Below are 57671 nucleotides of genomic sequence, written 5' to 3' on the forward strand. Positions count from 1 at the left end.
CATCCCCACGATCCACGACCGTATCGTTGAACGCGCAATCGTCGACACCATCGCATTCACAGCCGACCTTGTTCAATCATCCTGTTCCTTCGCCTACCGGACAGGAATCGGAGTTGACGATGCTGTTCACCACGTCGCCACCCTGCGAGAAGAGGGCTACCAATACGTCCTCAGAACCGACATCGAAGACTTCTTCCCCCACGTCAACCTTGAACACGCCCTCGAAGCCCTGCCCGAATCACTTCAAGAACGCGACCTCCTCGCCCTTCTCCGGATTGTCGCACTGCCCAGACGAGCACATGGGCAACGACGAGCCCGAAGCCGCGGAGTTGCACAGGGGTCCACCCTCTCACCCCTACTCGCCAACCTCTCCCTCACACGATTCGACCATGACATATGCGATGCGGGGTATGGGTACGCGCGATTCGCAGACGACATCGTCGTATGTTCTCCGCGCGAGCAAGACATACTCGACGCTATCGAGCTCCTCAGCGACCTCGCTGCAGCACACGGACTGAAACTCAATCAGGACAAAACGATCATGACAACATTCGATGAAGGGTTCTGCTATCTCGGTGTTGACTTCACCAGAACCAGACCAGATGCGGACCCGTACCACGACATCAAAGGACAGCCCGATCCGGACCACGTCATCTATGTTGGACGCGACGGCGCCCGCGTCCACGTGACAAAAGGCCGACTCATTGTCGACGGCACTGACGGGCTCCCACAAATGTCAATCCCCCAGCGATCAGTCAGCCGCATCGTATTGACCGGCAGCGTAGGGCTCTCAGCAGGAGCACGCTCCTGGGCTCTCTACAACGACATTGACGTCCTTTGCCTGTCGCGAAGAGGAACCTACCTCGGGCAGCTAGCGGGTCCACGATCCACAGTCAATGCGCGTCGACTCCTCGCTCAAGCTGCATTCAGCGACGATGAAGAACAACGCCTTCCCCTCGCGCGGTCCATTGTGAAGGCGAAACTGCGCAACCAAGTGCACGTACTCAATCGAATCGGACGCCGAGATACGAGGACGGATGTGAAATCTGCGGCGCAAGAGCTGAGAAACCTCGCCGAAGAGCTCACCCACGCGGACTCCATCAACGAAATCATGGGCCTGGAGGGAGCCGCATCCACCGACTACTACACAGCTTTGTCCTCGCTCGTGCCTGAAGATGTCGCATTCCAAGGACGCAGCAGACGCCCACCTCGAGACCTCGCCAACGCAGCATTGTCCTACTGCTATGCAATCCTGCTCGGAGAATGCACAGGCGCCCTCTTCGCCGCAGGCCTCGAACCCTCACTGGGGATTCTCCATTCCTCGACCGACAAACGTCCGAGCCTCTCGCTCGACCTCATGGAAGAGTTCCGGCCACTTCTCGTCGATTCAACAGTGATGGCCCTGCTGCGCACGCACCGACTACGGCCCGAACACGCCACCAGTGCACCGGGAGACGAGGACGGCGTATGGCTCAACCGAGAGGGGAAGAAGATTGTGGTCGACGGATATGAAGCCACCATGCAGCGGCATGTGAAAGGTGCACTTCCGGGCTTTACTGGAACATGGCGCAGACACATTCACCATGAAGCGCAACTCCTGGGACGAGCAATCATGGAACCCGACTACACGTGGACCGGCGTCGCATGGCGATGACCTACATCGTCGCCTACGACATCGCCGCCAACGGAAGGCGAAACCGAGTCGCTCACACTCTTCAAAGCTGGGGGTACAGAATCCAAGAATCCGTGTTCCAACTACGACTAGAAGCTGCGGATCTTGATCTCGTGCGCCAGAAACTCGAGTCGATCATCGACTCAATGGACGATGTCGTGCACATCTACCCGGTGTGTACCGGATGTGCGGCGCGCGCAGAAATCCTCGGAACAGCCGTCGCCCTCGACGACGTGGGACTGTACCGGGGATTGTGGTGAGCCTCCTCGAAGAGATGATTCCTTCCAATGCCTCTTCTATTTCTTCGATCGGCTGATTTTAAGAGGGACAGCCGCATCGTCGCCGAACATGTCCCGTGGAGCAATCCCACAACCAGGTTGAGGACGCCCAGTCTTCGAGTCGGTGCGATTATTCGACCTGTTCTCCTCCAGCGACATATATCGCACGGGTTTACCATCGGAGTAACCGAAGGCGGCTCGTTGGAGGGCCTGAATCCACGGGGTCTTGCGAAGTACTCCCTCCTTGTCGAGGATGAAATCCTCCGCAGCGTGAACAGTCTCCGCAGTACCCAAACAACCGCTGAGATCACGGTACATCGCAGCCAACCCCGAGTCTCCGCCCGCGCGGACCGCTCGCAGCCCGTCTTCTGCGAGTCGAACCTCGAGTACACCCAGGCCGTAGGGTTTCCCGAGTCCCATCCGCAGATAGCCCACGCGGTCTGTGCCCTTTTCGGAGGCGGGAACGAGATTCTCAGGTGTTAGAAGCCACACAAGGACAGCCAACTCGTTACTTGTCAGATCCTCGAAGCGAATACGGCAGCGCATTATGGAGCCTGGAGCGATCCACGACTTCGCAGTCATTCGGACTTTCTCATTCGACTGATCGACCGTCGTATTCTGCGTTTTTTCTTCGGGGAAACTCTGAGAATCGACTAGCTCACGATGGACTGGGTACACCGCGGCCCCTAAGAACTGTCCTTCGGAGTAATACTCCGAACGGGGGAGAAACTGATCCTTCTCTTGCGCGGGTGTCGCCCCAGACCTCGTTGTCAGGAAGCGCCTCGCCGAACTGAGTTTCGGGGCTAGCAAAGGGGCGAGACGACGGGGCTCCCTCAGAGGCTCCACATCATCGGTGTCGACCGCCCCGAAGAAGAGGCGCCCCTTCGAGGAAACATCCCCTCCACGGGCTCCGCTGGGGGCATCCCCTACGACGTAGCCGAAGAGCCTGTCTGCCGGTGAGGCCTCCTCCGCGCGCGATACGGGAAGGACTCTTTGAGCCTGGGCAAGTGCGCGAGGGCTCATCCGGTACGAGCGACGCCCCACCATCGTCGGGTACACGTCTACGACCCGGTCAATGCGAGAAGGAGTCCCATGCTGCGACGAATCCCGGTCCAGATTGACGAAGACGAGGATCCCGGGGGCGAGATTCGAGTTCTCTGAGGCTGCTCGATTGAGGAGATGCACGTCGCCTCCGGGACGATCATGCTGTTCCTGGTAGGAACGAATGACCGCATCGTAACGGTCGATGTGGTCTTGCGTCAGAGAGAGGACGACCCCGTCGAGAGATTTGCCCGTGTGATCCGTCTTGAAGAAGAACCGCTCGTATTTCTTTTCAGAGAAAAGATCGCCTGCATGTTTCTTCTCGGGGCTCGTCCGACAGGGGTATCCCCAGACATTCAGTTTTTTCGGATTGAGGTGTGGGGGGACCTGGAAGAACTCCTCCAGCTGGTCGTCGACCCACACGCCCGTCACCATGAGATGCTCCGGACCCTTTTCTCCCCGCCAACGCGACAATTGCACCTCGACTTGAGAGCCGTGACGAGTGAGGCTCCGGAATCGGGCGAGCACCTGCTGTTGTGTTGGTTGTGTGCTGCCCGGGTTGAGACGAATCGTCGGGTGACCATCGCGTTGGATGGATACGCCTCCCTTGTCCGCATCATCATCCTTGATCAGTGCGACGGTCTTCCCGGTCTTCCCCAGGCCGTCGAGGATCTCGACACCCAGACCGCCCTCGTACTCGCAGATTCGACCGGGCAGCAAACTGAGGGCTTCTGCGGGGTCTGAGCGATAGGTCAGAGCTTCCGCGTGATCGCCGAAGATACGAAAGCGCGAGGCTGTGAACAGCTCATAAGCGCGCGAGATCATGCCCTTGACCATCGTTCCTGGAACGACCGGGTGACGATCCGCGTCAATAGGCACTTCTACCGAGGGCCGGCCCTGATCGTCTTCAGTCTGTTCTCCGAAGACGAGCGGGGTTCGGACTGTCATCTCCACATCGAGGGACCCCGACCAACGATCTGCTCGGAGATGATCATGTCCCGTCGGCGTCTCTTCGCCGAAGACATCGCTGGGGAGAAAGTCTCTCTCGACATAGCCGAGGACGCTTGTGCGAGGAATCGGAACACGATTCACCGCAGAATGGAAAGGCTCGAAATCGCTCATGTCAGGCCCACTTCCCGGTCATCAACTCATCGACGAACACGACATTCGAATACAATTGCTCCTCGCAGAAGACCTCAACCGTCGGCATCGTCGCACTTACGGGAACGCCGCCCGGCGAGTGCTGAACGTATTCACCTGCACGGCACCAACACACCTCGCCCTTGGACGGATCTGAGAAGACTCGCAGATCCACGACGTGACTGCCGTTCAACCAACGCAGCTCACGAGCCCACAATCCGTGTCCATGAGCTTCAAGAGCGAAGGAGGGGACCCATAGGCGCAACTCGTACATGGTGGCAAGATCAATGGACTGTCCTCCGCATGCGCGCAGACCACTCTTATCCGCGACGACGCTGAGAGCGCCGACAGTCGTTGAAGCAATCCCGTACCATCTCGTATCCGGGCCAGATTCAATGCGCTCAAGCACCAGACGCGCGTCGCCATTAAGGGGCTCGCACTGCCAGGACGCTCGCGTCAGCCTCTTTTGCGACAGCGTCGAACTATTCGAATACGTACTCATTGTCCGTTCCCCTCGTGAAGGTAAAGAGACCAGCCGCCTGAGGGCAACAGCTCGTTGATGCCCCGCAGTCGGGTGAGGATCTCTTCGGCAGTTCCACGCGGATCTCCCATGCTGCTAATCCGCCATGGCTGCCCGATGAGTTCTTCAGGACCGTCGACATTCAGAGTCTTCACCCGCACTTCACCCAGACCGCGGGTTCCTCGACTGCCGATAGGAAGAGCACCCGAAGCAAGCTCCGCAAGGGCCAATCCGAGGAGGCATAGAGCCGCGCGCGAATAGTCCGGCTCCTGGTCAGGAGAGTCGAGTCGCGCCAACAAGTCAGTGTCGATCTCCAGGCGGATCTCATTCCATCCGTCACCAGGGATCTCCTCCGTGTAGAGCAAACCGTCAACGACCCCTCCGCTGAAACGGTCACCGGCATTGTGAGTCTGACGCTTTGACGAACGCCCCTGTGAGAGAGTATCGAGCACACTCAAAGCGCCCTTGACTCCGGTATCTCCGAAGAGAATACGAACGAGGACGGGGTCGCGGCGCAACTGTTCGTGTACCTCGAGATCAGCCCAGTCGTCAATCTGGAGTTCATCTCCATCGGCGATGATAGTGCGAGCGATCCTCGAGCAGCGGGCTCGCAAGGCTCCCCGAATGGAGCTGCCCGGAATGACGAAGGGAGAATCTGCATCGTTCATATGAAGGGGCCGGGTGATCTCGGGTGCATCGGGATCACCTTCATCACGTAAGGCTCCATTAGCGATGAGGATTCCAGAAGGGGAAGTCCAAGCGATATCGATAGAGATTCGATCCGATGCCGGTGGGCGGGGCACGAAGTCGAGCTCAATATCGTCTCCTCCCCTGTGGAGGGCGATAAGACCTTTCCTGCTCCCCAAGTCAGCACATCGGCACGATACTTGGGTGTCATCCTTGAGCTTCACGCGCCCCCAGCCGACTGAGCGTCTGCCGCCAAAAGCAAGACGGTCCGTGTCGAGAAGGGCGCTGAGATACGCGAAGAAATCCTCGACGAGTCGGGGGGATACTCCCCCTTCTATGTCGGGACGAGACGACGCTTGGGCGGAGATGCTCAGGAGAAGAGGGACTCCTGCAGGGGCCACTTCATGCTGGAAAAGGGCGCCGTGTCCCGCAGTTCCCCAGTAGCGGTCAACGGCAATTCCATCACGCAGCAGCAGGTTTTCGCCGGTGCACACATCGGATAACGCAATGGGGTGGATCGTCAGCGGAGAAGCCGCGTCGAGAGACCCCCATAACGGTTTGAAGCGCTCCTCTTCTGATGGGAAGCAGCGCGTCATCGCCGACCGCAGGGCACCTTTGACTGAGCGTCCCGACAATGAGGGAATGCCATCGACAGTGCGGGAGAAAGAACGGGGAACTGCGGTGCGTTCCTGATCGAAATCGGGGGTGCGATCTACCTCTTCATCGAGCCCGGAAGAGTGAAGAGGTGATGTGGTCACGAGTGTCGCGGAGAACCAATAACGCATGAGGCTCATCGTCAAGACTCCTTCCGGTTGAGGAATGCCTCTCGAGTGCACGTCGATAATGCGATGCTCGAAAGGGAAAGGAAGGGATGGGCGACGAGGACTCGCCCATAACCTTGGGCGCGCAACTCGCCGAGCCCATCGCGTGCCATCCTTCGTAGTGCCGTGAGTACAGCTGAGGGGTCGGCTTCTTCAGCAGGGGTGATCCGTAGTACTGAGCCTGCCTGCATGGCAATACGGGTCGAGCGGATGGCGGCATCGGAGGCGCGAGAATCGATCCTCCTATACCGCAGCGCCATGGCCTGTGCGCCGTCCTCAGTGTGAACCATGACCTGTGCTCCGACAGCGGCAAGAGCATCGAGGAAATCCTGAATCCCACGTGTCGGTCCCAGTGAGGAGGAACGAAGCACAAGGTCCGATGCAAGCCACAGTGTTGTCGTCCCATCTTCGTCCCATGACGCAGACGGAGTCACAAGAGGGGATAGTGGGCCGAGAGAACAATGGGCACTGCCGAAAGTACCGGATAGGCGGCGTGCGCCGAGCAACGCGTCGACGCTGAGAAGCTCTTCGAGATCGGGGAGACGCTCCCGAAGCCTATTCGATACAACGAGCTCTGCCCGTAGGCGAAGGCCGGGGGAAAGCGCATGAACGAGGTAGAGCTGGCCGCTCTGAGCGGTGCCCGTCATGGGATCGTGGGCGCTTGACTGTCGCGCGGTCATCGGCGTGGAAGCGATTCTCCACGCCTCACCCATCCCGTAGAGGAAGCCGCGTCGAATCGGTACCTGTGATTCAAGCCCGCTTTCGCCGCGCAGATGATTCCACGTGGAAAAGTGATCTAAGCCTGAAGAATCCTTCGACCGTGACAAGCTGAAGGGAACGGGCAGACCGGGGACTTCGTCAATCACCGCGATGGCGTCGGAGATGCGCAGATCGCCGGAGGTCACCGCATTGGAAACGATGTCGTCGTCCGGATGAGCTGCTCGCATCTGCCGATGGGCCCAGGCAAGCAGCGTCGTGCCGCGAAGGAAATCGAGGGAACGGACCTCGTTGGAGAAAGGCGTCTCGTAGGAGATGACAGGAGAGAGCAGATCAATATCGAGGGGCGCCGTGAAAAAGCCCGTTTCATCGGTCTGAGGAGAATCGGTGATCTTCGCTGCCGGAATGGCATCAATCGTGGGAATCGTCGGAGTGCGAGATGCTGACTCGAGAGCGTTCCACGGCCAGCCCTGTGGGTGTCCGACTGTTTTCAGACGCATTCGACAAGAGCCGTCGCCGACGCTCTTATCGGAACCAACCGCCTCAACAATGCCGCAGGCCACAGCGAGCAACAGCTCCACGTCAGCGAGCTGAGCATCAGTCCACGCCACGCGCGCCCCACCGGTCGTGAGCCTGCAACAGACCACCTCCGCGCGCAGGTGGGCCGCGCCCGCTCGCTCGAAGAAACGCAGGTGATCGTCTTTCGCAGTCTGAGTCTGCGAATCGATGCTGACAGAGACAAGCTCACTCGTTTCCACAGGATCAGTGGCGACGGCGTCGGTGAAAGTGATGAGGCGCGCTGCCTCAGCAGAGCCGAAGATTCTTGCGCATAGGTTCGACCACGGTCCGCACGGCTCCCCATCATCGAGGGCGATCGCAGCAACCTGAGCTTTCTCGCGCAGAATCCCGGTGAGTACCGTGCCGCGCAGTACTGGTTGGCCCTGCCGGTCGCGTTCAATGACGGAGTCTATGCCGCCAACGACACCAGCCCCTGTCGCGATGCCCCAATTGGAGTCCATATCAATATCGATGAAGAAAGAACGGGTCATGACAACTCCTCCGGAGCGGAAGCAACGAGGTAGGTTCGAGGGAGGATCTCAGCCAAATCGATAAGGTCGAGCATGAGACGCTCCGACCCGATTGCGTCAACAAGCACCTTGAGGTCGCGTTGTGATCGGGCGTCATCCCATTCGCTTCTCGCCTTGGCCAAGTGAGAACGCTGCTCTCGACCTGACAGGTGTACTGCGTCGGAGAGGATCTTACGGATTCGTGCTGCACGACTCTTCGGGAATCTCATCGGTATCGAAGCTCCCGGCGCACTGAGGATTCCGGCGAACCACGCAGCGCGAAGTCTCATCGCATCCCACGACTCATTCATGGTTGGCGGTGGGAGCGGAATGCTGAGTTCCTTCCTGGCGAGGATCCTGTAAGGGCGGGAAGTCATCGCGGGCACACTCTGCGCCGTCTCAGCTTCGTTAGTGAAGGGGGTATAGGAGGCGAGGAGTTCTTCCGGGTCAAGAACCGTTGAGTCGTAGAGGATGTGATACGACAGGGTCGAACATGATTCGTCCATGCGTTTGCCTGCGGTCTTTGCCGTTGATGCGAGCCGTTCAGCGAGGTCGTAGGCGAGGTGGAAGGGGAAGTTGTGGCGCACGACGGCCACGCCGGCACCTGCGGTCATTTTTCCATCATCCGATAGGGAACTGATGAACGGATCAGCACCAGTGCGTTCTTCGAATGCTTCGAGGAAGGCCACAGCGAAGGGAATCGCAAAGGCGCCGTCGGTGATGACAGTTGCATCGTCACCACCGAGGATCACGGGGACGACGGGGACGACATCTATTCCTTCTTGTATCGCCAGGTCTGCCACGGCTGCCCATGCGTCGCAGAACGCGTCTTTCATTACGTTGTCGAGACGCTTGTTGAGTTTTAGCAGGCTGAGCCTGAGCGCATCCGCGTCACTGGCATCACATTTGATTTGTTCCTGGAAGATAGAGACAGGAATCGAACTCAAGCGATCCGCAAGGCCGCGGACCATTGCTCCCACGCCGTTGCCGTCAAGATGGATAACCGCGACCTTTGATAAGGAGTCGAGTGCCTTCTCAAGGGCGTCGGGGTCGGGGAGAAGCTCCTCCGATCGTTCGGAGAGGTATGGATGGGTGGATGCGAGGCCAAGGAGGTATTCTCGTGCCTTCGATGCTTGAGCTCGAGCGACAGTCCCCGGGAGAGAATAGACCTCTCCCGAGGGGAAGCCTACTCGTGAGGGAACAGCAGGCAAGAGGGTATCGCGTCCCGGCTCGAGGAAAGGCGTTGAGCAGAATCTGGCCGACGTCGGCGGGCGCATCAGTGCATGACGGGCAGAAGCGGCATGGACGTTTTCAAGATCCTCCTTCGTCACATGCACTGAGATCATCGGAGTGAAAACGCCCGTGACGTCAACGCCGGGAGCAGTCTCGAGGATCTTCCTCGTCACAGCGTTCACGAGAGAATGTGCATCTTTTTCCGAGTCGACGGCGACGATCACTTTCCCTGAAGAAACAGAGACGTCGAGAATGGGGATTCTCTCGTGCTGTGACGTGCTGCGCACCCAGGGTTCGAGCAGGGTGAGCAGATAGGAAGCACCAATGTTCTCCTTAAGCCTGGGGGAGGCGAAAACATAACGTTGATTACCGTGGGTCTCGAACATAACGAGGTACATGGGCACTCCGACAGCTCAAACTACTGCAAGTGTGTGAAGTATTGCACACCTCTGATTCTTTGTGGATCATAGTCCCAGCTGATCGTGTGGAGCACGCGGTGTTTCAGTGCTCTCGTTCATCCGATGCAGCCCGTGCTGCACCCGAACGAAAGGAACTGGGATGGCACTGCTCATTCACATCGCAGGAGACAGTGATCTGGGAATCGCGCGCGGAGGTCTTCACCCGTATGAACGACGCCGAATCCAAAAGGGGCGTTTGAATGAGCTGGAAGAGCTGAGCGACCCGGAGCAGATCGCCCGGCGCTTGCTTGAGATGAACTACGACGTCGCTGTCGAAGAAAAGCGTCGCGGTGTTGACGTGAATCCGGACCAGGAACAGAGCACGCCTATGGAGAAGGCGTTCCAAGGGCTCAAGGAACTCAAAAAAACAGGGCCTTTGCAGGTTCTCATCGTCGGCACGGCAGACGGCGAGGGAGGAACAGAACGCATTGCACGGGTGCTCGCGCGGCAGCTGAAGGAGCTGAGATCCCGCTGTTCGATTGAACTGGGTGAGGTAACGCCTCTTGTGCTTCGGAGTCTGGCTGAAAAGGACTGGCTCGTGGAGATGGAACAGGCAATGCAAGATAGTGCTGCTGAGGGGGAAGTGATTCTTCCGATTGCCGGAGGTTCCACTGCGATCGTGCTAGGCGTGGCCGGTGCCGCTATCGCATCGGGCCGTGACCTCTCGATGCTTCTGGCGAAACTTCAACCGGAACAGCTTCATCCCCGGAAGAGTCAACAGGCACAGCTTTATCCCCTGAAGATCAGTGCGGACCCGATTCGAGGCTGGTTGCTCGGTTTGGGCCTACCGACCCTGCTGGGGGACGAGTATCAAGACGATGGGCAGGTGAGGCAGGCTGCTGCCAGTGTGGAAAGGGCATTCGCTGAAAAGGTTACTGTGGACCAGCGGGCGGATGCGCTTGGGCAACTCCTTCTCATGGATGTGGCCCGCGGAGATCTGGCAGCAGGCATGTCGATTCGAGCGTGGCATGACGCTGAGATGAAGCGACCTAACGACCAGGGGGGCTCCAAATGCCTAATGTCCGCTGCGCTAGAAGAAGCGGGGAAAAGTGCAACGCACGACTTCGCTGCACTCATGGATGGCGAAGCGGCTGAGAAGACCCGACTAAGAGTACTCGCGGCTGTCGGTGTACACGCAGTCCCCGACTTCCTCTCCTGGCCCAATGAGCATGTGTGCCTCATTTGCTCAGTTGGGACGAATCGTCAACAGGACGACCGCGGTGACTTCGCGAGCAACCTCATGAAGACGGTGCCTCCGGAAGAGATTCGCCTGGCTTGCAGTGTTGCTGGCGAGTTCCGGCTTCATACCGTTCTTCTGGCATCTCAGGACTCTGCCGACCATGCTCATAACCTCAAAGAAAAACTCGAATCCCCCTCCGCAGCCAACTCTCGTGAATCGTCTTGGGCACAGCCAAGTGCAGAAGTGATCAATTATGGGACTTCAGCAGGAGGTCGGGAGACAGTGGAAGAACTCACGACACTCATCAACAATGTCTCGGGGGAAGTCAGGAAGAGCCTCGATGACCGTTGTCCCCGTCCGCGCGCCATACTCGTCGCCACCCTCGGCGAGAAAGAGACCATCCTTCCCGCCCTGTCCGCCGCCCAGAACTATGGTGCACAATGGGGGATCCCCGTGTTCCTCGTATCAACGGTGAAGAGGAATGAGGAAGAGTTCCAGTTCCATCAGTTCGGTCTGCACCAGGATGCTCGAGAGGCTCTGCTCCGAGCGGCACGGTACTGCATGGAGCGCCTCGATCTGCTGTCCACTTATCGACTGCTGACTCTCGGTGACCAGAAGATGCGCGAGCATGCCGAAGCTGCGAAATCACTGGCGAAAGCTCTTGAAGAGGCCGTCAATGCGAAGCAGATCGACGAGCACGCGGCAAGAATCGCGGATGCCTACCGCGTCATTGCTGGATTCTGCCAGTCTTCGAGTGATGAGCTCCTTCGGGCGAGGCTTGCCACCATCGCGGGAGAACTCATCTTCAGGGGGCGCAGCCAAGACGAACCGGTCATTCTGCGTCGTAAAAAGGGTGATAAATCTGCTGTGAAAACCCTAAAATCGGCAACCCGGGAGCAGCTTCTTCAAATCATCTATAAGGTGCGGACCGAGACGGCCCTCAATCACGGAAAGTTCACCGTTGATCAAGCCCTCGAGGACGTGTTGGGGAAGAGGATCAGCTCCACCTCTCTCCCAACGACTACGACATACTCCGATCTTCTCCAGGCAGCCGTAGACAAGATCCAGGAAGCAATAGAGGGGAAACCCGAAAGCGCGAGCTCAAACTGGAAGCAACGATTCGATGAACTTCACGGGTGGATTGAGGGGGAGCTCAATGCATGACGACACTCCGAAGACACACAGGCATGCGAGCGCGGCTGAACAGCCGCAACATGCGCGCCTCGTCAATCTCACGCCCCATCAGGTGCTCCTCGAAACTTCGAACAACGACGGCGAACTCAAACGCCTCATCCTGCCTCCCGCCGAGGAGGTACCTCGACTCGTTATCGCTTCAGGACAGGAGGCCCCCGTCCTCGTTCGCACTGAAGGCGAAGACACAGAGGAGATTGCGATCCCCGTAGTGAAGGGAACACGGGCGAGTAGAATCGAACCCCCGCTGCCGACCCCTCAACCCGGGGTCCTCTATGTCACCAGCCGTGCTCTTGCAGAGTACCTCCCCGAACGCAGCGATCTTGTGTGGCCCGAAGACCAGATCCGCGACGTGAACGGAAACGTTATCGGGGCGCGAAAACTCGGGCGGGTCGGCAACAAAGCCTCGGCATCATGAAGAGACGACATGCGAGTGCAACAGGGTCACCCGTACGGGTATGAAGGAGACCATCATGAGCGGTGATGCTGCAGTCGCCCAAGGCCCGGGTTTCATCAAGATCAAGGACAGCTCGCGCATGCGTATGGCCCTCATACTGGAAATGAAAAGCACTCTATCCTGGAAGGATAGTTTTCCACTCCACCTTGAGGGGGAGGAGAAATCACCCCAAGATGCAACTGCGGCGACGTGGAAGAGCGGGGGAGTCAACTTCCGAACAGCTACCGCCTTCTCCTATCCGGGGAAAGACAAATCAGAATTGCACCCACATGTTGTTGACGGTATTCTCAGCCCCGACGTTCGACGCTCCTTCAGGCTGAACACACTACGGCAGCACCTCAACAAGGACGGAATCTGCGTTTTGACCATCGGAGCGCTCGAAGTCCTACAGCTCAAAGAAGAGCCCGGTGACCTTCGAGTTCTTCTCGTGGTTCACACGGAGGTGAGCTGCGAGGACTACTCAACTGTTCGCGATGCGCTCCACACTCGTCGAATGTTCCACCTCTTGCGCAACACCCTCCTGAAAGTCCTGGAAGAAGAGGCAGGCTGTGCAGAGGGAACACTGTCATTCCCGGGCCGAGTGAAGACAGACGAGTCGGCTCCCCCGATCACCACGATCACCTGGGTTCCGCAAGAGAGAATCGCCGCATGGCACACGGTGTCCACCGTTCAGGAAGCACGCGAACTGGGGCTAGAAGTGTCCCCGGAGATCATTGATGCGCTGAAAGCGGAGAATGACTTCGCAATGGGGGCGAATCAAGGACACGCCTGCGCTCCGAGCATCAGCACTGCATTGATCATCGCTGGATGGCAATGGGGGCTCATGCCGGCAAGTGGTGGAATCGAACTCGGTGATGCGCGTTTTGCAGATTCGATGAGGAGACTCCACTCGCTGTCCCAATCATGGGCGGTCTACACCACTGAACATGGAATCGCCTATGTGGAGAAACAACGCACTGACTATTCCGTTGAAGCCGTTCGGCGAATGCTGACGAGGAACCTCAACATTCATCTGCTCATCACCCTCAACCAAATGCGAACCCTCGACCTGTCTCGGCGCCTCGCAGCACTCGCACGCGATTTGAGGAGCACAACGAACGAATTGGGCGAAGACGGCGCATCGACAAAGGAAACGCAGCTGGACGGGCTCATTGATCGAGCGCTCGCCCTCGACGCTGAAGCGACCGCATTCCTCGCCTCCGAATGGTGGACGGATGTCACCTCCCATTCCCAAGCGGACCAGATCCTCGTGTGGATGCAAGAAGCAACAGGCCTCGACCGCTCAGTCAACCAAGTCGTGCAACAAGCGCGGGCGATTCGCGAGAGCATCCAGACGCTGATCGAACGCAGAGAACACCTCATTGCTCTCGAACGACGAAAGGCGGAACTCGAACGGCAAAAGATGGAACAAGAACAGCACTACACCTCGCAGATGATGGAATGGGCGATCGGTATCCTCACCTTTATTGGCATGCCGCTGACGATCCTGCTGGAAGTCTGGATCAACTGGGACCCCACCATCAGCCTCACCGCCAGGTCTGGTCCTCCCTGGTTCGTCTGGCTTGTCCTCGTAATCCTCGGGGCAATAGGAATCGGAATGGTCTTTGCGCTAGCGTTCGGCATCCGACTATGGCGCCTCCCAAGGCGCCACTGACTCGGGAGCGGGAAGTGATTCAATCAGGTTGAACGCCCGGATCCACCGCAATAGAGTCAATGACTCCCATGCCGAAATTCGCGTGAGAACCGACATTCGTGAACCTCGACAATGCCATCAACTGTGAGAACACGCGCGTTAGAGGCGAAGCTGCCGGACCACTGACTCGCATGCGGCCCTCACAGGCGATGATCGTGCGCGAGGCTAATCGTCCTCGACGATCCGACCTGGGCATCCCCAAAGAAACTGGGACTTGCCGGGTTTCATCGTAGGTGGTGAGGACACGAGCCATCGCCTCGCGATCAACTCTGCCCGGAGCGCTCGCCCGATGCGTATGCCACCAGCGCTCCTGCAGACTCGTCGCCAGGGAAGCCGGGCTGACTCCCCAAACATGCTGCCCCCTCGAACTGAACACAGTCGGGGTCACCAGGTGTATCTCCCAGGTCGTGTCCTCAGTGCACTCGGCGAGCTCCTCCCAAGACTGGTGCTCGATCACTTGACCATCGACTGCGGCGAGCAGGACCGTGTCCTCCCCGCCGCTTCCGATGCGCAGCACACCACCCCACGCCAGCCAGGCATCCAGAGTGTCGACCAGACGATCATCCAAGAAACGGATCTCCATACCGAAAAGCCCATCCGCATAGCTCAACTCGCCCAGACAATAGGGCTTCGGGCCCGCGGACTCGTGGGGAGGGCGGTGGGCGAAGACAGGAAGAGACGCAGCCCTGGCTGCAGACAATCCCTCCGGCAGGTCGAAAACGGAAGACACTGCGGCGTGCAAGCGACGAGGATTTGCGGGCACCGGAGCCGGAGACTCGAAACGCACGAACACAGTACTGGGCATCAGCGCTCATCTTTCCGAGCAGCCAATCCCCATGTCTGCTCGAGGCTCATCATATGTCGGGTCCCGCAGAGTTCGAAGCGGGCGCACAATGCGGCTGCTCGAGGGAGCCACTGCAGCTCCCCGGAAGGAAGATTCACCAAAAGCGGACGCAAACCTTAAATCGGCATAGGGACAAAAGGCGTCAAACGTGGTGAGATTAGAAGTACCTCAACGAAGAAGGGTGAATCGGAATGGAACAGGACTGGACTCGAATCGAAGGCATGATCATCGGTCGGGACATCGACCCCGCCCTCGTCGCGACAGCACTGCGCGAGCAGGCCGTCCTCGCTCAACTTGAGTGGTTCCCCTCCTCGCCGCAGCTTCTCGGCGTGAATGTTGCGCTCGCCGACGGGCACGTCGCACTTGTGAAAGACAAGAAGGTCGCGCCCGGTCCGACGAGTGAAGAACTCGCTGAAACCCTCGCCGCCCTTTTCGAATGCGAGGTGCGCATCGGCTCGGCGACCGCCGATCACCTCCCCGAGGGCGAATCCCCTCTTTCGGACAACTGGGATGAGGACGACCTTGATGTGGAGGAGCCTTCCTCCAGGATCGTTGAGATCGGGCGAACCCCCGCTTCCTCGGTCCCACTTCTCGCCGCACTGGAAGGCATCGACCTCGTCAGTGTCGAACTTGCCGAGGGGCGTCGCGCCCTGCTCGCCGAGCTCCCCCCGGAGAAGGCCGGGTGGAACTTCGGTGACCTTCCGCTGGTCACCCTTTCGCGCCAGGACGAGGAGTTCCAGGTTTTCCTCGTGACCGATGATCACCTCGAGCATGTCATCACGCACAACTGGGGCATGAAGACCCTCCTCATCGCCGGTGCCCACGAGTCCGCTGGAGAACTCGATCAGGAGATCCTCGACTTCGTCAGCGACCGCCCCGACCTGGAAGCGATCGCGAAGGCCATGCCCGGCGCTGACCTCGATGCCCTTATCGAATCCACCACGTCTTTTGGCGAGGACGCGGTCCGGCGAGTCGTCAAGGCCCTGGGTCTGCCCGCTGGGCTTGCTGATTTCCTCCTTGGGGCCCTTCCCGCTTCCGAGGTCGAGGGCGCGGAAGTCCACTTTGCGCGAGGCGTGTCCAATGCGATCGGGCGGAGTGTGGACATCATGTTGAGCGACCCGGAATCGCGTGCACAGCCCCTGTGGAGCACCTACCAGTCGGTCGCTGTGGAAAAGCCGGGGCTCGTTCGCGCTCTCGCCTCCGCTGAGGCGATCGTCGGAACAGCTCTGCTCACTCTTGCGGCTCGTGGTGAAGCGCCGCGCTCGCGCTGGCTCAAGTGCGGTGGCTTCATTGGTGCTCTGCTGCTCGTGGATTCGGTTGCGGAGGTCTCCCTGTCGAGCTATCTGCGTCGTCGCCACCAAGACAAGGAGTGAAAGAGCGAAAGGGTTCGAAACGCAAGGCGCTGTGAGGAGCGTGAGGCTTCGTCAGCTTCAGTGGAGGGGTCCCCTTATGGAGGGGATCCCTCCATTTTTCTACCCAAAAAGCCTTGGGATTCGGCGCGCCAAACTAAAAAGTTTGGCGTAGCGAAGTTGTTTGGGGTTTAATGATGCCTGCGCGAGCGATCTCAGCGCTCTGCGCGGCGACCCGGACTCACCGCTCGCCGATTGGGACGACGAAAGAACCTCATGACATCAACGAAGCGGGCTGAACTCCCGGTGCGCGAGCTCAGCTACGACGAATCCCCCGACCTCGTCTACTTCTCCTCCGTCTCGGAGAACACCAAACGCTTCGTTGACAAGCTTGATCGCCCCGCAGTGAGAATCCCCCTGCGTCCGCGCCTCGAGGGACGCCTGCGCGTCAACCGTCCATATGTCCTCATCGTCCCCTCCTACGGGGGAGGGGACAAAACTCAAGCAATTCCCAAACAAGTGGCGATCTTCCTCAACGATCCCCACAACCGTGCACTTCTGCGTGGCATCATCACAAGCGGCAACACCAATTTCGGGGAACACTACTGCATCGCAGGGCCAATCATCGCCGCCAAATGCCACGTCCCAGAGCTCTACCGTTTCGAACTGCTCGGTTCAGATCGCGATGTTGAACGCGTGAACATCGGCCTCCAACACTTCTGGGCGGAAATCGAAGCCGATGACACCTCGAACGCTCCGCCAATGAACCTCCGCAGATGAACACCCGCCAATGTACCTCCGCCAATGAACCTTCGTCGATGAATGCCCATCGATGAATGCCCCTGAACGAACGATCCCGAAAACGACGTAACGAAAGACATCATGACCACATCAACACCCCGCACTCCCATCACCGAGCGCTCCATCACGCCGCCCCGCTATCGACGCGACCCTGAGGCGCGCATCAGACCCATCAACTGGAATCGTGTCGATGACCCGAAAGACCACGAGGTGTGGAACCGGCTCACATCCAACTTCTGGCTCCCCGAGAAAGTGCCACTGTCCAATGATCTTCCCTCCTGGCATGCGATGACTCAGGAAGAACGCACCCTCACTATGCGCGTCTTCACCGGTCTGACAATGCTCGACACCGTTCAAGCGACGGTCGGTGAAATCAGCCAGATCCAAGATGCTCGAACCGAACACGAGGAAGCGGTCTACACGAACATCGCCTTCATGCAGGCCGTCCACGCACGCTCCTACTCCTCCATCTTCTCCACCCTGTGCTCCAGTGAAGAAATTGACGCCGCCTACGAGTGGGCCGTCGACAACGACCTGCTGCAAAGAAGAGCAAAAACCGTGCTGCGCCACTATTACGGAGACGACCCCCTCAAACGCAAAGTCTCCGCAACCCTCTTGTCCTCCCTGCTCCTCTACGCGGGCTTCTACCTCCCCCTCCACTTCTCCGTGCGGGCAAAACTCATGAACACCGCCGACATGATTCGCCTCATCCTGCGGGATAAAGCCGTTCACGGCTACTACTCGGGCTACAAGTACCAGCGCGGCCTCGAAATGCGTTCCGAAGAGAAACACAAACAGATGCGCGACTTCACCTACACCCTCCTCGAGGAACTTTACGAGCTCGAAATGCAGTATTCGGGTGCGCTCTACGAGCCGCTCGGACTGATGGACGATGTCGCCGTCTTCGTGCGCTACAACGCGAACAAAGCGCTCATGAACCTCGGATACCCCGCACGATTCGCTCCCGAGGAAACGGAAGTCAAGGCCGAGATCCTCGCCGCTTTAGCTCCCGGTGCCGACGAGAACCACGACTTCTTCTCCGGCTCGGGCTCCTCCTATGTCATCGGCACAGCCGAGGAAACGAGCGACGAAGACTGGGAGTTCTAGAACCCGGGACAGGTGGAGGCCTCCCAGGACTGTCTCATGCCCGCTGTCGGCGAGAAGGGCAGAGAGTCGACAGCATGGAGGCTGAAAGGCTGTGTGAACAGTGCTCGGACTCAGGATATACAAGGGGGCGTTGATACCCTGTGGGCATGGTCCCCTCTCACTTGTCGGCGAGCAGTCAGAACTACCTCAAGGCGGTGTGGACGCTGGGGGAGTGGTCGGATGAACCGGTCACAGCGTCAACCATCGCCGCCAAAGTAGGGGTGCGCCTATCGACGGCCTCGGATGCGATCCGTAAACTCTCAGACCAGGGTTTCCTCGCCCATGCTCCCTACGGCGCTGTCACCTTGACGGATAAAGGGCTTGCCGTTGCCATCGCAATGGTGCGTCGGCATCGCCTCATCGAAGCTTTCCTCGTTGAGACCCTGGGATATCGAGCAGATCAGGTGCACGAGGAAGCAGAGGTCCTTGAGCACGCCGTTTCTGACCTTCTCATTGAACGGATTGATGCCCACCTGGGCGAGCCCGAGCGGGACCCGCACGGCGACCCGATTCCACGCGCCGACGGTTCCCTGCCCGCCCTCGGTGCGCACTCCCTTGCCGAGTTCGCCCGCTCATCCTCGAAAGGCGAGGTGCTGCGCATTGAAAGAATCGCCGACGACGATCCTGAGCTCGTCCGTTTTCTCGCAGAGCAGGGGATCGTATATGGAGCCGAGGTGATCCTGTGTGAAGCATCGCCCTATTCGGAAGCTGTTGCCCTCAAGCTTCAAGGAACCGACGAGGAGTTGTCTTTCGGATTGCCAGCCGCCCGCTCCATCTGGGTTGGAACTATTGAGAGCCAGAAGGCCGAGAACTGACGCCGACTGCGGTACAGAAGCGAAACGCAGCGGACGTGCGATGCTGTAAGCGATTCAGACGAGCCTGCCACGAGTCGTGAAAAGGCAATTCTGCTGCGATGCGGATTGAGGAACAGAGTGTCACGGATCGCGCGAGCGGCAAGATGAACTCAGAGGCAAGGAAAGCAGGGGCAAGCGCTCGCAGTGTCAACTCCAAAACGAAAAACGGAAGCGCGATAGTGACACGGTGAAGCGGGTGGGCGGCCGTCCGTGCTGAGCCGCCCACCCGCTGGATCGGGATACCGTCACCCGCTGGATCGGGATACCGTGGAGACTGACCGGTCAGTTCCTCAGTTCGGTTTCAATTCGTTCATGAACTGCCTCGATCTCTTCGGGCAGATTCGTGAATTGAGCAAGATGCTCACGCCTGAAGCCCATTTCCTGCCTCCACCGTTCAACGTCGATCGTGAGCAGGCGAGCAAGGTCCTCATCCGAAATGGCAAGCCCCTCCCGATTGAGTTCATCAGCGTTCGGGACAACGCCAACGGGTGTTCTTCTTCCCTGGACGCGCCCCTCCTGATAGTCCATGAGCCACAGGAGCGCGCGAAGGTTATCGCGGTATCCGGGCCAAAGGAAGTGTCCGTCCTCAGGGTCGCGTTGGAACCAGTTGACATGCGCGAAGATCGGAGCGTGGGTGACATTGCCGAGGATCTTGAGCCAATGCGCGGCGTAGTCCCCTTCCGAATAGGACATGAAGGGGCGCATCGACATGGGGTCGTAACGCAGCTGTCCTTCAACGCCTTCAGCGGCAAAAGTTGCTTCTGCACCGAGAGTGAGGCCGTCATACACCCCTTCCGCCAGGTCTTTCATGGCGCGGATAAGGGGTTCTCGGTCGCGAGTGCGCCCGCCGAAGATGACGGCATCGATCGGAACGCCCATTGGGGAGGATGCGTCCGGGGCTACGGTCGTGACATTGTCGAGGGCGGTCGCGAAGCGGCTGTTCGGGTGTGCCCACGCCAGCCCCTTGTCCTCTTCACTGCGCTCGCTGATCGCCTTGCCCGTCCAATCGAGCCAGCCCTCGAGGTCGCTTGGAGGTTCGGGGGTTCGCCCCTCCCACCACACTTCCTGAGTCCGCTCGTTGTAGGCGACGTTTGTGAACAGGACGCCGCTGTTGTCCTGAATTGCCGACAAGGCCGCGGGATTCGTCGCCTCGTTCGTGTCCTTCGCGACCCCGAAAACGCCGTTCTCCGAGTTCATCCCGTAAAGGCGCCCGTCCTCGCCGACCCAAAGCCAGGTGATGTCGTCGCCGTAGAACTCCACGCGGTAGCGCTCACCGAGGGCGTCGGGCGGCAGGGTCATCGCGAGGTTCGTCTTACCGGAGGCCGAAGGGAATCCACCGCAGACATGATAAGTGCGGCCCGTCTGCTTATCGACGATGCCGAGGAGCATGAACTGCTCGGCGAGGAACTTCCCGGACTTCCATCCGTCGTAGGCGGACTGGCGCAGGCTATGAGCGATCTTGCCGAGGAGGGCGTTGCCCCCATATGAAGATCCGTAGTGGATGATGAGGCGCTCGTCGGCGATTGTTGCGAAGAGGCGCTGATCCTCATCTGTTCCCTGGCCGAGGGCGTCAAGGTCTCCTGTCACGTGGACCGAGCGGACGAAGAATGACGGATCGGCGAGATCGTCGAAGAGGTGCAGTCCGACGCGGGCCATGCGGATCATCTGCATGACAACGACGCGATTGTCGGTCAGTTGAACTCCGGCTGCGAAAGGAGCAAGCGGAGAGCCCGGAACGGCCATGAGATAAGGAATGACGTACATGGTCTTCCCCGCGAGGGCTCCCGCGACGCGCTCGCGTTGGGCGGCGAGCACTTCCTTAGAGGGACGCCAATTGTTGTAGACGCCCTTGTCCGCCGGGTCGGCGGTGGCGACGACGGTACGTCCTTCTGAACGGGCGGTGTCCTTGGGGTGGGAGCGGGTGTAATAGCGTCCGGGGCCCGCGGGGAAGATCTCCTCGGCATCGAGGGCTTCGGCGATGAGACGGGCGTCGTCCTCGGCGCTGATGATCTCGATGCTTTCGGGCGTGGTGAGCTGCGCCCATTCTTCGACGAATGAGCGGATGGCGGGGTTGGTGACCCCGCTTTCGTCGAGGTGGCGCTGAATCCTTGTGAGGTTCATGGTTCCTTCCTGGTTAGCGGCACGCTGCTCGTGCGTCTCACAAGAAAGCCTAACTACGGCATGACGTAGTTGCAATTACGAAGGGGCAAAGTTTCGTGAAGGGGTGGGAGGAATACATGCAGAAAGACGGTGCAGGACGCTGCAAGGAACAAAGGTCTTAGAGGAGACAAACAAGGCGCGGGGCAAAGACCTTAAGGGAGAGAATCACTGGGCTCGTTGTGCGGGGTGCATCGCTGAAAGGAAAGAGGAGCGCGCGGGAGGAAGATTTCAAAGAGAAAGAACGAGAGAAGAGAACGGGCTAATGAAGAAATGGACTCGAGCGATTCGAGTCGGGACTCTTCATCCCTCGATGCGGCAACAAAAGGCGAGCAGCTCAACGAGCGCTCCAGCGGGTCTGGGCTTCAAAGGATGTGGGCTCAGCCCAATTCCGCCGGGTTGCGTCCCAGTCGGCTTCAAGCCCCTAGTCTGCTTCAAGCCTCCGCCCAGTGGGCGTGGGCTTTAGAGGGCGAGCGCCTCAGCGGGGAAGAGCTGCGGGTAATCGGTGAAGACACCGGTCACGCCCCAGGAGGCGAGTTCTTTCGCCTGCTCAAGGTCGTTCACAGTCCACACATTGCAATCGAAACCGCAATCGCGGATCTTCCAGACCTCCTCCTTCGCCAGGCCCTTCGCATCGGGGTGGACCGCCGAGCAGCCGAGAGCCGACGCGCCCTCTTGCCAGCCCAGAGTTGACTGCTTCTCGGAGTCAAGGAGCCAGCCGAGCGAAATCTGCGGACGAGCCTCATGGAAGGCTGCGAGAAGCTCGTGATCGAAAGAGGACACGATGAAACGATCCTTATCGTGAACAGAATCAACCGCGACCGCCAGAGCCTCGATGAGACGCTCACGCAATTGTGTTCCGCCCCGGCAGGGTTTGATCTCCAAGTTCATTCCCATGTGTTGCTTGTTGCCAAAGGAGATGGCGTCCGCGGCCTCGGGAATCCTTTCGAAACGGTAGGTGTCGGAGAACCACGCACCGGCGTCAAGCCTGCGGATATCGGAGAAGGAGCGCGTGTAATATCCGCCCTTGCCGTTAGTTGTGCGATCCAGCCGATTGTCATGAATGACGATGAGGGTCCCATCTGCAATGATGTCGACGTCGAACTCGAACCAGCGGGCTCCGACCTCCATCGCCTTCGAGAAAGCGGCAATCGTGTTCTCCGGTGCGAGCGAGCTGGCACCGCGGTGCGCAAACACGCGGGGCAGTGCGGTCATTCCACATTCCTTCCAGACGACTGGAGAAAAGTCTCTCACCACAGATCGGGGTTTGCGACCGGGGTGGGATTCTCAGCATCCGATTCCGAAATGATGTAAAGAGCTTCATCGCGCTTCGCCGCAAGAACATTCTCCACGTACGAGGCGATCGCCTCATCCAGGGGAATGTCATGGCCTGCGCTCTCGGCAAGATACCAGCGGTGCTCCAAGAACTCGTGGTAGATCTGAGCCGGTTCGAGCTTGCCCGCGAACTCGGGCGGAACCGCGGCGATGACCGGCTCAAACGCGGTGTTGAGCCATTCATGGGCGCTGAGCTCCAGAGAAGAATTCGGCCTCCCCGAAGCCGTGTGGAACGCCTGGATGTCGTTGAGGAGACGTTGAGCCTGATTCTCTTCCACATCCATCCCCGTCAAACGCATGAGCTTACGGTGATGATGGCCCGCGTCAACGACCTTCGGTTGGATCTTCAAGGTGGAGGTCCCGGCGACAGTGGACATATTGAACTCGCCGACGTCAAAACCCAGCTCGTTCAAGCGCTCGATCTTCTGAGCGACCCTCCATTTCTGGCTGGCATCGATCATTTCAATGCCTGTGAGCTCATTCCACAGGGTCTTGTAACGTGAGCAAATCCGATCACCGATATGGATCGGATCGACCTCCTCGGGGAAGAACGCCCCGGCCTGAAGATCCATGAACTCACCGATAATGTTTGTGCGCGCAATGTCGACATCGTAGGCGCGCTGCCCGGAGGTCAGCTTCGGATGCAGCTCTCCGGTTTCCGCGTCAACGAGATAAGCACTGAAAGAATCGGCATCGCGGCGGAAGAGGGCGTTGGACAGGGAAACATCCCCCCAGTAGAAGCCCAGAAGGTGCAGACGCACCAGCAGGACTGCGAGCGCATCAATGAGTCTCGTCGCTGTATCAGGAGCCATATGCCGAGAGAAGAGCGCTCGATAGGGCAGGGAGAATTGCAAGTGCTCGGTGATGAGGACCGCGTTGAGCTCTTCACCATTATCGTCAGTGCGTCCCGTGATCACCGCAGTGGGCACCACCGAGGGCGCGTTCAAACGCGACAGGTCGCGAAGCATCACGTATTCGTGGCAGGCGACCGGTGCTCCGATCTCTTTGACTGCGACGACGCGCTCGTTGAGCTGGACGAAACGAACGACATGTCGTGAAATGCCTCTGGGGAGAGCGACGAGGAGCGAGTCCGGCCATTCTTCGAGGGGCAGGTTCCAGGGCAGATCAAGCAGAGCCGGATCGACATTCGTCGCCTGGATCTCAAAATCTGTGGGCATTGCGTCATTCCTTCATATCGAGTGCGCTCAGGCGCGCTTGTATCTTCTCCGGGCACGGCTTGCGACCTCGTGTGAAGCCTCGGTGTGTCGAGTGAATCCTCGTAGCGCGCACGGGGGAGGCATCGCCTTGGCTTGGGGTATCGACTCGACTTGGAGCGTCGCCTTGGCTTGGAGCGTCGCCTTGGCTGGGGGCATCGACTCGACTTGGGGGGTCGCCTTGGCTGGGGAAGTTGTCGGGCGAGCAGCGGAAAGAGAAACGGGTGAAGCTATTCACTGGCTAACGAGGCGAGAGCGAAACTGCCAGTGCCTCCCATCAGCTGAGGAAAGTGAGCGAGAAACTGGCCCGCTTCCCGCTTCCCGCTGTCTGACGAGGACGAGACCTGTGGAAAGACGGGACGGCCCCGCCCCCAGAACAGGGACGGGGCCGAAACCGCAGGGGGTCACTCCGGAAGACGCATACCGGTCGAGGCGGAGAAGTTATGCTGCTGACCGGCGATAATGCGGGTGTACACGACACCACCGCGAGCCGGAGCAGTGCGCGGAGGCACACGGACGATGAGCTGCTTCGAGGAGCCCTCTTCCGCCGAGCCGATGCCCTGTCCGTCCGTGCCGGCGAGGTGGCCGTAAACGAAGGCATCAGAGCCGAGCTCCTCAACGAAGTCGACCTGGATCGGAATGGAGTTCGCCTCGGTTTCGGAGACGAGCTCGAGGCCCTCGGGGCGGAATCCGATCGTGATCATGCCCTTGTCTTCGGCGGTCAGCGCGTTGACCGTGGCCGCGGAGAGCGGGATGCGGGCCGGGCCGAGGATCGCAGTGCTGCCTTCAACCTTGAACTTGCCGAGGTTCATCGCCGGAGAGCCGATGAAGCCCGCGACGAATTCGTTCGCCGGACGCTCATACATCTCCTGCGGAGAACCGACCTGCTGGAGCAGGCCGTCCTTGAGGACCGCGATGCGGTCGCCCATGGTGAGGGCCTCCGTCTGGTCGTGGGTGACGTAGACGGTGGTGACGCCGAGCTGGCGCTGCAGGGACGCGATCTGGGTGCGGGTCTGGACGCGCAGCTTCGCATCGAGGTTCGACAGCGGCTCATCCATGAGGAAGACCTGTGGCTTGCGGACGATGGCGCGACCCATCGCGACGCGCTGACGCTGACCGCCGGACAGGGCCTTCGGCTTGCGGTCGAGGTAGGGCTCGAGGTCGAGAATGCGAGCGGCCTCTTCGACGCGCTTGGCGATCTCTTCCTTCGGAGTGCCCGCGATCTTCAGAGCGAAACCCATGTTCTCACGCACGGTCATGTGCGGGTAGAGGGCGTAGTTTTGGAAGACCATCGCGATGTCGCGGTTCTTCGGGGGAACGTCGGTGACATCCTTATCGCCGATGAAGATGTGACCCTCATTGACGTCCTCAAGACCTGCGAGCATGCGCAGCGACGTGGACTTTCCGCAGCCGGAGGGGCCGACGAGGACGAGGAACTCGCCATCTTCGATTTTCAGGTCGAGCTGGTCGACCGAGGGCTTGTCATTGCCCGGGTAGATGCGAGTGGCCTTCTCAAAGGTGACCGTAGCCATGATCAGTATTCCTTCCCACCGGCAGGTACGTGCCGGACGATCCGAGTGGGTTGACTTTGTCCGCCGAAAAGATCGGGGGGCTTTTCATGTGAAAAACCTCTGTCACGCTATCACTGCTGTGCACTCGTGTACAGGGTTCTTCCCGTAATTTGTGTACGCAGTTCGATTTGCTTGCGTGCGCAGTTCGATCCATCGCTTGCGGGCAGGGTTTTCCCCGTGGCTTGTGCGGGGCTTTTGCGGCGCAGGACGGTGAGAACCCACACCTGCCGGTTTTCCCGTGGCTTGTGCGGGCTTTTCGGCTCGCCTTCAGAGCAGAGCCCTCCTTCAGAACAGGACCCGCCTTCAAAAGAGGGCCCTTCTTTCTCGCAGCACCCTCCGGCTGAGTGAAACCGGGCGCCAAGCGCGGCTGCTTGGGAGTCCCTCCCCTCGCAGCACCCTCCGGCTCAGTGAAGGCGGGCGCCAAGCGCGGCCGCCCCGAACTCCCCTTCCGCGCAGCATCCTCGGGTTGAGTGAAGCCGGGCGCCAAGCGCGGCTGGTTGGGAGTCCCTCCCTTCGCAGCACCCTCGGGCTGAGTGAAGCCGGGCGCCTGTAGGCTTGGAGCGTGAATGCGGGTGAGGAGTTCGGGGGCTACACCCTGGTGCGCTCCCTCGGTTCGGGCGGCGCCGGAACAGTGTGGCTCGCCGAGGACGGAGGCGGCGCTCAGGTCGCCTTGAAACTTCTCCACCCCGCCCTCGCCTCCTCTGAAGCTGCGCGCAGGCGCCTCGAACGTGAAGCCGCGACAGTGAACTCGGTCCGCTCCGATTCCGTCGCGAGAGTGGTTGATATCGAGACCGAAGCCTCCCAGCCCTTCATCGCTTCGGAATACATCGCCGGGCCCACCCTGGCCGCAGTCCTCAAAGAAGGTCCCCTCGACGCGAGAAGCGTCGCCGTCCTCGGCGAGGACATTCGCCACACCATCCAAGCAGTCCACGCCGCCCGCGTGATCCACCGCGACATCAAACCCTCAAACATCATCTGCTCGACTCAAGGTCCCATCCTCATCGACTTCGGCATCGCCATGAGCGACGAGGACGAGCACCTGACCCGCACGGGCCTCGTCTCCGGCACCGCTGGATACACCGCACCTGAACTACTTCGAGGCCAGGAAGCCAGCGAAGCGACGGACTGGTGGGCGTGGTGCGCGACCATGCTCTCCGCGTCGAGCGGTCGTCCGCCTTTTGGCAGCGGAGACCTGCAGGGCATCACCATGCGCGTCCTCACCGGCCAAGCCGATCTTGAAGGAATTGATCCCCTGGTCGCCCAGGCCCTCGCTCAGGGACTCTCCCCGGACCCCTCCGTCCGTGTCGCCCCAGGTCAGATCATTGACGCCTTCAACTCGGCAGCCGACTTCGCGTACGAGGTTGATCTTGATGCCGTCGATTGGCCGACCGCGTATGCTGCAAAAGCAGAACCCACTTGCGTCCTGCCCACCGATGATGCAGCCGGACGGACACGCACAATGCCAGCCCAAGGTGCGACGCCCCTTCAAGGGTCGGCGCACGAGCAGTCACAGGCTGAGGCCTGGGATGCAGGGCAAAGCGCAGATACCCCAGGTGGGCGAGGATTCTCGCAGGCAGACGCGCTCCCGGCGGATGCGACGAACGGGCAGTGGGGGTCCACAAACGGGCAGTGGGGACCTATACCTGGAGCACAAGGAGCATGGGATCCTGCTTTGGGAGGGCACCCCCAGGACTGGGCTCAGGGGGTGCCGGGACACTTTGGTGGGGCCTTTGCCCCAGTGCCCGGGCAAAATGCTGGGGGCGCAGTAGTAACACCGGGACAGGCTGCCGGGGGCGCAGTCGCAATGCCGGGACACCTGGGCGCAGGTGCGCCAGTAGCTGGACAGCTGAGCGGGGGCGTGCCAACAGCCCCTAGAGGGGCAAGCACTACGCTAAGACAAGGCGCAGGATGGGCGCCAGTCGCGCCTGAACACCTCCCCGGATGGGGAGAAGCCCCGATTGGTCAACCTCGCACATGGGACCTGGAAGATAGTGGAAGAGGATTCCCGACAGTCATACGCGCCAATCACCCCGAAGACGAGGACGAAGAAGAGCCCACATGGCTGCACGCAGACAAGTCCGGCTACACCCCCGCTCTGCCGAAAACAACATGGATCCTCGGACCCGCACTCCTCATGCCGCTGGCACTGCTCCCCATCCTCCTTGGAAGCGCAGGTTCCCTCGCCCTCGCCCTCGTCCTCTTCCTTGTGAGCTTCACAGGAGCGAACCTCCGACGACGCGAGATGCGACGAATCCGCAACGGCGGAATGAAAAGCTCCGACACAGCAGCAATGATTGCCGCCTCGCCGCTCATGTTCCTGCGCGTCCTCGCAGAACTCGCCTTCGGCTTCACACTCGCAGCCCTCATTCCCTACCTCTCATGGGTGGCCTACTCGTCCTCGACAATGGGAAACCCGAACTGGGGACTGTGGCCGAAACTCATGAGCTACCCAGGAATACCGATCAGCGCCGAGCCTCTGATCCAAGACCCCCATGGGGCCGCCTCACTGTGGGCTGCACTGTGGGCAACTCTGGTGTTGACCTGGCTGATGCCCACCTCGATTGACCTGCGAGACGGCACCAGCCGATTCTCCAAGGCGGTTTTCGGCCCCTTGTGGGTGCGCTTCATCGCTGGAATGATCAGCGCAGGAGTGGTGATTACCACCTGGTACCTCCTCACAGGAGGCCTCTCCTGAAAGCAAACTCCAGGAACCATCGCTAGGGTGACGATCGAACCGAAGAAAGGGAGGCTCATGCCCCTCAACAAGCCCCAGGACGAGGTCCGCTTGAAGGCGCAGCAAATGCGTGAAGCCCAAGCAAAGGCCGATCGTCGAACCCGCATGATCATCATCTCGATCGTCCTCATCGTTGTCCTCGCTGTTATCGCGACAGTCGCGATCGTCATCAGCAACCAGGTGAACAAGAAGAACGCGGCAATAGACGCCGACCCGGCAACAACCCTTGGGGAATACGCTAATGGCGAGCCGATCGTCTACTCCCACCTCGGCGTCGGCAAGAAGGACGAAGCCCTCCCGACCCTCACCGAATACTTCGACTACTCCTGCCACGCCTGCGCAGACATCGACGTTGCGCTCGGCCACGACCTCGTCGAAGGAGCGGAACGAGGCGAATACAACCTCGAAATCCAGCCCGTCACCACGGTCGGCATGGCCTATGAACTCCCCGCGACCTCGGCCTCGCTCATCGTTGCCAGAGAAGACCCCGAGCACTGGATCAGCTTCCACCATGCGCTCCTGTCGTATTTCGCCTCGCAGTTCAACTCCGGGAAGGGCACCGTCATCCAGGACCTCGATAAGTCTTGGGAGCAGGTGAAGGTGATCGCGAAGGAACAGGGCGTCTCCGAGGAGGTCGTCGCGAAACTTCCCCCCAACGTCGTCGAAAAGTACCTCGAAGCCTCTACCCAGGCATGGCGGGATGCCCCGATTCAAGGGCGCGGGAATCTTGGCACCCCCGAGTTCGTCAAAGACCACTCCACCGAGATTCCTCTGAGTGGTTCGAATGCCGCAGAATTCCTGTCCGTTGTGCGGGCGGCAATGGGGCTGAAGACCGAGTAAACAGTCTCTTGGATTCTCGGGGCTCGGACGTGTGCGCTCGCGGATTCGTCTGAGCCCCGGACTCCATGGCACACTATTGGCGCGCCGCCTTAGCTCAGTTGGTAGAGCAGCTGTCTTGTAAACAGCAGGTCATCGGTTCGAGTCCGATAGGCGGCTCCACTGAGAAACGGCCCCGTGTCGACGAAAGTCGGCGCGGGGCTTTCTGTTGTGCGCGGAGGTATTGGCGTGTGGGGGGCTTTCGGTCCAAGGCCGTCGATGTGCTCACCCTCGGCCGTGCAGGGCTGGTGTGTCGGGTCTTGTGTTGTGGCAGGGGCAGAGGCGTTGGCCTATCCGGGGGTTTGTGTTGTGGCAGGGGCAGGGGGTGGCCTGTCCGGGGGTTTGTGTTGTGTGCGGGGTATTGGCGTGTGTGGAGGAAAGCGTTGTCGGGTTGCTGGGGCGCCGTGGTACGTCGCGGGTGGGTGTCGCGTGTGTGGGGCTTTCTGTTGTGTGCAGGGGGCGTTGGCGTGTGTGGAGGAAAGCGTTGTCGGGTTGCTGGGGCGCCGTGGTACGTCGCGGGTGGGGACAATGGTGTTTTAAGCCTTGGTGCGGCGTGATCCGGGCATCACGGCAGGGCGTGGGCAGTTCAGTACCCCCTGATTGTGATCTCGATCTGGTGCGGGGCTCGCTGTGCCGCTCGAGATCATGTGTGGGGTGTGTGGGCAGGGGTGTTGGGGGCTGGTGTTGACCCTGGTTGTGATCTCGACGTGGTGTGGGGTCTGGTGTGCGGCTTGAGATTGTGTGTGGGGTGTGTGGGCAGGGGTGTTGGGGGCTGGTGTTGACCCTGGTTGTGATCTCGACGTGGTGTGGGGCCCGCTATGCCGCTTGAGATCATGTGTGGGGTCGTCGCCGACGCAGGAACAGAGGAACGGAGCAACCGAGGAGCAGAGGAGCTGCGGAACAAGGGCCACGGCGCACATTCTTTTGACCGGGGAACGCCTCTTGCCCTGAATAGAGTTTCATGGCGACCCTGTTTTTCTGCTAAGAAACTCTCATAGGAAACTTAGGCAGCATCGTCGGGTTTTTGAATGGAGATCAAGGTAATGAAGAAGTCGAGCGAAGAACAACGCAGGCGTTGCCTCGACGGAGTCGTCAACCTATGGGCTGAGACTGGTAAAGCATTCACGATGAGTGAGCTGGCGACCTACCTCAAAATGTCGAAGAAGACCCTCTACGTCCTCTTCGAGGATAAGGAGGAGATGATTCTGTCCGCGATCGACCAGTGGTTCGACAAGGTCAAGGCCGCGAAGATGCAGATCCTCTCAGATCCGGATTTAACGACGGTCGAAAAGGTCCGCCTGGTGATGATCGTCCAGCCAGAAGGTTACGGGCCTGTTGCGACAAGCAGCTTCACGGAGTTTCTGAGTGAACATCCCAGGATTCATCGCCACATTGTCAAGAGACTCCAAAGTGGGTGGGAACCGATCATTGAGTTTCTCGCTAGAGGGATGGAGGCCGGAGAATTGCGCCGAGTCAACATCTCTATCCTCAGGACCATTGTCGAAGCAGCCTTCGAGAAGCTCCTTTCCTCTAAGGAGGCGACGAAGGACTGGGAGCACAGCCTCGAGGAGATGATGGATCTCATCATTGGTGGGCTTGAACCCAGGGGTGAAGGACAGTAGGGACGCTGTGTTCGAGGTGGTCTCTGTGAGCACTCCGGATCCAGGTGCTGTCTCGCCTTCTCAGCGAATACTGTGAGTGATCCTTGTGAACACCCCGGATCCAGGACTGACGCGTATTCAGAGGTGATGAAGGCTGAAGGCCGACTCGCCCCCGGATCAGGGGTATCAACAGAGTTGAGGTGCGCCGAAAGGCCGACTCGCCTCCCGGATCGGGGAGAGGTCGAAAGAGCAAAGGCCCAACGAAAGGCTCACTCGCACCTAGATCCGTCGGTTTGTGAGCACCTAGATCCATCGGTTGCGGGGCTTCAGTACAGGTGGACGGTTGTGCCCGAGGGGATCGTGTGGTTGATCCAGTAGGCGTCCTCGTACCTCATGCGGATACAGCCGTGCGAGATGTGCATGCCGAGACGACTATCGAGGGGCGTGAGGGTCCCCTGGTAGTAGAGGGTCGAGTGGAAGAGGTAATCGCCCCAGATTTGTGTCCACCAGTAGGCGGTAAACCCGTTGCCGAAGGAATGCCCGCGCGAACCGATGGAGTAGGTCCCCGTAATCGTCGGAGTCGAAGGGGCGCCGACCGAGCACGGCCAATCATGCTGCGGCCACCACGTGCCGTCGCGCCAGTAGAAGCCCGTGCAATAAACGGCAGAAGTGTCGACGAGGATCAGGTAGTTCGTCGGTGAGTACAAAGACTTCGCGCGGTCCCAGTCGTACTGAAAACTCGCCCGATCCGTGATCCACGCACCGGAGTAGTGATCGAAGAGATTCCACTTCCAGCCGATTCCCTCCCAATCGGTTGCCATTGCCCCCGAGCCCTTGAGGTAGTACCAGGTTGAGCCCTGTGCGAGCCAACCGGTGTACATTGCGCCTGAACCGTTCAGGTAGTACCAGGTGCCTTGGTCATTGAGCCAGCCGCTCGCCATTGCTCCGCTGGAGTAGAGGTAGTACCAGTAGCCGCCGACGGCTTGCCATCCTGTGGCCATGGCGCCGGAAGGGCTGAGGTAGTACCAGGTTGAGCCCTGTGCGAGCCAACCGGTGCGCATCGCACCTGAAGCAGCGAAGAAGTACCAGTCGGAATCGAGGTTCTGCCACCCCGTGAGCATCTCGCCAGTGGGAGCCAAGTAGTACCGGGCTCCACCTTCGTTGAGCCAGCCGTGCACTCGAGCACCTAGCGCAGCCGGATCACCGTAGTACCACTTCGAGTTAAGTGAGAACCAGCCGAAACGAACCCCCTGAGGTGTTGAGTAGTAGTGCTCGCCTTCAGGAGACGTGAACCATCCATCAACGATGAAGCCCTCCGCGTTGAATGCGTAAACAACGCCGTCGATCTTGCGGACTTTATTCGTCGCGGCAAGGCCGGTTTCAGGGTCGATGTAGCGCCTCTGAGCACCTTCGCCAACCCAGCCGCTCCCGGATTGAGGATTCTCAGGCACTTGCGTCTCAGCCCCGTCCTCGCTGCTTGCTCCAGAAGTAGAAGGAGCTGTGGGGAGGGAAGTAGAAGGAGCTGTGGGGTGGGAGTCCTCATGAGGGCTGCTGGTCCCAGGATTCGGGGGAGTCGGTTGCTCGAAGCTTGACGGTCGAGGCGTTGGTGACTCCAGAGAATCAGCCAGCGCGACCCCTGGAGTTGCAATGAGCGCGAGGACGAGTCCGATGACGGTTCCACTGCGGCGGAAAGCCTGCCTGATTGAGACAGCCATGCGAGCCTCCAAGGGAAGAAAAGTGTGTCGACGAGATACCCGTATCATAACGGCGCCCCATAGGCATCTGTGGGCCACGGAGCAACAAGAGCGCGCGCAATCCCCTGTGCACGAGTGCCTGTGTGCGAGCGTCGAAAAACTCTCTTCTCGGGAGGAGGACGTCCCCAAGCGCTGCCTTCAGTGCTCGCGATAGCCGTCTTGGGGTCGCCTTCGTGTTGTTCTTCCGCGCTTCGTGCTCTCCTTCTTAGTGGCGCTCGACTCTGAGAAGAGAGTCGACACAGGGGAGAGATCCGACTCAGAGAAGCGAATCGGCTCGAGGAAACGGAAACAAGGGACTGTGAGGGGGCCGGTCAGCTGAGAGGAGGCATGCCGACTCATAGGACTCAGCCAGCCGAGAGGACCCAGCTGACCCGAGGGCCCAGCCGACTCGAGGGGCCGACCAGCTCAGAGGCTCCAGTCGGTTCAGAGAGCCCAATCGACCGGGCTCGCTCCCTGGGATTCGAGCAGCGCATTCGCCCTCGAAAATGGGCGGGAACCGAAGAAACCGTAGCGCGCGGACATGGGGGAGGGGTGGGAGGACTTGACGATCGGCACTCCCTCGAGGCGAGGCTCCAGAGTCTGAGCGTCCTTTCCCCACAGGATCGCAACAAGCGGCAAACGATTTCCCGCATCGTCCCTGCGGTGAACGAGGGCGTCGATCGCGCACTCGGTGACCTCTTCCCACCCGCGCCTGCGATGCGAGCCCGGAGCACCAGGTCGAACCGTCAACACCCTGTTCAAAAGGCACACGCCCTCACGCGACCATTTCCGCAGATCACCGGAGGAGGGGCGGGGCGCGCCAATATCCGACTCCAATTCCGCGAAGATGTTCTGCAGTGAACGCGGGATCGCAACCCCTGGAGCAACAGAGAAACTCAAACCCATCGCATGCCCCGGCGTCGGGTAGGGGTCCTGGCCGACGATCAGGACTTTCACCTGCTCGAATGGGTAGGTGAAGGCCCGAAGGACATCCGTTCCCGCAGGCAGGTAGTTGTGCCCTTGGGCGATTTCGGCGCGCAGCATCGCTCCGAGCTCGTGGATTTTTGGCTCAACCGGGGCGAGGGCTTTCGCCCAGCCCGGATCGATGAGGGCGGATAGTGGCTTCGGAGAAACATCAGTCACCCCTTCAGCCTAATGCGGGAGCCCCTCGCTTCGGGGGCAACGACGAGGACGGGGCAGCGAAGACATGAAGGCGGGTGTGAAAACTCTCCGGTGGCTTGCTGCGATGGGGAAGGCGAAGCATGGAACACAGGGAGACACCGCGGTGACCGACAATGCTCCACCCTGTCGGTGTGGCGAAGCATGGAATACAGGGGAGACACCGCCGCAGCGGGCTTGTTGTGAGTAGAGGGGCAAAGCGCTGCATCCGGGAGTGAGTGGCGAGGACAGAGGACAAACCTGCGCCAACAACTTCGAGGACGCTCAATCCAGGAGTAAGTGGTGAGGACGGGGCTCGCCCAGTGGAGCTGCGAGCGCAAGCGTGCTTCGACGGTTAATCTGGCACCGTGAGCTCTCAGTACCCCCGTGATGAATTCGACCTTGCCGGCGAAGACATGCCAGTCGGCATGCATCGTCCCGTGCCTTCGCGCTGGAAGGCAGTCCTGCCCTTCCTTGCGATTCTCGTCATCGTGCCATTGCTCGCCTGGGGGGCGAGCAGCTACTTGACTCATCGAGATACGTCGAATAACAACGCGAACTCGACGCCCGCCCAGTCGGGCAACCAAGCTCAATCTGCGGATTCTCAGCCCATGTCAACTGACCAGAATCAGTCCACTGAAGAGCCTCAGCCGCAGCCCAGTCCTGCCGAGCAGCCACAGTCGACTCCACCTGAGCCGATCGTTGACCACAATGTGAAGATCTCGGTCCTTAACGGAACTAATCAGGCCGGTCTCGCCGCTGCTCGTGTCTCTGATCTGGCGAACGCGGGATTCCTTGGTGCTACTGCTGCGAACGCGAACGGTTGGGCCAGCGAAATCACCGTCATCTACTACGAGGATCCGAACCTCGAGGCGACTGCAAAGGCCATTGGTCAGACCCTCGGCATTGATAATGTCCGCACCACCACTGGGCTGGGTGATCCGGATGTGGTCGTCCTTCTGCGCTGAGGATGCGCCGGTGCGTTCTTCGTTAGGCGAGAGCCTTTGACGTGATGAGGTGGCCGCTCGGATGAGCCGAGCGGCCACCTCTGTGTTTGTCGGGGGTTGGTCTTCTGTGTGAGAGCCTGTGGTCGAGCCTCTATCAGTCTTCGCAGGTCGTGCTGCCCTTCTGGGTGCGAGGGGCCTGGGCGCTTCCTCTGTGGATTCCAGGTTTCCCGTCGTATTCCTGCCCTATGACGGCCATTTCTGCCGGGAAACCTGGAATTGGGCCTCGCAATTGCGGGGAAACCTGGAGTAGAGAACGCAGCTCGAGCGGGCTTGCATGTGTGAGTGGGGATCGGCTGCGCGAACCCGCATATCGGAGTCGGAATGGCTGCGCGAACCCGCATATGAAAGTGGGAATGGCTGCACGAACCTGCATCTGGCGCGCGAGCAGGCATTTCGATCCCCTCGGCGAGGGCATTCACGACACGCCGCGCTTCTGGCGCACAAGCAGGGCAGCGACGCACGGGCAGGGCAGTGGTGCGCGGGTAGAGCAGCGGCGCACGGGCGGCGCATCTGGCGCGCGAGCAGGCATTTCGATCCGCTCGGAGAGGGGCCTGCACGACACGCCGCGCTTCTGGTGCACAAGTAGTGCAGTGGTGCGCGGGGTGGGGCAGTGACCCATGAGAGTGGCACTGGTGCCTCAACGAACACATGCTCTGCATGAGTGGCTTGCTCAGCACTGCGCCTCCGGGGACCTGGCCTGCCATAGCAGCCCGGGCATCGTAAGTTTTGCTCTCAGCCGAGCGCTGAACCCCTCACTCGTCTTGCACTCGCATGGGTCGAGTGCCAGACTTGGCGTTGGCACTCGCCAAGGCAGAGTGACAAAACCATCGGGTCGGTGAGAGGCGTCGGTCGACGACACAGGGTCGAAGACAGGCTCCTCGTCCGTCGCGGGCACCGCCCCTGATCCGCATCGCGGAAGGAACCAGACAGAATGTCCAAGATCATCCACTTCGACGAGGAAGCACGCCGCGGCATGGAGCGCGGCCTCAACCTCCTCGCCGACACCGTCAAGGTCACCCTCGGCCCCAAGGGCCGCAATGTCGTCCTCGAAAAGAAGTGGGGCGCTCCGACGATCACGAAGGACGGCGTCTCCGTCGCCAAGGAGATCGAACTCGAAGATCCCTTCGAGCGCATTGGCGCCGAACTCGTCAAGGAAGTTGCGAAGAAGACCGACGACGTCGCAGGCGATGGCACCACCACCGCCACCGTCCTCGCTCAGGCGCTCGTCCGTGAGGGGCTGCGCAATGTGGCCGCCGGGTCCAACCCGATCGCCCTCAAGCGCGGCATCGATCAGGCCGTCACCGCCATCGTCGCCCAGCTCCACGAGGACGCCAAGCCGGTCGAGACGACCGAGCAGATCGCCGCGACCGCTTCCATTTCGGCCAATGACACCGAGATCGGCTCCCTCATCGCGCAGGCCTTCGAGAAGGTCGGCGCAGAGGGCGTCGTCACCGTTGAGGAGACCAACTCCTTCGACACGACCCTCGAGACGACCGAGGGCATGCGCTTCGACAAGGGCTACCTCTCCGCCTACTTCGTCACCGACACCGAGCGTCAGGAAGCAGTCCTCGAGGACGCCTACGTCCTGCTCATGGACTCCAAGATCTCGAACGTCAAGGACATCGTCCCCGTCCTCGAGAAGGTCATGCAGACCGGCAAGCCCCTGCTCATCGTCGCCGAGGATGTCGAGGGTGAAGCCCTCGCGACCCTCGTCGTGAACAAGATCCGCGGCACCTTCAAGTCCGTCGCCGTCAAGGCACCGGGCTTCGGTGACCGTCGCAAGGCGATGCTGCAGGACATGGCGATCCTTACCGGTGGCCAGGTCATCTCCGAGACCGTGGGCCTCTCCCTTGAGAACGCCGACCTCGAGCTGCTCGGCCGCGCCCGTAAGGTCGTCGTCTCCAAGGACGAGACCACCATCGTCGAGGGTGCTGGCGACAAGGATATGATCGACGGGCGCGTCCGCCAGATCCGCCAGGAGATCGAGAACACGGACTCCGACTACGACCGTGAGAAGCTTCAGGAGCGCCTCGCCAAGCTCGCCGGAGGCGTCGCCGTCATTAAGTCCGGCGCTGCCACCGAGGTCGAGCTCAAGGAACGCAAGCACCGCATTGAGGACGCGATCCGCAATGCTCGTGCGGCTTCCGAAGAGGGCCTGGTCGCCGGTGGCGGCGTCGCTCTCATCCAGGCCGCCGATCGTGCACTCCCGGCTCTCGAGGGCCTTGTCGGCGACGAGGCGACGGGCGTGAATATCGTTCGTATCGCCGTGTCCTCGCCGCTCAAGCAGATCGCTGAGAACGCGGGCCTCGAAGGCGGCGTCGTCGTCGACCGCGTCTCCTCCCTGGAGGCGGGCTACGGCCTTAACGCTGCGACCGGCGAGTACGGCGACCTCATGGCGGAAGGCATTTCCGACCCGGTGAAGGTCACCCGTTCCGCCCTGCAGAACGCGGCGTCGATCGCTGGTATGTTCCTCACCACCGAAGCTGTCGTTGCCGACAAGCCCGAGCCCCCGGCTCCGGCTGGTGGTGAAGACGCCGGCATGGGTGGAATGTACTGAGCCGAGCCTCTACTCGACCGGCCACGAGGCGCTGGTTGAGACCTCTTTGCGCGGGGGTCGTCCTTTTCGAGGGCGGCCCCCGCGCCTGCATGAGCCTTTGGGGGAAGGGGGGAGGTGGCGAGCTCGCTCCAGTGGGCGCCCCCGCGCCTGCATGAAGCGGACCGCTCCACCATTGTCAGCTCTCCTGAGGCTTGGGCGGCCCCCGCGCCTGCATGAGCCTTTGGGGAGGGGGCGGCGGGGAGCTCGCTCCAGTGGGCGCTCCCCGCGCCTGCAGCGAAGGCGCTCGGTACCCGTCGGTTCCTCGCGGCGTTGGAGGGCGCTCCCCGCGCTTGCAGCGAAGGCATCCAGGAGGCGGATCTTCAGTGGGGGCCGAGCGGAGGGCCTCGCGCCTGCACCAAAGGCGAAGAATCACCCGGCGAAGAGCGAAGCGGAGCGGGCCTCGGCTTCCTCATACACTGCCGCTGCCTCGCCCATACGAAGGCCGATCGCATCCAAAGAGGCCTCGACTTGGGCCTGAGTAGCCCTCCAATCCGTGATACACGCTTGGAAGCCCGCTTGCGCAACCCCAGTCCATGAACCCTCCAGAGCCAACAAGTCAGCCATCAGGGCTTCGACCTGGGAACGTATCTCTGCGCTTCTTTGACCGACTCTGGCGGCACTCGCGCTCACCTGGGCCGAATCGATCGTGTACATCGCCATAGGACCTGTCCTTCCGTGTGAATACGCCGATCTTTTCCGGCGCTTGCACGACAGGCTATGAAGATGCGCTCACGTACGCTTCGCCCCCGCCCTCGCCTTGTGGAAAGACACAGCTGCCCCGATCCTTGTGGACCGGGGCAGCGAAACCTCAGGACACTGAGAAGACAAGCCTTGTCACTTTGAAGGAGTGGAAGGCAAATCGAGTGCTTCGATCGCCATCTCCAAAGATGATGCGGAATCCTCCTCGGAAGAGAGCACTTGAGTCTCCGGAACCGGTGCGATCTTCGGAAGCAGCCCGGTGGAAGTGAACTCGTCCGGGCTCGCTGACGCCTTCTTCTTCAACTGACGGCGCTTAATGATGATCGTCCCCGTCGCAGTCCGCCCTTCATCGTCGATCGACCCGGAAGGATCAGGCTCGGCCTCGTCTGCGGAAGAATCGTCCGCACAATCGCGCAGGGCAGAATCCAGTTTCGCGAGTTCAACCTCAAGGTTTGCTCGCGCCGCCGAATCCCAGGCTTCACCAAGAGGAGACTGGTAGAGGGGATTGAAGGACAGGAGCTGCTTGACCACGGCACGTCGAGCGCGAAGGTACTCGGTCTCCTCAACATCCGATAGCTCTGCGCGCAGGTTCTCCCGGAATTTCTTATATTCCTGCGGGGAAACAGCCAGCATCGCAAGGTCGGCATCCACGAGGACCTGTGCATCCACGTCCGTGCGGGGCGCCCGGTGGCGGGCAATGTAGGACAAGAGCTCGGCAACCCTGTCGATAACGTCTTCACTGACACCGAGCTCCAAGAGACGAGTCCGCGTGATGTGCACGCACAGATTCTCAGCCGACACAGGGTCAGTGCCTTGAACGCGGATCGAGAGGCAACGGTTCAGCGCAATACCGTGGTACCAGGCGGCAACCCGCAGGACATCGGGGTCGTGCGAGGTCGCTGCGAGCTCGTCGATGTGCGCGAGGACATCAATGAGATGGCGGGTGTTGTGGAGGCGGCGCTCCGGAGCGGACCAGTGCGCAACCAAGTCGCGGGCCTCGGCGTCGAGGCGCTCCAAAGAGGCGCTCGCACCGATTTCCTGCATCGTGTCAGTGAAAGAACTGAACAGCCATTGAGGCGCTTCTGCCCCCATAGTCGACTCTCTCCTGAATTCGGGAATACGGCCAGAATCGTAGCCACTTCGACGAGGACCACCATATCGGGTGGCGATTCTCACCCCGTGATGTGCTCTTCGCCATCCTCAGTTTTCGGCGCTTCGACGCTTTCCCGAGGGCGATTCGCCGTGCCCGAAGAGGGTGATTCGTCAGAGGAAGAGCCTTGCGAGGACACCTCGGGTGGCAGACCTTCCAGCGCGGAAGATTCAGCTGAGTGGGAATCCTGCCCGGTAGGCTCGGGCGAAGCGTTTTCCGAGGAGGCAAGCGTGGGCGTTGCGTTTTCCGAGGAGGCAAGCTCGGAGCTCGCGCAATCCTGCGCAGAGGAAGCTTCGCTCGAAGCAGAAGGGGCCGAGCGGGTGATCGGCAATTCGATCCGGAGGGTGAGCCCCCCGCCTTTCGTCTTGGTCAGCCTCGCATTGCCCTTATGCGCAGCAAGGATGGAGGCGACGATCGCGAGCCCGAGGCCCGAACCTCCGCTAGTGCGAGCCCGGGAAGAATCGGAGCGGTAGAAACGCTCAAACACGCGAGTTCGATCCGAATCGGCGATACCGGGACCGTGATCTCGGATTTCGACGACCGCATCGCACCCGACTCGTCCCAGGGCGATCTCAACAGGAGAGCCTTCCGGCGTGTAGCGGACAATATTGCCAATCGCATTCGTGAAGACCTGGGAGATACGGTCACGGTCGGCGCTCACCACCACAGTCATGGGCGGGCGATGCCCATTGAGGGAGCACAGGCGCACCGTCCTCGTCGGGTCCAAGGCCTGCAGGTCGAAAACCGCGTTATCCGCCAATTTCACGAGATCCAAGTCCGTGAACTCCAAAGGGCGTCCTTCGTCCAGCCGCGCCAGCGTCAGCAGATCCTCGACAAGGGTCGCCATTCGTTTCGATTCGGATTGAATACGCCCCATGACCTCGTCGACGCGCTCCGAAGGCACGCCGCCCATCGAATAGAGCTCGCAATACCCGGAAATCGCGGCGAGTGGAGTGCGGAGCTCATGTGAAGCATCTGAGACGAAACGCCGGATCTTCTTCTCGGAGGCCTGACGCGCCTCGAAGGACTGCTCAACCTGCGTGAGCATCGCATTCAATGACAATGCGAGGGAGCCGACCTCTGTGGATGGGGGAGCGGAGGGGACACGCCTTGTGAGGTCACCTGCGGCGATTTTCCCCGCCGTCGATTCAATCTCTCGCAAAGGAAGCAGAGAACGACGCACGAGGGACGAGCCGATCGTTGCTCCGACCATGACGATGACGAGGCCACCGATCATGAAGTAGGCGGCTGTCGTGCGAATCGTGCGTTGCACATCGGTCAGTGGAAGCGCGACCGTCATCACGCCAATCGGCTCATGGGTTTTCTCGGCGTAGATCGGGAAAGCGATCGCACGCCAATTCTCTCCCGAGCGACTCGAAGCAACTGTCACCGGCCTCGTGATCTGATCCTCGGTATCGGGAACATCTCCGACTCTGAGCAGTTCGGGGATTTTCGGAGTGCCGGAAACTTTGAGCGTGCCGGGATAGTAGTAAACCGCGTCCTCACTTCCGGGCAGCGTACTGCGAATGTAGAAGAGCGTGGGGAAGACGGAGATGCCCTTTTGTGCTCCAAAATCGTTCGCGCTCAGTGCCGAGGGCGCGGTGGTTCTGAGCTGTTCGTCGATCTGGGAGACGAGGTGGCGTTGCAAAAGGCCCAGCATGACTGTGCCCGACATGATGAGGCCGAGGGCGAGGAGCGCCGTAATGAGGCCGACGAGCTGGGAGGAAAGAGGACGACGCTCCCAGAACGCTCGAAGATAAGCGAGTGGGCCACTGCTCACGGTCAGTCCTCGGCGCGCAGGATATAACCGACGCCGCGCTTCGTGTGGATGAGCTCCCCGGAGGCGCCTTCGACGGCGAGTTTGCGACGCAGGTAGGAGATATAGGATTCCACGATCGCGGCTTCGCCATCCCAGTCGTATTCCCACACGTGGTCGAGGATCTGCATCTTTGACACGACGCGCCGCTCATTGATGACGAGGTAACGCAAGAGCTTGAATTCGGTGGGCGACAGGTCAATGGAGACCCCCGCCCTTGTCACTTCGTGGGCGTCTTCGTCGATGACGAGGTCGCCGACGCGCAAGAGGCCGTCGTCTTCTTCAGCCCCGAGAGTGCGGCGCAGGATCGCGCGAATACGGGCGACAACCTCTTCGAGGCCGAAGGGTTTTGTCACATAATCGTCTCCGCCGACGGTGAGCCCCTGGATCTTGTCGCGCATGTCATCACGGGCGGTGAGGAAGAGAACGGGGATTTGTACGCCCGCTTCGCGTAGGCGACGCGTCACGGTGAAACCGTCCATGTCGGGAAGCATTACGTCGAGGACGATGAGGTCCGGGGACTCGTCCATTGCTTGACGATAGGCGGAGTGTCCGTCGGCGGCGGTCGACACTTCGAAGCCGGCGAAACGTAGGGAGGATGCGAGCAGGTCGCGGATATTCGGCTCGTCGTCAACGACGAGGAGGCGGGCTTCGCCCTCGGAGTTTTGTCGTGACATGAGTTCATCTTCGACCAGGAAACTGGATGTTCGCTGGGAGTTGGGTGGAAGGGGGTGTGTCCTGTGGGTGAGGCGAAGAGCTGTCTCGCCAAGAAGCGAGGCTGTGAGACGATAATGGGCGCTGTGAGACGATAAAGGCTCGCAAACAGCCCACGATCTGGGCAGTATTCGAAAGGCGTCGCAATGACCGACCCCATGGCTCCGGTAGGACTCGAGTTTCATCCGGTATCTCAAAAGCTTGCGCTCGTGCGAATCATCTCCTCAATGCTCGGCTTGCTCCCAGTGCTCATCGCATCCGTCGTTGCTGCACGCCTCCTGACCCCCTTGTTCTGGATCGTGTTCGCGGTTTTCGTGTGCGTCTCTGTCTGGGACCTGTGGTTCATCTCCCGTCAGGTCAAAGCGATGGCCTTCGCCCTCGCCGGGGATGAGTTCTGCATTCGTAAGGGCATCATGTTCCGTCGTCTCACCCTGATCCCCTATGGTCGGATTCAGTACATCGAGATCTCCGAGGGGCCGATCGCGCGCATGTTCGGGATTGCGGAGATTAAAGTCCACACCGCCTCGGCGCACACCGATGCGACTTTGAATGGCGTGCCCGTTGATGAGGCGGTGCGTCTTCGTGACATGCTCGCCGAGCGCGGCTCTGCTGAACTGGCGGGCCTGTGAGCGCCGGAGGGGGTGCGGCCCCCAAGATCCGCGCAACTGAGGGAGCGATCGCCGAAGGGCAGTGGCGCCGCCTGCACCCGCTTTCCCCGCTGATCAAAGCGTGGAAAGGTGTGACGGTCCTCCTTGCGATTGTCTTGTTCCAGAACACGAACCTGTTCGTCAATACGCTGTCTTCGAATTATGCGCATTCCCTCGGTACCGGTCGTATCGTCTTGATCGCAGTCGGGGGGCTCTTAGGGCTTGTGCTGATCCTCGGTTTGATCTCGTATTTGTCCTGGCGGGTCACCCGCTTCGCGGTCACCGATAGTGGCGTCTACTACCGCTCCGGGATCCTTTTGCGGACCTTGAAGCAGGCTCGCCTTGAACGCATCCAAGGTGTTGACATCCAACATCCTCTCCTAGGGCGTGTCTTCGGGCTCGGCACGATCGACATTGAGGTCGCGGGCGGGGCCGGATCGAAGGTTGCTTTCGGCTTTTTGAAGACCCAGGAGCTTGAGGATCTTCGCGCAGAAATCCTCGCGCGAGCTTCAGGAGTTTTCTCCGATGCCACGGTGGCCCAGGCCGGGAGTTTTGCCCCCCATCACAGCAAGGCGGGCGTCCCAGTGCCGGGTACGAATGCAGGCTATGGAGAAGGAACGCCCTTGCCACCTGCGGGAGCGTCTTCGCCCAGCGCGACTGCGGGAATGACTCCGCGCCGTTTCGCCCCGTCCGCCCCTGAACGAGTGCTGTACAAGGTGCCGAGCGGACGGCTCCTGGGTTCCCTCATCCTCACCAGCGGCGTCTTCGTCGGCGTCCTCGTCCTCCTCGCAGTGCTCGTCGGAGTCGGCGTTCTCACTACCCTGATCGGGGCTGGGGGCCTATCCGGGGTTGTCGGTCTCCTCCCGATCCTGCTGGCCATGGGGGCGATAGTCTGGAAGCGCTTCGCAGGCGAGTTCAATTTCACCGGAGCGGTGTCACCCGATGGCATCCGTACACGTTCGGGCCTGCTTGAGACTCGTTCACAGACGATCCCTCCGAACCGAATCCATGCGGTTCGTATCCAACGCCCGTTGCTGTGGAGGTGGGTCGGCTGGTATCGGGTGACGATCACTCAGGCAGGTTTCGCAGTGCAGAACCAGGAGGAAACCAAGAAGGGCTTTTCAACAGACCTGCTTCTCCCCGTCGGTACGAGGGCGGATGCGGAGCTCGCTTTGTGGCTCGTCGTACGAGACCTTGGCGTACCCGACCCTCAGGCTTTCATGAGCGCCGCTCTCGATGGGACGGGAGAAGGTGTCGGCTTCATCCCTGTTTCCACGCGAGCCAGGATTCTCGATCCGCTGGTCAAGAAACGTCGCGCCGTCGCTTTGACTCAGACCTGCCTCGTCATCCGCGATGGATGGTTGAGCTGGGACCTCTCGGTCATTCCCGTTGAGCGTGTTCAGTCCCTCAAACTCGCTCAAGGACCCCTTGAACGTCGCCTTTCCCTGGCTGATGTGGAGGCGCAGATCGTTCCAGGTACAACCCCCTGCAGGGCGCGTCACCTCGATGTCTCAGCCGCCGTGGCGCTGAGTGAGGGTTTGCGAGAACGAGCGCGGATTCGGCGTACGAAGGAGCCGCCCGAGCGTTGGCTCTCGCGGGTCCAGTCGCGTCTCGACTTCGAAGGGCGCACCGGTGTGATCGGCGAGGCCGGGGCAGTGCTTCCTTCAGGAGCGCAATCCGCCTCGTCGATGGCGGGCGGTCAGAGCAGACTCTATTCGCAGCCCGGGGTGATTCCGTCAGCAGTGCAGAGCCCGCCCCTCATGCCCTATCCGCAAGGTGGGCAGCCCATGCCCTACCCCCAAAACGGGCAGCCTATGCCCTACCCCCAGGGCGGGCAGCCTGCGGCTCAGGCCCCGAGTGGACAGCCCGCGCTGAACGGGCTCACCACCCCGTTCCCCTCGGCTGGGCAGGCAGGGCCATTCCCACAGGCCACAACTCAGCCGCAGATCGCGCACCCCGCGCCGATCCCTCCGAACGGGCAGCCCGCTCCTTTACCTCCGAATGGGCAGGCAGGGCCAATCCCTGAGATACCGCCCCAGGCGTCGAGTGCGCAGCCCCCTTTCGCTGAGGAGCACTCGTGAGCGCAGGGCGCCTCGGGATCGGACTCATCGGGGTCGGCAAGTCCGGTCCGATCATCGCTTCATCCCTGCGGGCCGCCGGACACGAGATCATCGGGGTTGCCGCCCGATCAGCGGAGGCGGTCGAAAGAGCCGACGCCTTCCTCCCCGGAGTCCCCGTTCTTCCCATTGAGGAGATCGTCGCTCAATCTGAACTCGTCCTCCTCGCCCTTCCTGATGAGGAAATCGCTCCCCTCGTCGCGGGACTTGCAGAACTTGGCGCTTGGAAGATGGGGACGATCCTCGTTCACCTCGCCGGCCCCTATGGCACCGGCATTCTCGCCCCCGCCCACGCTCAAGGCGCGATTCCAGTGGCGATCCACCCGACGATCCGTTTCACCGGTTGGAGCGTCGACCTGCAGCGACTCACAGGAGCGCCCTTCCTGGTCACTGCGCCCGGCCCATTTCTCCCGATCGCGCAGGCGCTCGTCGTTGAAATGGGAGGCGAACCCATCATCATCGAAGAGGACGCGCGTCCCGGAGTGCACGCCGCCCTCACCCTCGGCGTCAACGGAATCGCGATGGGAGTGATCCGAGCCTTCGAAGCGTTGAAAGCTCAAGGAATTGAAGAACCCTCCCTTATCGCGGGCCCCCTCTTCGGACAGACGACAGATGTGGCCCTCAGTGAAGGGGAGGCTGCCATTGCCGCCCCTATCACCAGGGCGGATGCCGAGGTCGTGCGCTCACACGTGAAGGCCCTTGCCACCCTCGGCGATGATGCCCTCAATGCTTACGAGGCCGGGGTCCGTGACGCCGTCACGATGCTGCTCTGCCGAGCTCGCCTGAACGAGCGGGACGCTGACGCTGTGCGAAGCGCCCTCCTGGAGGGATGAAAGTCCCCGGTGTGCGCCTGATTTCACGTTCAGCGTGGTTAAAGAAACTCTCTTCGCAGTGGGAATACGCGCTACAGGGCGCGACAATGGAGGCATGACCCATCGACCTGTCCTCACCCGTACGCGGGAAGAACTCGCCGCCGCCCTCGCAGATTTGAAGGGGACTCGCGCCCTCGTCATGACGATGGGTGCCCTGCACAAGGGACACCTGCAGCTCGTCAAACGCGCGAAAGAACTCGGCGACCACGTGGTCGTCACGATCTTCGTCAACCCGACCCAATTCGCCCCCGGAGAGGATTTCGATGCCTATCCGCGCACCCTTGACGCGGATATGGCGGCTCTTGAAAGCGTCGGTGCCGATCTCGTGTGGGCGCCAAGCCCCGAGGACGCTTACCCCGAGCCGGTTGACCTCAGCATCGACCCGGGTCGTATTGCGCATGTCCTTGAAGGCACCGCCCGCCCCACTCACTTCGCTGGCGTCGCCCTCGTGTGCACGAAGGTCGTGGGACTCGTCCGCCCGGACGTTGCGCTTTTCGGTGAGAAAGACGCGCAGCAGCTCGCGGTACTGCGCCACGTCTTCTCCCAATTGGATGTGCCCGTCCGCGTTGAAGGTGTGCCGATCGTCCGTGACACCGATGGCGTGGCCTTGTCTAGCCGCAACCGCTACCTCTTAGAGGACGAACGAGTGCGCGCCCGATCCCTGTCGAAAGGGCTCGAAGCCGGTCGTGAGGCCGCAGCCAATGGTGCGAGCGCCGAGCAGGCCGTCACAGCAGTCCTTCAGGTCCTTGAGACCACTGGGGGGATCGACGTCGACTACGTTGCCCTCGTCGATGAAGGGACCTTCGACATTCTCGCTGGAACGCCCGGTGTCGCCCTCGTGACTGAAAAGGACGCCCGGCCCGCCACCATGGTGGAAGGTGGGCGAGCCTGCCGAATCCTCCTCGCCGCGAAAGTCGGGACAACCAGGCTCATCGACAATCTTCCCGTCATCTTGGAGGTGGAGCGTGGCTGAGACCATGCGAATGGAAGTCATGCGCCCGATGATCCAGGGCAAGATCCACCGGGCGCGGGTCACCGGCGCAGACCTACACTACGTCGGCTCGGTCACAATCGACGAGGATCTGCTTGACGCCGCGAATATTGTCGAGGGCCAGCGTGTTGATATCGCGGACATTGACAATGGCAAGCGCCTGTCGACCTACACGATCGCAGGACCCCGGGGCTCTGGCGTTGTCCAGCTCAACGGGGCTGCAGCGCATTTGGTGAGCGTCGACGACCTTGTCATCATCATGGCGTACTGTCAGGTGCCCGAGTCCCAGGTGCGGGGGTGGAAGCCCGCGGTCGCTTTCGTGGACGAGCACAATCGCATCATTGAGACCGGGGATTCTGCGGGGCGCGTGCCCGAGGAATCCGAGCGAGCTCGAGAACTCGGCCTGAAATCTGCGGGGAAGCCCTGAGAATCGGGGTGGCAGTTGAGGGTCCCCCGGGAGGGCACGGTGCCTCTGTAGTGGAGCTGACCGAGATCCAGGGTCTTGGAGTCCCCTCCGCGAGAGCACTGTGCCTCTTCACTTCCGACCCCTTGGGGCAGGTGTTTTTGAGAAGGAACCGGATTCGGACGCTGTGGAACTGTTCATTCCTCCCGTGTGATTCCTCCGAGCATGGAAGCGGACGAGGTGAGCGAGGCGATTGAGACGATCGCAACTCGGCTCATCGGAGCCTCTACTGAGCTATCGGGCTTGTGTGCAACGGCCTGCGAGAATATGAGCGAGGTCGTCACGAGTGCGGAACTCGATGAGGAGAACATCGCCGAAGCATTCAGGAGACTGGAGGTCTGATCCGTGGCGCAGACACAAGCAGAGGGCATTGACACCGCATTCGATATCGGCGATCTCTGCAGAGATCCGCCAACTGGCAACGAAGATTGCGGACCTAAGAACCGCTACTGAGGACTTGCTCTTGGAAGAGACCAGCCTCATGCAGGTGTCGGTGGATGCCTGGAGGGCGAGGACCCGCGTATGAGGGGCTTCCGCATGGATCTGGAGACCACGACGAGAAAATTCGGCGATCTTGTGGAGCGTGCTGCGAATGTGTTGAGAGCGCTTGCTGCTCAGAGTCCACTTCAAAGGGGTGGGGCTGGTGCACTGTTTGGTGACGGTAAGGCTTAGGTGCCTCGTGCCGATTGAGTCATGATGATCTCCAATTCGATTAGAACAATGGTCGAGACAGGCTTGTCTGCGGCGTCCGTCGTAGGCATGGTCGATCCAAAAAGGAGGGTCGAATCCGGTGCGTAGCAGTCTGAACGCAAAGCCATCCTCTTGCGTGTCAATCCAAATGCAGATAAGCTTTTCTCCTCTTTGGGTACCACCGGCGCGCCCGAGCCCAGTTAAGCTGCGCTACTGGTTTCATTGGATCTAATCACACGGTTGTAACTAAGTTAGTTCGACTCTAACTTGACCAGTTTTTGCGCTGAGTCTTGTAGAACTGTCTATGGGAACGATCGGCAGAGTTCGTGTGAGATTGGAGAAGAAGAGATGAGAAGGTTGGCTCAATGCTCACTTGGGGCGTGTTGCTGTGAGTGAGCAGACGGTGGGAGGCAGCTTGCCTGGCACTCTCTCCGGTTCGTATCGCGCTGCGCGTGCCGGAGGTGACGGCGAAGGAAGTGGCCAGCCTGTGAGCGAAGTTTTCAACGGAGCGGGTGGCTTTTGTCTGAACTCGGACCTTAACCTTGAGCAACTCTACTCCGAAGCGGAATACTTTGCTGAGAGAATACTTGAAAACTTCTGGGACAGTGTATTTCCGGTAGATGTCGTTAGCATTGCGTCAGAGATTCCAATCGTTATTCGGTATGTGGATTTTCCGGGTGAGACAATTGGCCTCATTATCAAGCGTGCCAACGACCGTGATCCGACAATATTTCTTGATAGCGACATGACCTCACAGCGTCGTCGCTTTACGATCGCGCACGAGATTGGGCATTACGTGGAGCATTATCACCTCGAAAAGAAAGCTTCCGATGTTCCTTTTTGGTATGACGATCCAGAAAAGCTGGGTACCGAATTTCATCGTGCCCGAATCCCAACTCCTTCAGGAGATCCGGACACAAGAAGATCAGAACAATTTGCTGACGCGTTTGCTCATGCACTTCTCATGCCAAGTTGGGAAGTGGAAACATTTGCTGGCTTAGGGATGACGAAAGAGTCGGTTGCACGGTATTTTGGTGTATCGGTGACAACCATGCTCAACCGTTTAAGAATGCTCGGCATTGAGCTCTAGTTTGTTGGTGGGACGCAGTCTCTAGTTGTGAATCGCACTTTTTGGAGGTTGTGATGAGTAGGGATGAAAGGTTGCCGAGCGCTGACAGAGGCGATCCATTCGGTTTCGACTCAAGTTTTGAAGAGGAGGTTAGCAGGAGATTCTCCGCTCTCTCCAAGGCGGCTGAAGAAGTTTCCGGCCGTCGAAAAAATCTCGCAAATCAGAGATCGTTCAAGAAAAGGAAGAACAGGACGCTTCGAATCAGTCTCGTGAGGAAAGAGATGACCTCACATTCGACCAGAAGATGAGAGTTCGAGGTTCTGCTCGAAAAGATATGAGGACTGTCGTCTATCTTGAGCAGATTAAAAAGGGTTCTGAATTGCGAAATATGCTTTCAAGACATGTTACCTGGCTTTTGATTGCTCAGGTTGCGATAGTTAACATTGGATTTTTGGTGATGGTGTATTGGGGTGCGTTATGTGAAAGGTGGCCGTCAGACAGACTTGTACTGGGATGGTTTGCTTCTACTGTTGTCGAGATGTTCGCCCTTTATGCGATTGTTCTGCGGGGGGTTTTTCCTGGAAATGGTTCAGTCATTCCGGATCGTGGCAGGTCGGGACGACGGTAGAAGAGAGGCTCATTTTGTAAGCGGCCACTTTTTTGATAATTCTACCTCAATCTCAGATGATTGAAGCTTCGCTTATTGTATTCACGATCCGCTCGACGAAAGGCTTGAGCTTGTGTGAGTTGCGCCGATATTTTCTGCGCTAGTGGTTCGAAGTGAGTTTCACGCACACCAATACTCTCTGAAAAAGATTCTCGGAGAATGAGTGGAATAGCTTTTGTAGCTGTTGATAATTTCGGTTGTGGTGATGGTGTTACAGGGGCATCGGCAATGCGAAGTGAGAACTCGAGGTTTTCTGCCGATGAAAATCTGGTGGACTGTGCTAAGTTGCTGACGCAGATTTTTGACAATTTATAGTTGTAAATGGGTGGAGGCGCCAAGTCTGCCGGTAGGCAAAGACAGTCGGAGTTCCTAGTTTTTATGGCTCTGGTAAACGTTGAACGTCTTTTGTTAATTCCGGATAAGGCCGCTTGTGGCCTCAGGTATTGTAAGAAAGAGGTGTTGGCTCAATCTGGCTATGTCGGCTTTGTGGCGCGGGAAAGTCGATCTTGAAGTTGGCTGTGTGATGGTGTGAAGTGCGGATGTTGCTAAATGAAATGCCTGTGGGTGTGCGATGACTCAGTATAGACGTTTAGCGTCTGGCTCTGGTGCAGGTCTCGGTGGTTCCTGATGTGACCGCTTTTTGTGCCTATTTGGTCAAGGTTGTTGATTACGTCTTGGGTATGTTCAACAGCATTTTGGGGCTTGCGCGAACTAGTTCCGAGTCGCTGCGTCAAGTCGCAAAAGAGTTCGCGGTATTCAGGGAGTTGTGTTTGCGTCACCGAATGCGTAATGCAGAACAGTTGCGTGGATGTGAGCTCGCTTGGTGGTTTAGGGATCGTGGAGTTTTGGGAGCTTTAGCGGCGTAACCAGATCGTCGAGACAAAAGAATCAGGGTCTTACGATAAGCTGCAGTTTTTCGAGCGAGATCTTACCGAAATTAAAATACCGGATCGCATGTGGGGCAAACAGTATAAAGACACGATGATCGTCGCACGCGCGTGTCGCCTGCTGGAACGCTTATTGCCAGCACTGTCACCGGTGGTCGAACAGATCGCTATCACAGTCGAGAACTGCTCTAAGCATATCGGTAGGGCTGATGCAGGTTTCGATGATGCTCGACGTAAGCCCACGGGGTGTGCTTTTTTCAAGGTTTTCATTCGACCTAAGGCTTATTCCGAAGAGCTTTCGCGAAGAGTCTTGCGTGGGCTGCTAGGATAACTGGCTTATCGCAAGCGCTGTCGTCACTACCAAGGCATCATCATGGGAATGAGTTGACAAAGGTGTCGTCGTATTTTGCGCTGACTTCTCCGGCGGCTAATCGGGGCTCTCAACGGTGAACTTTTTGGTCGCCGTGAGGGAGATTTAGTTAGGTGTTCCTGTTGCGATCCCGTTGGAAACGAGATTGTCGGCAGATTTTGCTTGAATAGTGAGATTGAGTTGATGAGAGGATGTGAGATGGTCGTAGAATTACTGGATTCAAATAATGAGTGAACGTGGTTAAGGGGCGGCTAAGTGTATTCGCTGAACCCGCTAATGTGCGATCGGCCGATCGTTGATTCATCTTCGGCATGCTTGTATTCATTCCTGTTCTCTTGGATTTTGTCGTTTTCCAGGTGATGTCGCTTTGGTTTTGGCTCATCGCTTTGTCTGCTAGGAGGATTTACCGGCTATTTTGGTGAATTATCGCTCTAGCTGTCATTTTCGACCGAAATTGGGTGTCTGTTTGATTCGACGCGAAAGGCGCTTGGTCGTTTTTTCGGGATGGCTGAAATGTCGCGGGCAGCAGATTTTTTCGACTAGTCGCAATTGTTCAGCGAGTTCTCTGCCTGGGCATTGTTTCTTTTGTAATTGGTTTCGTTGTTCGTTGGGCGCTGCTCGCTGAGACTTCGATTCGCCTGCTGGCCGTGTTGATGGTTCTCGTCGTCTAGACGCTTGTCGTTGAGCATTTTTTTGGGTGGGCGATCGCGTAGGGCCCAATGGTGGGGGTGGATCCGATCGGTATTGAAATTCGTTCGCTTTTCGGTGAGAGCATCAAGCCTGCGTGGAATGCTCGTTTATGTGTGTGCGGGGTTGTAATTCCGATTTTGGCGCAATTGAGTCACTTGGTCGTGAGAGGCGTTTTGGAGCACGTGTAAACATGCAGGTGGCTCCAATGAACTACTTCCAACTGGAGCGCCTCATTGAGTATTTTTCGTCGCATCCTGAAGATTGTTCGCTCCTTGGCACTGAGAAGGACAATGAGTTTCTCGTCTCACTGATGAAGGGTCCGTGGTGAGCTGGCGCAGTGATGGGCTTGTGTCTGCGCGTTGGGTTTTGCCGAACAGCCTTCTTTACTCGGGCAATAACGCAGACGAAGCAAGGGAAGGCGAAAGGCTCTGCCTTCTCTTCGCGTGAGCCGCAGAGCGAGGCGGAGTCGCCCAAACAGTGGATCATCATCGCGCCAGCGGCTCCGCTCTCGTGGTTGAGGGAGACCTGCAGCATTCTCGTTATGCTTGATGAATATCCGCCATTCCGGACACGCGAAGAGGGGAGAGAGTTTCAGGCGGACGCCACGAGTATTTGAGGGGCAAAGGCCCCTCCTCAATTACGCGCACCAAGCGACCAGGACAAGAAAGACCTTAGGCGCTTGCGATCGGCGAGGGAGACATCACGCGTGGAGAGCCTCACGTGGGTGAAGAGCCACCTCTTCGGACGGTTACGATGGTGAGGTGACTGACGTGAACCAGAATCCCGCCCCTGAAGCCGATGACACTCCCGAGCAGGTCAAGGTTCGTCAGGAGAAGCGCGCGCGCCTTCTCGCCGACGGACGCCAGGCCTACCCGGTCGTCCTCGCAATCACCTCCACTATCGCCGAGATCCGCGAGAAGTACTCGCATCTTGAGGCCGGTGACGAAACCCAGGACGAGGTCGGCATTGCCGGTCGCGTCATGCTCGCCCGCAATGGCGGCAAGCTCTGCTTCGCGACCCTCATGGACGGCGAGGGCAATCGTATTCAGGTGATGCTCTCCGCCGCCGAAGTGGGCCTCGAGTCCCTCGCGCAGTACAAGGCGGATGTCGACCTCGGCGATCACCTTTTCATCCACGGCCGCGTGATCTCCTCGCGCCGCGGCGAACTCTCTGTCCTGGCCTGCCCCGGCACCGCACCCGCCGGGCTCTTCACTCCCGGTATTGGCGAGGGCGATCCGGTGCCCGCATGGCAGATCGCCGCGAAGTCGATCCGCCCACTGCCTAAGACCTACACCGCCGAGGACGGCACCGAGGTCTCCTTGTCCGAGGACATGCGCGTTCGGCGCCGCTACCTCGACATGATCGTCCGACCGGCGGCACGCGACATGGTGCGCACGCGCTCCAAAGTCGTGAAGTCCCTGCGCGACTACTTCGACGAGGCGGGATTCATCGAGATTGAAACCCCGATGCTGCAGAACCTGCACGGTGGTGCCGCAGCCCGCCCCTTCTCGACGCATATGAACGCTTACGACACGGATCTTTTCTTGAGGATCGCCCCGGAGCTCTTCCTCAAGCGCGCGGTCGTCGGCGGCATCGACAAGGTCTTCGAGATCAACCGCAACTTCCGCAACGAGGGCGCGGACTCTTCGCACAGCCCCGAGTTCACGATGCTCGAAGCCTACGAGGCTTACGGCTCCTACGACACAATGGCCCGCCGCACCCGCGAGTTCGTCCAGAAGGCTGCGCGCGACGCCCTCGGCACTGAGCTCGTCACCCTGTCCGATGGCTCCCTCTACGATCTTTCCGGCTCTTGGGCTGAGATCTCAATGTTCGAGGCGACCGCCGAGGCTCTTGGCCGCGAGTTCAATGTCGACACCCCCCTTGAGGAGCTCGTGAAGATCGCTGAGGAGCTCGGCGAGGATGTTGCCGATCACTGGGGTCCGGGCAAGGTCGCGGAGGTCATCTTCGAGGCCGCCGTCGGCGACAAGCTTTGGGCGCCGACCTTCGTTCGCGACTACCCCGAGGACTCCAGCCCCCTCACGCGCGGCCACCGCTCGAAGAAGGGGATCGTCGAGAAGTGGGATCTGTATGTGCGCGGCTTCGAGTTGGCGACCGCCTACTCCGAGCTCGTCGATCCCGTGATCCAGCGTCAGCGTTTCGAGGCGCAGGCCCTCGCTGCGGCGAACGGCGACCCTGAGGCGATGGTCCTTGACGAGGATTTCCTCATGGCGATGGAGTACGGTATGCCGCCCGCCGGTGGCATGGGCATGGGCTTGGATCGTCTTCTCATGGCTCTGACCGGTCACGGGATTCGCGAGACCATCACCTTCCCGCTCGTGAAGAAACTCTGAGTTTTCATTCACGAGGGCGGGGTGGACACCCCGCGAGTGTGCTGGCGGCCCAAGATCATCTTGGGCCGCCAGGTTTTTCAGCTCCCGGAGAAACGCCCCTTAGAATGGGGAGAACACCTGAAACGGGGAGGCGGCATGGCGGCGAAGACCACGAAAACAGCTGCGTCGCGAGGAGAGAAACGCTCAAAAGGCAGGCCCGCGAGAATCGACCGGCATAAAATCCTCGAGGCCGCCCGCGCCCTCGCCCCGGAAGATGTCACAATGCAGTCCGTCGCAGACATTCTCGGAGTCGATCCGACCGCATTGAACTACCACGTCGGTGGTAAGCGTGAATTCATGCAGCTCATCGCACTGGATCGAGCGAGCATGAGCCTTGACGTCCTCGCCGAATTGACCGAGGGGGACTGGGAATCCCTCCTGCGGGGCTTCGCCTCCGGGATGCGCGCTTCGGTCGCTTCGATCGGCCCTCTTGCACGTTACTTGGAGTTCGACTCGAGGCTGGCCCTGGGGTATATGATCTCGATCGAGAAGGCGCTCGAGACCCTTGTCGAAGCGGGCTTGAGCTCAGCGGATGCACTGCGTTCTATCAGTCTTGTTGCGCATCTTGCCGCGCACACGGGCAAGAGGGACACGATGTGCGATTCTTCGGGCGCACAGGGCTTGCATGGCAATGGCGTGAAAACTCTCCTCGAGGGTGAGGCCGGAACAGATTTGCCGATCATCCGCGCTCTTCTCAAGGGTGAATACCCGGGTTTTGCACCCGAGGATCCGGCTAGCGCCGACCTCCAATTCACTTTCGAGCTTGACACGATCATTGAAGGTATCCGCTCGCGCATGAGCTGTTGAGGGTGCTCGGGCACCTATGGTCCGCTGAGAGCGCTTGTGAATGCATGACCTGCTGGGGGCGTTCTGGCCGACCCCTGAGAATGCCCACGCGCAAGGCCGGTTGAGAACGCTCCAAGGTAGGTCGCCCTCGGCCTGCACGAATTCAGACGTTGACGTACACGAGACCTGTTGAGAACACTCCCGCCCCCACCTTTCCCTTCCACGGGTGAGACGTTGACGTATACGAGACCTGTTGAGAACACTCCGGCGAAGCTCAAGATAAGGATGAGCTAAGAAGCATGAGCACAGGGCAAGACATGGTCGGAGCAGGGGAAAAGAGTAGGAGCGCGGCCTAAGAGGACAGCCTGAGCATCCCGAAGAAGAACCGGCACAGCTTAAGGGGCAGTCGGTCAATGCCGACTGCCCCCAGCGTCTATCAGATGGAAAGGCTCAGCGATCCGTCACCAACAGCACAACCAGGGTTCGGGGGCCGTGCACGCCGTCAACGCGGACAAGCTCAATGTCCGAGGTTGCTGAACCGCCGGCGATCCAGGTGATCGGACGAGTCGGATGCTCACCGACGATCGCGACCGCTTGCGGGACGGTCGGCTGAACGGTCGATGCATTGACGACGCACAGATGCAGATCCGGCAGGAGACTGATAATCCTGCGGCCCTGATCCGGCTCGCCGTCAAGAATGATCGTCCCAGACTGAGCGATCGCAGTGCGCGAAGCGGTCACGACCGCGAGAGTCTGATCGAGCTCCTCCTTGGTGCAGGGTTTCTCAATGGAGTCGACGCGCAGCGTACGCCCCTTGCCTGCGGCCTTACGCCAAGTGGCATCCAGACCAGCGGGGACGACAACGGAGGGCGCTTCCTTCTCCTTGAGTACCTTGTCGATCGTCGCGGGGATCTTATCGGCCGTGACCTCATGAACGGCGACGTGGTAGTCCCCGAGCATCTCGATGAAGAAGTCGAGCACCGGGCGCGAACCGGGAGCGTCCTCGGTTTCACACATGTAGTCGCGGACGACCTCGTCCTTCGGAGCGCCGGGCTGCGAAGCGTCACGCGCAGTGCGCAGGGTAGCCAGGATTTCTTCGCGGGCGTTCACAGCTGGGCCCCCTCTTCGTCGATGCGGGTGGTGGGCGTGCACGAGCAAGCGGTGCAGCCCTGTTCCTTCTGGTGTTCGGCCATCCACTGGCGGAAGGTCTTCGAGGGCGGAGCGGGCACGTCTCGAGAAGTCGACCACGCGGTCGCAGGCCAGGGCAGATTCACGAGGCGACGATCCGAACCCGCGATCTTCCGGCCGAGCGGCATGAGCTTGCCGGCGGCCTTCATGAGCGGGCCAGAGGACATCGGGATCTTCGCGGCCCCCATCGCCACATCCCACACGGTCGGGATGCCGCCGCGTTGAGCTTCGACGGCGCGGTGGCGCAGCTCGACCAGCACTTCGGGGATATTGATGCGCATCGGGCAGGCGTCGTAGCAGGCGCCGCACAGCGAGGACGCGAAGGGGAGGGTCGAGGCCGGATCGTTGTGATCGAAAGCGCCGCGCAGTTGGGGCGTGAGGATCGCACCGATGGGGCCGGGGTAGACCGACTGGTAGGCGTGGCCACCGACGTGCTCGTACACGGGGCAGACATTCATGCATGAACCACAGCGGATGCAGTGCAGGGCCTGACGGCCGATCGGGTCGGCGAGAACGCGGGAACGGCCGTTGTCGAGCAGAATGAGGTGGAACTCCTGCGGGCCATCACCCGGGGTCACGCCCGTCCACATGGAGGTGTAGGGGTTCATGCGCTCACCGGTCGCGGAGCGGGGGAGCAGCTGAGCCATGACCTCGGCGTCACGGAAGGTGGGAACCATCTTCTCAATGCCGACGATCGAGATGAGGGTTTCCGGGAGGGTGAGGCACATGCGGCCATTGCCTTCGGATTCGAAGACGGTGAGGGTGCCGCTTTCGGCGATCATCATGTTCGACCCGGAGATCGCGACCTTTGCCGAAAGGAACTTCTTGCGCAGGTGGGCGCGGGCCGCTGCAGCGAGTTCAACGGGCTCGTCACCGAGGTTCTCGGGGGCGTCGCCCATGCGTGCCTTGAAAATGGCGCGAACTTCGGAGCGGTTGCGGTGGATCGCGGGGACGACGATGTGGCTCGGCATGTCGTCGGAGAGCTGAACGATCATTTCCGCGAGGTCGGTCTCCCATGCGGAGATGCCGCGCTCAGCGAAGTATTCGTTGAGGCCGATCTCCTGGGTGACCATGGACTTGACTTTGACGACCTCGTCAACACCCTTGGAGGCCGCGATCTGGTAGGCGATGGCATTGGCTTCGGCTGCGTCGCGCGCCCAGTGGACAATGCCGCCGCGCGCGGTGACATTGCGCTCCATCTCTTCGAGGAGTTCGGGCAGACGGCTCATGACGCGGTTCTTAATGGAGGAGCCCGCCAAGCGGAGTTCCTCCCAGTCCGGGGTTTCGGATACGCGAAGGGCGCGCTTGTTGCGGATCGTGGTTGTCGCGTGCGTGAGGTTGCGGCGCATCTGCGTGTTGCGCAGGGTCTTGGCTGCGGCCTTGGGGAAGCCTTCGCCCCACTTGAGCGGTTCTTCCGGCGCGTCCGCGGAGGGTGTCCAGGTCACGTCGGACTTCGGGTTCACATGTTTGCGTGCCATGTCATGCCCCCAGCTTCGTCGTCGTTTCGTCTGCTTCCCAGGGTTGGTCCTTCGTGCCCGCGAGGATTTCCGCGAGGTGCATTGCGCGGATGCCTGCGCGCTGGCGCGAAAGACCGCCGGCGATGTGCATGAGGCACGAGTAGTCGCCTGCGGTGAGGATCTCGGCCTTTGTGGACTTCACATTGGCCATCTTGTCGGCGAGCATCGCCGTGGAAGTCTGGTGGTTCTTCATGGAGAAGGTTCCGCCGAAACCGCAGCAGGACTCGGCTTCCGGAAGATCAACGAGGGTGATGCCCTCAACGGCCTTGAGGAGCTGGTAGGGGCGGTCTCCGACGCGGGCGATGCGCATTGAGTGGCAGGTCGGATGGTAGGTGACGCGGTGCGGGAAGTATGCGCCCACATCGGTCAGTCCGAGGACGTCGACGAGAAGCTCTGAAAGGTCGTAGGTCTTCTTTGCGATCTGCGAGGCGCGCTTGGCCATGCCGGGCATGCCCTCGGATTTGGCGACCATTTCGGGCTGGTGGCGCAGCGATCCCGTGCATGAGCCCGAGGGGACGACGATCGCGTCCCATTCGCCGTCGAGCACCGGCTCGAAGGTCTTCACATGGTTCTTGATGAGGGGAACGGCTTCGGGGAAGTATCCGGTGTTGATGTGCATCTGCCCGCAGCATCCTTGGGATTCGGGGAAGACGACTTCGTGACCGAGACGTTCGAGAAGGTGAACGGTTGCCTGCGGTGCTTGTGGGAACATGAGATCCCCGACGCAGGTGGCGAAGAGTGCGATTCGCATGGGCGTCCTTGTCGTTGCGGCTCGTTGGTGATTTGGAGCGTAACAAAGGGGGGTTTCTCGCAAGCC

At 60.0% G+C, this 57671-nt stretch carries 42 protein-coding genes, 1 tRNA gene and 1 pseudogene (1 of these 44 only partly in view); 25 read left to right on the forward strand and 19 right to left on the reverse strand.

The genetic code is table 11. From position 1 onward, the window contains the following. Both cas1 and cas2 read left to right on the forward strand, forming a co-directional pair. Positions 1–1654, forward strand: the 3' portion of a protein-coding gene (gene cas1, locus FFA61_RS00900; protein ID WP_131247179.1) for a CRISPR-associated endonuclease Cas1. It extends 362 nt beyond the left edge of the window; the window shows 1654 of its 2016 coding nt (coding positions 363–2016); its start codon lies off the left edge, out of view; its stop codon occupies positions 1652–1654. Next, positions 1645–1932, forward strand: a complete 288-nt coding sequence (cas2, locus tag FFA61_RS00905; protein ID WP_005962374.1) for a CRISPR-associated endonuclease Cas2 — start codon at positions 1645–1647, stop codon at positions 1930–1932. Before cas1 ends, cas2 begins: the two co-directional genes overlap by 10 nt. A gap of 36 nt (positions 1933–1968) precedes the next feature. Here cas2 and FFA61_RS00910 read toward each other — a convergent pair whose 3' ends face one another. From FFA61_RS00910 to FFA61_RS00930, 5 genes are read right to left on the reverse strand one after another with little or no spacing between them, the layout of a single operon-like run. Next, positions 1969–4113, reverse strand: coding sequence for a hypothetical protein (locus FFA61_RS00910; RefSeq protein WP_005962373.1), 2145 nt, complete (start codon positions 4111–4113; stop codon positions 1969–1971). A gap of 1 nt (position 4114) precedes the next feature. After that, positions 4115–4633, reverse strand: coding sequence for a hypothetical protein (locus FFA61_RS00915; RefSeq protein WP_005962372.1), 519 nt, complete (start codon positions 4631–4633; stop codon positions 4115–4117). Then, positions 4630–6132 (reverse strand): RAMP superfamily CRISPR-associated protein, encoded by a 1503-nt coding sequence (locus FFA61_RS00920; protein WP_051057803.1) that lies wholly within the window; start codon positions 6130–6132, stop codon positions 4630–4632. Before FFA61_RS00920 ends, FFA61_RS00915 begins: the two co-directional genes overlap by 4 nt. Before the next feature lie 2 nt (positions 6133–6134). Continuing rightward, on the reverse strand, positions 6135–7925 hold the full coding sequence (locus tag FFA61_RS00925; protein WP_005962370.1) for an RAMP superfamily CRISPR-associated protein: 1791 nt from the start codon (positions 7923–7925) through the stop codon (positions 6135–6137). After that, entirely contained in the window at positions 7922–9574 is a 1653-nt protein-coding gene (locus FFA61_RS00930) for a Cas10/Cmr2 second palm domain-containing protein (RefSeq protein ID WP_005962369.1), read from the reverse strand. The genes FFA61_RS00925 and FFA61_RS00930 overlap by 4 nt, the downstream gene beginning before the upstream one ends. Positions 9575–9734: 160 nt before the next feature. On the opposite strand from FFA61_RS00930, the gene FFA61_RS00935 reads away from it, so the two are divergent. From FFA61_RS00935 to FFA61_RS00945, 3 genes are read left to right on the forward strand one after another with little or no spacing between them, the layout of a single operon-like run. Continuing rightward, positions 9735–11978: a hypothetical protein gene (locus tag FFA61_RS00935; protein ID WP_005962368.1), complete on the forward strand. Its 2244-nt coding sequence runs from the start codon at positions 9735–9737 to the stop codon at positions 11976–11978. Further along, positions 11971–12423 carry a hypothetical protein gene (locus FFA61_RS00940; RefSeq protein ID WP_005962367.1) on the forward strand — a complete coding sequence of 151 codons (453 nt, stop codon included), beginning with the start codon at positions 11971–11973 and terminating at the stop codon, positions 12421–12423. Before FFA61_RS00935 ends, FFA61_RS00940 begins: the two co-directional genes overlap by 8 nt. A 55-nt stretch (positions 12424–12478) precedes the next feature. Continuing rightward, positions 12479–14116, forward strand: coding sequence for a hypothetical protein (locus FFA61_RS00945; RefSeq protein WP_040313553.1), 1638 nt, complete (start codon positions 12479–12481; stop codon positions 14114–14116). Positions 14117–14135: 19 nt separating this feature from the next. Here the strand turns inward: FFA61_RS00945 and cas6 are convergent, their stop codons facing one another. After that, positions 14136–14960: a CRISPR system precrRNA processing endoribonuclease RAMP protein Cas6 gene (gene cas6 / locus FFA61_RS00950; protein WP_040313552.1), complete on the reverse strand. Its 825-nt coding sequence runs from the start codon at positions 14958–14960 to the stop codon at positions 14136–14138. Positions 14961–15190: 230 nt separating this feature from the next. Between cas6 and FFA61_RS00955 the strand changes: the two genes are divergently transcribed. From FFA61_RS00955 to FFA61_RS00970, 4 genes are all read left to right on the forward strand, one after another. Beyond that, positions 15191–16372 carry a hypothetical protein gene (locus tag FFA61_RS00955; protein ID WP_005962363.1) on the forward strand — a complete coding sequence of 394 codons (1182 nt, stop codon included), beginning with the start codon at positions 15191–15193 and terminating at the stop codon, positions 16370–16372. Between the two features lie 252 nt (positions 16373–16624). After that, positions 16625–17128 (forward strand): class Ib ribonucleoside-diphosphate reductase assembly flavoprotein NrdI, encoded by a 504-nt coding sequence (nrdI, locus tag FFA61_RS00960; RefSeq protein ID WP_005962362.1) that lies wholly within the window; start codon positions 16625–16627, stop codon positions 17126–17128. A gap of 102 nt (positions 17129–17230) precedes the next feature. Next, the gene (nrdF, locus tag FFA61_RS00965; RefSeq protein ID WP_005962361.1) at positions 17231–18256 is read left to right on the forward strand and encodes a class 1b ribonucleoside-diphosphate reductase subunit beta; all 1026 of its coding nucleotides are present in this window, start codon (positions 17231–17233) and stop codon (positions 18254–18256) included. 146 nt (positions 18257–18402) lie between these two features. After that, positions 18403–19110 carry a metal-dependent transcriptional regulator gene (locus FFA61_RS00970; RefSeq protein ID WP_040313551.1) on the forward strand — a complete coding sequence of 236 codons (708 nt, stop codon included), beginning with the start codon at positions 18403–18405 and terminating at the stop codon, positions 19108–19110. A 321-nt stretch (positions 19111–19431) separates the two neighbouring features. Here FFA61_RS00970 and FFA61_RS00975 read toward each other — a convergent pair whose 3' ends face one another. The 4 genes from FFA61_RS00975 to FFA61_RS00990 all read right to left on the reverse strand — a co-directional run bounded on the left by FFA61_RS00975 (position 19432) and on the right by FFA61_RS00990 (position 25387). Continuing rightward, positions 19432–21270 carry a phosphoenolpyruvate carboxykinase (GTP) gene (locus FFA61_RS00975; protein ID WP_005962359.1) on the reverse strand — a complete coding sequence of 613 codons (1839 nt, stop codon included), beginning with the start codon at positions 21268–21270 and terminating at the stop codon, positions 19432–19434. A 498-nt stretch (positions 21271–21768) separates the two neighbouring features. Beyond that, positions 21769–22521: a glycerophosphodiester phosphodiesterase family protein gene (locus FFA61_RS00980; RefSeq protein WP_005962358.1), complete on the reverse strand. Its 753-nt coding sequence runs from the start codon at positions 22519–22521 to the stop codon at positions 21769–21771. Positions 22522–22556: 35 nt separating this feature from the next. Then, positions 22557–23819 carry a DUF4032 domain-containing protein gene (locus FFA61_RS00985; protein WP_005962357.1) on the reverse strand — a complete coding sequence of 421 codons (1263 nt, stop codon included), beginning with the start codon at positions 23817–23819 and terminating at the stop codon, positions 22557–22559. Positions 23820–24259: 440 nt separating this feature from the next. Then, positions 24260–25387: an ABC transporter ATP-binding protein gene (locus FFA61_RS00990; RefSeq protein WP_005962356.1), complete on the reverse strand. Its 1128-nt coding sequence runs from the start codon at positions 25385–25387 to the stop codon at positions 24260–24262. Between the two features lie 601 nt (positions 25388–25988). Between FFA61_RS00990 and FFA61_RS09255 the strand changes: the two genes are divergently transcribed. The 4 genes from FFA61_RS09255 to FFA61_RS01010 all read left to right on the forward strand — a co-directional run bounded on the left by FFA61_RS09255 (position 25989) and on the right by FFA61_RS01010 (position 30658). Next, a complete protein-coding gene (locus tag FFA61_RS09255; protein ID WP_005962353.1) occupies positions 25989–28121 on the forward strand; it encodes a serine/threonine protein kinase in 2133 nt (710 codons plus the stop codon). A 27-nt stretch (positions 28122–28148) separates the two neighbouring features. Beyond that, positions 28149–29000, forward strand: coding sequence for a DsbA family protein (locus FFA61_RS01000; protein ID WP_005962352.1), 852 nt, complete (start codon positions 28149–28151; stop codon positions 28998–29000). A gap of 83 nt (positions 29001–29083) precedes the next feature. Beyond that, positions 29084–29159, forward strand: a tRNA-Thr gene (locus tag FFA61_RS01005). 920 nt (positions 29160–30079) lie between these two features. After that, entirely contained in the window at positions 30080–30658 is a 579-nt protein-coding gene (locus FFA61_RS01010) for a TetR/AcrR family transcriptional regulator (RefSeq protein WP_165544459.1), read from the forward strand. 305 nt (positions 30659–30963) lie between these two features. On the opposite strand, the gene FFA61_RS09490 is transcribed toward FFA61_RS01010, so the two are convergent. Both FFA61_RS09490 and FFA61_RS01020 read right to left on the reverse strand, forming a co-directional pair. Continuing rightward, entirely contained in the window at positions 30964–32088 is a 1125-nt protein-coding gene (locus FFA61_RS09490) for a L,D-transpeptidase family protein (protein ID WP_278023274.1), read from the reverse strand. Positions 32089–32814: 726 nt separating this feature from the next. Continuing rightward, positions 32815–33513 carry a uracil-DNA glycosylase gene (locus tag FFA61_RS01020; protein ID WP_005962348.1) on the reverse strand — a complete coding sequence of 233 codons (699 nt, stop codon included), beginning with the start codon at positions 33511–33513 and terminating at the stop codon, positions 32815–32817. Positions 33514–33896: 383 nt separating this feature from the next. Between FFA61_RS01020 and FFA61_RS01025 the strand changes: the two genes are divergently transcribed. Together FFA61_RS01025 and groL are read left to right on the forward strand one after the other, a co-directional pair. Continuing rightward, positions 33897–34496 (forward strand): LytR C-terminal domain-containing protein, encoded by a 600-nt coding sequence (locus FFA61_RS01025; RefSeq protein ID WP_005962347.1) that lies wholly within the window; start codon positions 33897–33899, stop codon positions 34494–34496. Positions 34497–35466: 970 nt separating this feature from the next. Next, positions 35467–37092, forward strand: coding sequence for a chaperonin GroEL (groL, locus tag FFA61_RS01030; protein ID WP_005962345.1), 1626 nt, complete (start codon positions 35467–35469; stop codon positions 37090–37092). Between the two features lie 408 nt (positions 37093–37500). Here the strand turns inward: groL and FFA61_RS01035 are convergent, their stop codons facing one another. The 4 genes and pseudogenes from FFA61_RS01035 to FFA61_RS01050 form a co-directional block, all read right to left on the reverse strand. Next, the gene (locus tag FFA61_RS01035) at positions 37501–37791 is read right to left on the reverse strand and encodes a WXG100 family type VII secretion target (RefSeq protein WP_005962344.1); all 291 of its coding nucleotides are present in this window, start codon (positions 37789–37791) and stop codon (positions 37501–37503) included. A 174-nt stretch (positions 37792–37965) separates the two neighbouring features. Then, a complete protein-coding gene (locus tag FFA61_RS01040) occupies positions 37966–38922 on the reverse strand; it encodes an HD domain-containing protein (RefSeq protein ID WP_005962343.1) in 957 nt (318 codons plus the stop codon). A 377-nt stretch (positions 38923–39299) separates the two neighbouring features. Continuing rightward, a pseudogene (locus FFA61_RS01045) lies at positions 39300–40760 on the reverse strand (sensor histidine kinase); the annotation flags it as partial. Between the two features lie 2 nt (positions 40761–40762). Continuing rightward, a complete protein-coding gene (locus tag FFA61_RS01050; protein WP_005962341.1) occupies positions 40763–41473 on the reverse strand; it encodes a response regulator transcription factor in 711 nt (236 codons plus the stop codon). Positions 41474–41656: 183 nt separating this feature from the next. On the opposite strand from FFA61_RS01050, the gene FFA61_RS01055 reads away from it, so the two are divergent. The 10 genes from FFA61_RS01055 (at position 41657) to FFA61_RS01100 (ending at position 54170) form a co-directional block, all read left to right on the forward strand. Then, on the forward strand, positions 41657–42139 hold the full coding sequence (locus tag FFA61_RS01055) for a PH domain-containing protein (RefSeq protein ID WP_005962340.1): 483 nt from the start codon (positions 41657–41659) through the stop codon (positions 42137–42139). Continuing rightward, positions 42136–44238, forward strand: coding sequence for a PH domain-containing protein (locus FFA61_RS01060; protein WP_005962339.1), 2103 nt, complete (start codon positions 42136–42138; stop codon positions 44236–44238). The genes FFA61_RS01055 and FFA61_RS01060 overlap by 4 nt, the downstream gene beginning before the upstream one ends. Then, positions 44235–45107 carry a Rossmann-like and DUF2520 domain-containing protein gene (locus tag FFA61_RS01065; protein ID WP_005962338.1) on the forward strand — a complete coding sequence of 291 codons (873 nt, stop codon included), beginning with the start codon at positions 44235–44237 and terminating at the stop codon, positions 45105–45107. Before FFA61_RS01060 ends, FFA61_RS01065 begins: the two co-directional genes overlap by 4 nt. A 94-nt stretch (positions 45108–45201) precedes the next feature. Then, positions 45202–46119: a pantoate--beta-alanine ligase gene (panC, locus tag FFA61_RS01070; protein ID WP_005962337.1), complete on the forward strand. Its 918-nt coding sequence runs from the start codon at positions 45202–45204 to the stop codon at positions 46117–46119. Between the two features lie 10 nt (positions 46120–46129). Further along, a complete protein-coding gene (panD, locus tag FFA61_RS01075) occupies positions 46130–46564 on the forward strand; it encodes an aspartate 1-decarboxylase (RefSeq protein WP_005962336.1) in 435 nt (144 codons plus the stop codon). Positions 46565–46780: 216 nt separating this feature from the next. Then, on the forward strand, positions 46781–46942 hold the full coding sequence (locus tag FFA61_RS01080) for a hypothetical protein (protein WP_165544458.1): 162 nt from the start codon (positions 46781–46783) through the stop codon (positions 46940–46942). Between the two features lie 736 nt (positions 46943–47678). Beyond that, entirely contained in the window at positions 47679–48380 is a 702-nt protein-coding gene (locus FFA61_RS01085; protein WP_165544457.1) for an ImmA/IrrE family metallo-endopeptidase, read from the forward strand. A 53-nt stretch (positions 48381–48433) separates the two neighbouring features. Then, a complete protein-coding gene (locus FFA61_RS01090) occupies positions 48434–48667 on the forward strand; it encodes a hypothetical protein (RefSeq protein ID WP_131247176.1) in 234 nt (77 codons plus the stop codon). Between the two features lie 3067 nt (positions 48668–51734). Then, positions 51735–53324, forward strand: coding sequence for a lysine--tRNA ligase (locus FFA61_RS01095; protein ID WP_005962325.1), 1590 nt, complete (start codon positions 51735–51737; stop codon positions 53322–53324). Between the two features lie 135 nt (positions 53325–53459). Continuing rightward, a complete protein-coding gene (locus tag FFA61_RS01100) occupies positions 53460–54170 on the forward strand; it encodes a TetR/AcrR family transcriptional regulator C-terminal domain-containing protein (protein WP_040313549.1) in 711 nt (236 codons plus the stop codon). A 429-nt stretch (positions 54171–54599) separates the two neighbouring features. On the opposite strand, the gene FFA61_RS01105 is transcribed toward FFA61_RS01100, so the two are convergent. Genes FFA61_RS01105 through FFA61_RS01115 form a run of 3 tightly spaced genes read right to left on the reverse strand, consistent with a single transcriptional unit; the run spans position 54600 to position 57605 of the window. Beyond that, on the reverse strand, positions 54600–55259 hold the full coding sequence (locus FFA61_RS01105; protein ID WP_005962323.1) for a LutC/YkgG family protein: 660 nt from the start codon (positions 55257–55259) through the stop codon (positions 54600–54602). Then, the gene (locus FFA61_RS01110) at positions 55256–56815 is read right to left on the reverse strand and encodes a LutB/LldF family L-lactate oxidation iron-sulfur protein (RefSeq protein ID WP_005962322.1); all 1560 of its coding nucleotides are present in this window, start codon (positions 56813–56815) and stop codon (positions 55256–55258) included. The genes FFA61_RS01105 and FFA61_RS01110 overlap by 4 nt, the downstream gene beginning before the upstream one ends. Before the next feature lies 1 nt (position 56816). After that, positions 56817–57605 carry a (Fe-S)-binding protein gene (locus FFA61_RS01115; RefSeq protein ID WP_005962321.1) on the reverse strand — a complete coding sequence of 263 codons (789 nt, stop codon included), beginning with the start codon at positions 57603–57605 and terminating at the stop codon, positions 56817–56819. Positions 57606–57671 lie beyond the last annotated feature (66 nt).

The organism is Schaalia cardiffensis F0333, assembly GCF_005886435.1.
GTDB lineage: Bacteria > Actinomycetota > Actinomycetes > Actinomycetales > Actinomycetaceae > Pauljensenia > Pauljensenia cardiffensis.

Coding starts and splice junctions, on each gene's coding strand:
- cas2 (WP_005962374.1), top strand. CDS start 1,645: ATGGCGATGACCTACATCGTCGCCTACGACATCGCCGCCAACGGAAGG.
- FFA61_RS00910 (WP_005962373.1), bottom strand. CDS start 4,113: ATGAGCGATTTCGAGCCTTTCCATTCTGCGGTGAATCGTGTTCCGATT.
- FFA61_RS00915 (WP_005962372.1), bottom strand. CDS start 4,633: ATGAGTACGTATTCGAATAGTTCGACGCTGTCGCAAAAGAGGCTGACG.
- FFA61_RS00920 (WP_051057803.1), bottom strand. CDS start 6,132: ATGAGCCTCATGCGTTATTGGTTCTCCGCGACACTCGTGACCACATCA.
- FFA61_RS00925 (WP_005962370.1), bottom strand. CDS start 7,925: ATGACCCGTTCTTTCTTCATCGATATTGATATGGACTCCAATTGGGGC.
- FFA61_RS00930 (WP_005962369.1), bottom strand. CDS start 9,574: ATGTACCTCGTTATGTTCGAGACCCACGGTAATCAACGTTATGTTTTC.
- FFA61_RS00935 (WP_005962368.1), top strand. CDS start 9,735: ATGGCACTGCTCATTCACATCGCAGGAGACAGTGATCTGGGAATCGCG.
- FFA61_RS00940 (WP_005962367.1), top strand. CDS start 11,971: ATGCATGACGACACTCCGAAGACACACAGGCATGCGAGCGCGGCTGAA.
- FFA61_RS00945 (WP_040313553.1), top strand. CDS start 12,479: ATGAGCGGTGATGCTGCAGTCGCCCAAGGCCCGGGTTTCATCAAGATC.
- cas6 (WP_040313552.1), bottom strand. CDS start 14,960: ATGCCCAGTACTGTGTTCGTGCGTTTCGAGTCTCCGGCTCCGGTGCCC.
- FFA61_RS00955 (WP_005962363.1), top strand. CDS start 15,191: ATGGAACAGGACTGGACTCGAATCGAAGGCATGATCATCGGTCGGGAC.
- nrdI (WP_005962362.1), top strand. CDS start 16,625: ATGACATCAACGAAGCGGGCTGAACTCCCGGTGCGCGAGCTCAGCTAC.
- nrdF (WP_005962361.1), top strand. CDS start 17,231: ATGACCACATCAACACCCCGCACTCCCATCACCGAGCGCTCCATCACG.
- FFA61_RS00970 (WP_040313551.1), top strand. CDS start 18,403: ATGGTCCCCTCTCACTTGTCGGCGAGCAGTCAGAACTACCTCAAGGCG.
- FFA61_RS00975 (WP_005962359.1), bottom strand. CDS start 21,270: ATGAACCTCACAAGGATTCAGCGCCACCTCGACGAAAGCGGGGTCACC.
- FFA61_RS00980 (WP_005962358.1), bottom strand. CDS start 22,521: ATGACCGCACTGCCCCGCGTGTTTGCGCACCGCGGTGCCAGCTCGCTC.
- FFA61_RS00985 (WP_005962357.1), bottom strand. CDS start 23,819: ATGCCCACAGATTTTGAGATCCAGGCGACGAATGTCGATCCGGCTCTG.
- FFA61_RS00990 (WP_005962356.1), bottom strand. CDS start 25,387: ATGGCTACGGTCACCTTTGAGAAGGCCACTCGCATCTACCCGGGCAAT.
- FFA61_RS01010 (WP_165544459.1), top strand. CDS start 30,080: ATGAAGAAGTCGAGCGAAGAACAACGCAGGCGTTGCCTCGACGGAGTC.
- groL (WP_005962345.1), top strand. CDS start 35,467: ATGTCCAAGATCATCCACTTCGACGAGGAAGCACGCCGCGGCATGGAG.
- FFA61_RS01035 (WP_005962344.1), bottom strand. CDS start 37,791: ATGGCGATGTACACGATCGATTCGGCCCAGGTGAGCGCGAGTGCCGCC.
- FFA61_RS01040 (WP_005962343.1), bottom strand. CDS start 38,922: ATGGGGGCAGAAGCGCCTCAATGGCTGTTCAGTTCTTTCACTGACACG.
- FFA61_RS01050 (WP_005962341.1), bottom strand. CDS start 41,473: ATGTCACGACAAAACTCCGAGGGCGAAGCCCGCCTCCTCGTCGTTGAC.
- FFA61_RS01055 (WP_005962340.1), top strand. CDS start 41,657: ATGACCGACCCCATGGCTCCGGTAGGACTCGAGTTTCATCCGGTATCT.
- panC (WP_005962337.1), top strand. CDS start 45,202: ATGACCCATCGACCTGTCCTCACCCGTACGCGGGAAGAACTCGCCGCC.
- panD (WP_005962336.1), top strand. CDS start 46,130: ATGGAAGTCATGCGCCCGATGATCCAGGGCAAGATCCACCGGGCGCGG.
- FFA61_RS01090 (WP_131247176.1), top strand. CDS start 48,434: ATGAGTAGGGATGAAAGGTTGCCGAGCGCTGACAGAGGCGATCCATTC.
- FFA61_RS01100 (WP_040313549.1), top strand. CDS start 53,460: ATGGCGGCGAAGACCACGAAAACAGCTGCGTCGCGAGGAGAGAAACGC.
- FFA61_RS01110 (WP_005962322.1), bottom strand. CDS start 56,815: ATGGCACGCAAACATGTGAACCCGAAGTCCGACGTGACCTGGACACCC.
- FFA61_RS01115 (WP_005962321.1), bottom strand. CDS start 57,605: ATGCGAATCGCACTCTTCGCCACCTGCGTCGGGGATCTCATGTTCCCA.